Genomic DNA, 50,437 nt, shown 5'->3' with positions numbered 1-50,437 from the left:
AAGTTCTCCTTCGGCCTCTGGACCGTCGGCTGGCAGGGCGTCGACCCCTTCGGCGGCGCCACCCGTCCGCCGATGGACACCGTGCACGCGCTGGAGAAGCTCGCCGAGCTCGGCGCCTACGGCGTGAACTTCCACGACGACGACGTCATCCCGTTCGGCAGCGACGACGCGACCCGCCAGCAGATCATCGATCGGTTCAAGAAGGGCCTCGCCGACACCGGCCTGGTCGTCACGACCGCGACCACCAACCTGTTCAGCCACCCGGTCTTCAAGGCCGGGGGCTTCACCAACAACGACCGCGACATCCGCCGCTTCGCGATCCGCAAGGTCATGCGCAACGTCGACCTCGCCGCCGAGCTCGGCGCGAAGGTCTACGTCGCCTGGGGCGGCCGCGAGGGCGCGGAGTACGGCGCGTCGCAGGACACCGCCGTCGCGCTGGACCGGATGAAGGAGGCCTTCGACGTCCTCGGCCAGTACGTCGTCGACCAGGGCTACGACCTGCGCTTCGCGATCGAGCCGAAGCCGAACGAGCCCCGCGGCGACATCCTGCTCCCGACGATCGGCCACGCGCTGGCCTTCATCAACGAGCTGGAGCGCCCCGAGCTGGTCGGCGTGAACCCGGAGATCGGGCACGAGGAGATGGCCGGCATGAACGCGGCCGCGGGCTACGCCCAGGCGCTGTGGCAGGGGAAGCTGTACCACATCGACCTCAACGGCCAGAACGGTCCGAAGTACGACCAGGACCTCCGCTTCGGCGCCGGCAACGTGCGCGGCGCGTTCTGGGTGGTCGACGCGCTGCTGGCCGGTGGCTACGACGGCCCGGTCCACTTCGACTACAAGCCCTCGCGCATCGAGGACGAGGCCGGCGTCTGGGTCTCGGCCGCGGCCAACATGCGCAACTACCTCATCCTGCGCGAGAAGGTGAAGGCGTTCCGCGCCGACCCGGAGGTGCAGGAGGCGCTCGCGGCGGCCAAGCTGCCCGACCTCGCGCAGCCCACCCTCGGCGACGGCGAGGGCTGGCAGGGCCTCCTGGAGTGGGAGCTCCCGGACCCGGAGGTCCTCGCGCAGCAGGGCGCCGCGACCGAGCACCTCGACCAGCTCGCGCTCGAGCACCTGTACGGCGTGCGCTGACGAGCACCGTCACCTCCACGTGAGCACCACCGGGCAGCTGCGCCGCGCGAACACCGCGGCCGTGCTGCAGTCGCTGCGCCGGCTCGGACCCGCCTCGCGGGCCGGGCTGGCGCAGCGCACCGGGTTGGCCAAGGCCACGGTCGGCGCGATCGTCGCCGACCTCGAGGAGGCCGGCGCCGTCGTCGAGGCCCTGGTCGACGACGCGCCTGCTGCTCCTGCCCGCGGCCGGCCCAGCCGCCCCCTCTCGCTCCGCGCCGGGTCCCACCTGGGGCTCGGGCTGGAGCTCAACGTCGACTACGTCTCGGCCGTCGTCGTCGACCTCGCCGGCGACGTGCTCACCAGCGAGTCCCGGCCGGCCGGGGAGGACCGCCTCGGCGTGCTCCTCGGGCTGGCCGCCGAGGTCCGCGCCGCCCACCCGGGTCGCCTGCTCGGCACCACCGTCGCCGTCCCCGCGCTCGTGCGCGACGACGACCGCACCGTCGCCTGGGCGCCGAACCTCCCGCTGCGGGGCGACTCCCTCGTCGCCGAGGTCGCCGCGGCGCTCGGCTGCCCACCCGCTGACGTCCGCGTCGTCAACGACGCCAACTGCGCGGCGTACGCCGAGGCGCACCACGGCGCGGCCCGCGGCGTCGACCACGCGCTCTACCTCACCGGCACCGTCGGCATCGGCGCCGGGATCGTCGTCGGCGGGCAGCTCGTGCAGGGCGGGGCGGGCTTCGCCGGCGAGGTCGGCCACATGCCGGTCGGCGACCCGACCGCGCCGTGCGGCTGCGGCCGCCGCGGCTGCTGGGAGGCCTCGATCGGCCTGCTCGCCGTGCTCGACGCCCTCGGCATGGCCGAGCTCGACACCCCGCTGACGACCGCCGAGGCCGTCGCCGCCCGCGCCGCCGACGACCTGGCCGCCCGCGCCACCGTCGAGCGGGTCGGCGAGGACCTCGGGCTGGGGCTGGCGATCCTCGCCGGCGTCCTTGACCCGGCCGTGGTGGTGCTCGGCGGCTACTTCGTGCCGCTCGGCGAGCTCGTCCTCGGCCCGGCCCGCCGCGTGCTCGACGCCCGGCTGGCCTCCGACGTCCAGGTCCGCCCCGAGCTCCGGCTGGGCACCCTCGACCTCCGCGCCGCCGCCCTCGGCGCCGCCGAGCAGTCCCTCGCCCGGGTCCTCACCGGGACCGCCGACCTCCCGACCACCTGACCCCTGATCGGCCTGCCCGGGTGCCGCCGTCGGGGTAGTAACGGACGTTTCTGTCCGTCACCGGGTTGGCCACGGACCTTTCCGTCCGTTACTACCCCGCCAGCCGGGCGCCGACGTCGACCAGGGCGGTGCCCAGCGCGGCGACGGGGTCGGCGAAGAGGGGCTCGAGGGCGATCTCGGCCGCGCCGAGGAGCACCGAGTCCGAGCCGAGGCCGGGCAGCGAGAGGGTGACCGACTCGTGCGGGGCCGGCAGGGCGCGCTCCGCGAGGGCGTCGTCGACCTCGTGGCGGACCAGCGCGTAGAGCGAGCTGAGGTAGCCGCCGAGCACCACCAGCCGCGGGTTGAACGCGTTGACGATCGAGGCCAGGCCGTAGCCCAACGCCTTGCCGGTGGCGCCCAGCGCGCGCTGGGGTCCGGCGTACTCGTCGAGGACGTCGCCGAGGGTGACCACGTCGGACTCCGGGCAGCCGATGGCGGCGGCGATCGCGTGCGCACCGACCTCGGTCTCCCAGCAGCCGACGTTGCCGCAGTGGCACAGCCGCCCCTCGGGCGCGAACGGCAGGTGGCCGACCTCGCCGGCGTACCCGCCCGCGCCCTCGAGCCGCACGCCGCCGGTGATCACGCCGGCACCGACGCCGACGTTGCCGGAGATGTAGATGAGGTCGTCGATGCCGAGGCCGGCGCCGCGGCGGTGCTCGGCGAGCGCGCCGAGGTCGGCGTCGTTGGCGAGCTGGACGGGCACGTCGACACCGAGCGCCGCGAGGACGATCGAGCCGAAGGACACGTCCCGCCACTCCAGGTTCGGCGCGAGGCGCACCAGTCCGTCGCTGCGGCGGACCAGGCCGGGGACGCTAATGCCCACGCCGAGCAGCGGCGCGGCCGCCGGCGCGCCCTCGACCACGCGGCGGATGAGGCCGGCCACGGTCGAGCCGACCTGCCAGGCCTCGCCCCCGCCGCTCGGGATCGGCGCGGTCGCCCGCTCGACGACGTCGCCGCCGAGCGCGACCCGGGCCACGACCGCCCGGTCCACGCCGAGGTCGACGGCGACGACGTAGGGACCGACCTCGGCCAGCCGCACCCCGGCCGACGGCCGGCCGGCGCCCGAGCGGACGCCGGTCGGCACGGTCTGCTCGACGACGCCGAGCGACTCCAGCTCGAGCACCAGGTCGGCGATCGTGCTGCGGTTGAGCGCCATCAGCGCAGTCAGCTGCGCCCGGGAGATCTGGCGCGCGCCGTGGACGTGCCGCAGCACCGTGCCGAGGTTGTGTCGTCGCACCGCCTCCTGGTTGGTGCCGAGGCCGCGCCGCTGCGCCGTCACCCCGCGCCTAGACGCCGGCCGCGGAGCGACGACGGCGGGAGACGGCGTCGACGCTGGCGGCCAGGAGCAGGACGCCGCCGGTGACGAGGAAGTTGATGTAGCTCGCCTGGTTGAGCAGGCCCAGACCGTTGGGGATCGTCGCGATCACCAGGCCGCCGACCACGGCGTCGATCGCGCGACCCCGGCCGCCGAAGAGGCTGGTGCCGCCGATGACGGCCGCGCCGACGGCGTACAGCAGCACGTTGCCGCCACCCGAGCCGGGCGAGACCTTGCCGGTGTACGACGCGGCGAGCAGGCCGCTGATCGCCGCCATCGAGGAGGCGATGACGAAGGCGGTGATCTTGATCCTGGTGACGTTGATGCCGGCCCGGCGGGCGGCCTCGGCGTTGCCGCCGACGGCGTAGAGGTGGCGGCCGAAGCGGGTGCGGGTCAGCACGAAGGTCCAGAAGAGCAGCAGCGCGATGACGACCGGCGCCACCCACGGGATGCCCGCGATCGTGAAGATGTCGGGGTTCGGCGCGCGGTTGGCGCTGAGCAGGGCGGTGAGGCCGAGGACGATGGCGGCCAGCACGCCCACCTGGACGAGCACGAGGGCGAGCGGCTTGTGGACCAGGCCGCGGGTGGCGCGGGTGCGGTACTGGAACAGCTGCACCGCCGCGAAGCCGAGCACGATGACGACCGCCGCGATCCAGCCCGCCGTGACGGGGACGTTCTTGATCGACAGGCCGCGCAGGACCTCGTCGTCGAAGCGCAGCGAGCCGCCGGAGCCGATGAGTTTGAGGGGCACCGCTTGGAGGGCGAGGAAGAAGGCCAGCGTCACGACGAACGACGGGATGCCGAGCAACGTCACCAGCGAGCCGATCGCCAGGCCGATGAGCGCGCCGATCGCGATGCCGGCGAGGGCCGCGGTCCACCAGGTCCAGCCGTGGTCGATCATCACCAGCGCGGTGATCGTCGCCGAGGCGCCACCCGCGACGCCGGCGGACAGGTCGATCTCGCCGAGGAGCAGGACGAAGACCAGGCCCATCGCGAGGACGCAGATGGAGCCGGCCTGCACGACCAGGTTGGCCATGTTGTACGTCGTCAGGAACCGGTCGTGGAGCGAGCTGAACACCACGAAGAGCACGACCAGGCCCAGGATCGCCGGCAGCGAGCCCATGTCGCCGCCGCGCAGGCGGTTGAGGTAGTCGCGGGCGGCGTCGCCGATCGTCGCCGCCTGCCGGTTGTCGTTGTCGAAGCCGTGCGCCGCCGACTGCTGGTCGGTGGTCTCGGTCTGCAGGGTCATCTCTTCGTCCTCAGATCGTGGCGGTGGCGACGTTGGTGATGCCGAGGTCACCGGAGCGGCCGGCGGTGATCAGCTCGACGACCTGGCTGTGGGTGAGGTCCTTGGCCGGTACGTCGGCCGCGACCCGCCCGAGGTAGAGCGCGGTGATCCGGTCGGCGACCTCGAACACGTCGGTCATGTTGTGCGAGATCAGCACGACCCCGAGGCCGCGGTCGGCCAGGCGGCGTACCAGGTCCAGGACCTGGCGGGTCTGCGCGACGCCGAGCGCCGCGGTCGGCTCGTCGAGCAGGACGATCTTGGAGTTCCACAGCACGGCCTTGGCGATGGCGACGGTCTGCCGCTGGCCACCGGACAGGCTCGAGACGCTCTGGCGCACCGACTTGACGGTGCGGACCGAAAGCGAGGCGAGGGTCTCGCGGGCGCGGGCCTCCATGGCGACCTCGTCGAGGCCGATGCCCCGGGTCTCCTCGCGGCCGAGGAACATGTTCTCGACGATGTCGAGGTTGTCGCACAGCGCGAGGTCCTGGTAGACGACCTCGACCCCGAGCGCCGCGACGTCGCGCGGGCCGTGGACCGCGACGGTCTCGCCCTCGAAGACGTAGTCCCCGCTGTCGCGGCCGTAGATGCCGGCGATGATCTTGACCAGCGTCGACTTGCCGGCGCCGTTGTCACCGACGAGCGCGGTGACCTGGCCCGGGTAGACGGCGAAGTCCACGTCGTGGAGGACGTGCACGGCGCCGAAGCTCTTGTTGACCCCGCGCAGCTCGAGCAGCGGTTGAGTCATGGAGTCCTACTCCCTCGGGATTTGTTGTGCGGGTGAACGAAAGGCGCCCGGGCCGCGTGCGGCCCGGGCGCCGATCAGGTGAGGTCCGACGGGTCAGGACCTCGGGCGTTGCTCGGGTTGCTCGGGACGGCTCAGGAGATGCCGGCGTCGGCGCAGAGCTTCTCGAACTTGCCGGTGCAGACGTCCTCGACCTTCTGGCCGCCGTCGTCGATCACGTCGCCGACGTTGTCCTTGGTGATCGACTGCGGCTCGAGCAGGATCGACGGCACGTCGCGGCCGCCCTCGGCGTCGGTCGTCGTGCCGGTGGTCTCGGCCTCCTCGCCGTTGACCAGCGCGATCGCAGCCTCGGCGAGCGCCGCGGCCTCCTGCTTGGCGGACTTGTAGACCGTCATGCACTGGGTGCCGGCGAGGACGTTCTGCAGGCCCTCGACGGTCGCGTCCTGGCCGGTGACCGGGACCTTGCCGGCCTGGCCGTTGCCCTCGAGGATGCCGATCGCGGCACCGGCGAGGCCGTCGTTGGCGGCGAGGACGCCGTCGACCTTGCCGTCGGCGGCGGTGTAGAGCTGCTGGAAGATCGTCGCCGCCTCCTCGTTGTCCCAGTCGGGGACGGCCTGCTCGCCGACGTTCTTGTAGCTGTCGATCCCGTCGAGCACGCTGTGCGCGCCCTCGGCGAACAGCGTCGCGTTGTTGTCGGTCGGCGAGCCGTTGAGGAAGACGATGTTGGCGGGCTTGTCACCGAGGCAGTCCGCGAGGCCCTGGCCCTGGAGCTCGCCGACGACGGTGTTGTCGAAGGAGACGTAGTACTCCGCCGACCCGCCGAGGGTCAGGCGGTCGTAGTCGATGGTGGCGACGCCCTGCGAGGAGGCCTTCTCCTGGATGGCCGCGCCCGACTCGGAGTCGAGGTTGACGATCGCGAGGACGGTGACGCCGTTGCCGATCATCGTGTCGGCGATCTGGGTCATCCGCTCCGCGTCGCCCTCGGCGTTCTGGATGTCGTACTCGACGCCGGCCTCGTCGAAGGCGGCCTCGAGCGCCGGGCGGTCCGCGCTCTCCCAGCGCACCGAGGACTCGGTGTCGGGCAGGATGACGCCGATCTTGCCGTCGGCGCTGCTGCTCTGGCTGCTGCCCCCGTCGCCGGCGCTGTCGCCGCCGTCGTCCGACCCGCAGGCCGAGACCGTCAGGGCCAGCCCCATCAGGGCCGCCATGGCCAAGCTGTGCTTCCGCTTCACGCGATCCGCCTCCTTGAGCGATCGATCCGCGCCCGCTCTACCGACTCCCGGAGGCATCACGCGTTTGTTGTGCGGCACAACTTATGCACGTGACGAGCACCACGTCCAGAGGTAGCCGGAAGATGGTCCGGACGTTTCCAAACCGTTACTTGACGCGGGCTCGCGACCGGGGGCGACGGGGCGGTCGGCCACGCGACGTACTGTCGAGGAGGTGAGCGTCGCCCTCTCCGCTGTCCCCGGCCCCCACGTCCGCCTCGGCCACCGGTTCGCCGACGAGCTGCCCGAGCTCGCCGTGCCGTGGCAGGCCGCCGAGGCCCCCGCGCCGCGGCTGCTGGCCCTCGACGAGGAGCTGGCCGCCGAGCTCGGCCTCGACGCCGAGTGGCTGCGCGGCCCCGAGGGGCTCGGCCTGCTGACCGGCACCGTCGTCCCGGAGGGTGCGCGGACGGTGGCGCAGGCCTACTCCGGTCACCAGTTCGGCGGGTTCTCCCCGCGGCTGGGCGACGGCCGCGCCCTGCTGCTCGGCGAGCTCACCGGCGCCGACGGCGGGCTGCGCGACCTGCACCTCAAGGGCTCGGGACGTACGCCGTTCGCCCGCGGCGGCGACGGGCTCGCGGCGGTCGGTCCGATGCTCCGCGAGCACGTCGTCTCGACCGCGATGCACGCGCTCGGCATCCCCACGACCCGCTCGCTGGCCGTCGTGGCGACCGGCCGCAAGGTGCAGCGCGAGACCGTGCTGCCCGGGGCGGTCCTGGCGCGGGTCGCGTCGAGCCACCTGCGGGTGGGGACGGTGCAGTACACCCGCGCCACCGGCGACCTCGACCTGCTGCGCCGGCTGGCCGACCACGCGATCGACCGGCACCACCACGCGGCGCGCGACGACGAAGCGCCGTACCTCGCGCTCCTGCGGTCGGTCATCGACGTGCAGGCGCGGCTCGTGGCGCAGTGGATGGCCGTCGGGTTCGTGCACGGCGTGATGAACACCGACAACATGACGCTGTCGGGCGAGACGATCGACTACGGGCCGTGCGCGTTCATGGAGGCGTTCGACCCGACGACGGTGTTCAGCTCGATCGACGAGGGCGGCCGCTACGCCTACGGCAACCAGCCGGTCGTCGCCGAGTGGAACCTCGCCCGGCTCGCCGAGGCGCTGCTGCCGCTCATCGACGAGTCCGAGGAGCGCGCGATCGAGATCGCCACCGAGGCGCTCGGCGGGTTCCGCACGGCGTACAGCGCGGCCTTCACCGACGCGATGCGGCGCAAGACCGGCCTGCCCGAGGGGGTCGCCGACGACGTGCTCGTGCCGCTGGTCGACGAGCTGTTCCCGATCCTGCGGTCCGGCCACGTCGACTGGACGACGTTCTTCCGCGCGCTGTCGTCCGCCGCCCGGGGGGACGCCGAGCCGGTGCGCGGGATGGTGCTCGACCTGCGCCCGCTCGACGACTGGCTCGAGCGCTGGCGCGCGCTCGGCCCCGACGCCGACGCGATGGACCGGGTCAACCCCGTCTACGTCCCGCGCAACCACCTGGTCGAGGAGGCGCTCGACGCCGCCACCGCCGGCGACCTCGGCCCGGTCGAGCGGCTGGTCGAGGTGCTCCGCGCGCCGTACGACGAGCGGCCCGGCCTCGAGGCCTACGCCGCCCCCGCCCCGCCCGACTTCGGTGCCTACACGACGTACTGCGGCACCTGAGGGAGCGCGGCCTCGAGCGGAGCGGTTGTCGGTTCATCCAGGTATGCAGCCGAACCGACACTTCCCCCGGTGAGCTCGCCGTGGGAGGTGGGGGTTCATCAAGGTATGCAGGCGAACCGACACCGTCGGACTCGTCGGTTTCCCTGCATACCTTGATGAAGCGACAGCCTCAGCGGCCGAGCTTGACGTTGATCTGCTTGGTCTGGGTGAAGCCCTCGATGGCGCCCTCGATGGAGAACTCCCGGCCGATGCCGGAGGACTTGTAGCCGCCGTAGGACTGGCCGATGACCTGGCCGCCGCCCTGGTTGACCTGGACCCAGCCGGACTCGATGCGGTGGGCGAGGCCGAGGGCCTGGTCGAGGTCGCGGGACCAGACGAACGCGGCGAGGCCGTAGTGGGAGTCGTTGGCCATCGCCACGACCTCGTCCTCGTCCTTCCACGGGATCACGACGAGCACGGGGCCGAAGATCTCCTCCCGGGCGATCCGCCAGTCGTTCGCGACGCCGGCGAGGATGGTCGGGCCCTGGTAGTAGCCCTCGAGCCCCTCGGGCACGTCGCGGGACATGTCGAGCGCGACACGGACGCCGGGCTGGGACTTGCCGTCCTCGATGTAGTCGAGGACCTGCTCGTACTGCGAGCGGTTGATGATCGCGCCCATGTCGGTCTCCTCGGCCAGCGGGTCGCCGACCTTGAGCTTCGAGACCTTCTCGACCAGCACGCGGAGGAACTCGTCGTGCACGTCCTCGTGCAGGAACAGCCGCGACCCGGCGGTGCACGACTGGCCCTGGCGGCTGAAGCGCATTGCGAGCAGCACGCCCTCGGCGGTGGCCTCGATGACGTCGGGGGCGGCGGCCGAGGGGCAGACGATGTTGGGGGACTTGCCGCCCAGCTCGAGCGACTGGTGGGCGAGGCGACCGCCGGCGGTGGCCCCGACGATCCGGCCGACCTCGGAGGAGCCGGTGAAGGAGACCTTGTGGATGCCCGGGTGCTCGGAGATCGCCTGGCCGACGGTCTCGCCGACGCCGGTGACGACGTTGAGCACGCCGGCGGGCAGGTGCTCGGACATGACCTGCGCGAGCAGCAGGATCGTCAGCGGCGCGTCCTCGGCCGGCTTGACCACGAGCGTGTTGCCGGCGGCGAGCGCGGCGGGAAGCTTCATCGCGGCGATCATCAGCGGGGAGTTCCACGGCAGGATCGCGCCGACGACGCCCAGGGGCTCGAGGCGGGTGTACTGCAGCTGGTCGTCGCCGGCCGGGAGCACCGTGCCCTTGAACTCGCCGGCCACGCCGCCGAAGTACCGGAACAGCGCCACCAGCGTCGCCGACTCCGGCCGCGCCTGCGTGCGCAGCGCGTTGCCGGTGTCCTGCGCGGTCAGCTGGGCGAACTCCTCCGAGCGCGCCTCGATCGCGTCCGCGATCCGCAGCAGGATCGTGCCGCGCTCGCGGAAGTGCAGCGCCCGCCAGGCCGGCAGCGCCGCGGTCGCCGCGTCGACCGCGCGGTCGAGGTCGGCCTTGGTGCTCTCAGGCACCCGCGCGAGCACCTGCTCGGCGCGGGCCGGGGTGACCACGTCGCGCCACTCGCCGCTCTCCGAGGGGACCCACTCCCCGCCGACGAGCATCGGCCAGTCGGGGGTGCCGGCGTCGGGGGCATCGATGGTGGTCTGCAGCTTCATCGGGTGCGGGTCTCCTCGGGTACGACGTGGCGGCGCGGACGGCGCCGGACCGGTACAGGTTCGCCCATCGTGGGCCCCGGAACAACGCCGACCCCCGCACACCGGCTGTGCAAGGATGCACAGCCGGGTGATCCCCGCGAGGAGGGCCGAACGATGCGCGCCGACGACCTGGTCGTGCTGCTCGAGGTCGCACGCACCGGCAACCTCAGCGCCGCCGGGACCGCGCTCGGCCTCACCCACTCGACGGTGTCGCGCCGCCTCGACGCGCTCGAGGCCGCGGTCGGCGCGCCGGTCGTCTCCCGCACCACCCGCGGGTGCCACCTCACCGAGCTGGGCCGCTCGCTGCTGCCCGCCGCGGAGTCGGTCGAGCGCGCGGTCACCACCGCCCGCCACGCGCTGAGCGCCGACGGCGACGGGGAGGGCGAGCTGGCCGGCCTGGTGCGGGTCTCGGCCCCCGAGGCGTTCGCCGCGGTGTACGCCGCGCCCGCGCTCGCCGCACTCCGGCGCCGGCACCCCCGGGTCACGGTCGAGCTGACCGCCGCCACGCGGCCGATCGTGCACGGCAGCGGCGCCGACGTGGAGGTCGGCGTGGGCGAGCCGCTGTCGCCCCGCGTGCGGACCGTCGACCTGGCGCCGTACGAGCTCGGTCTGTTCGCGGCGCCGTCGTACCTCGACCGGGCCGGCCGGCCGCGCTCGCAGGCCGAGCTCGACGACCACGCGCTCGTCTACTACGTCGAGGGCGCGCTGCGGGTCAGCGACCTCCAGCTCGTCGACCGGCTCTTCGCCGAGCGGGCGGTGCAGCTGGGGTCGACGAGCGTCTTCGCACAGCTGGAGGCGGCGCGTGCGGGGGCGGGGATCGCGTTGCTGCCGACGTTCCTGGCTCGGCGCGCGACGGGGCTGGAGCCGGTGCTGCCGCGCAAGGTGCGCGTCGAGCTGACCTTCGTCGCCGCGCTGGCCAGCGCGAGCGTCCGCCGTGCACCGGCCGTCGCCGCCCTGGCGGCCATCCGCAGCGAGGTCCAGGCCCGCGCGGCCGAGCTGCGCTGAGGCGCCGGTCAGCCGCAGAGGACGGCGGTCGGGGTCTTCTCGCTGCGGCCGCGCAGGACCACCGGGTCGTGGGGCTCCCAGTGCCGGGCCTCGCCCTCGTCGGCCTCCTCGACCGTGTGCCAGGCGGCCAGGACGCAGCCGGGCACCTGCTTGGCGAGGTCGGTGAGGCGGGCGGCGCTGTTCACGGCGTCGCCGACGACGGTGTACTCCAACCGGCTCGCCGCGCCGACGTTCCCCGCCACCGCCTCGCCGGTGGCGACGCCGATGCCGGCGCTGATCTCCGGCACCTCCGCGGCGAGCCGGCGCGCCATGGCGCGGGCCGCGGCGAGCGCGGCGGTGGCGTGGCCGGGGTGGTCGACCGGCGCGCCGAAGACCGCGAGCACCGCGTCGCCCATGAACTTGTTGACCAGCCCGCGCTGCCGGTCGACCTCCTCGACGACCACGCCGAAGAACCGGTTGAGGGTGCGCACGACCTCCGCAGGCTCGTGCCGGGTGGCGTACGTCGTGGAGCCGACCAGGTCGACGAAGAGCACCGTCACCTGGCGGGCCTCCCCGCCGAGCTCGACCCCGCGGGCCGCCGCGGCGAGCGCGACGTCGCGGCCGACGTGCCGGCCGAAGAGGTCGCGCAGCTGCTCGCGCTCCCGCAGGCCCTGCGCCATCGCGTTGAACCCCGCCTGCAGCGACCCGAGCTCGGTGCCGTCGAAGACGACCACCTCCCGGTCGAGGTCGCCGCGCTCGACGTCGAGCAGCGCGTCCCGCACGGTGCTGACCGGGGCGACGATCGAGCGGGCGTTGAGGACGGTGGTGAGCAGCCCGAAGACCAGCACGACGGCGCTGATCGCGAGGACCGTGAACGGCAGCCGGTCGCGCGCGTCGTCGTCGCCGGTGAGGCCCACGATGGCGGCGACCACCATGCCGACGACCGGTGCCGCGGTGCCGAGGCACCAGAAGAGGACCATCCGGCCGCCGACGCCGGCCCCGCGCGGGCGGTCGGTGACCGCGAGCCCGTCCAGCGCACGTGCCGAGATCGGCCGCATGACGAAGTCGGCCAGCAGGAACGCGATGCCGCACGCCACCATGCCGGCGATCCCGACCGCGACCCCCGACCCGAGGGCGCGCTCGGGCTGCAGCACCAGCGACAGGGTCGTGAACAGCACGGTCGCGCCGAGCCACAGCGCGCCCTGCATGACGGTGAGCCGCAACGGGACGCGCAGGGCCGCGAGCCGCTGCCTCCGATCCGGCTCGACGCCCTCGGTCGCCCACCGCAGGGCGCGCAGGCTGAGCCGCGTGCCGACCCCGACCCCGACGAGCACCGCCACGCCGACGTACGTCGGCACCGCGATGGCCAGCGAGACCACCGTCGCGCTGGTGGGGCTCGGCGCGGGCACGACGAGGGAGGCGATGAGGAAGACGACGCCGGCGGCCACGACGTTGGTGCTGACCAGCATCACGGTCAGCAGCAGCTGGACGCGCAGGCGCAGCGCGCGCACCGACTGGTCCGGTCGCCCCAGCACGCGCGCGCCGAAGGGTGCCGAGCGCCTGCCCATCCGCACCTCCGGTCCGCGGCCGCGGGCCTCCGCGGTCGTGTGGGCAGACCGTACCGGGGCCGGCACCTGCGGCGGTCGTGTGCCCGCGGACGCGCCCGGCCGCGTCGGGAGGCACACGACCCCCGACCCCGGCCGCACCCGTAGGCTCGCGGCACCGCCATGCGACCTCCTCCCGACCGCCCCCGCAAGCTGCTGCTCGCCGTCGACGCACCGTCGCTGCTGCACCGCAACCACCACGCGCGGGCGCACACCGACCTCCGCGACCGCGGCGGTCGGCCCGCCTGGGCGCTGCACGGGATGCTGCGCCAGATCCTCGAGGCCGTCGACCAGTTCGCCCCGGACGCGGTGCTCTTCGGTCTCGACGACCGGACCGCGTCCGAGCGCGAGGCCGCCTACCCGGCGTACAAGGCCGGGCGGGCGCCGAAGGACGACGCGCTCGTCGACCAGCTCGAGCGGGCCGGTGCGCTGCTCGACGCGCTCGGCCTCCTGGCGGTGACCCCGCCGGGCCTGGAGGCCGACGACGTCAACGCCTCGGCGGCGACGTGGGCCGAGCGCGAGGGCTGGAGCTGCGTGCTCGTCACCTCCGACCGCGACTCGTTCGCCCACATCTCCGAGCACACCTCGGTCCTGCGGCTCATCGACGGCGGCATCGCCGGCTCGCCGCTGCTGAGCCCGGGCCGGCTGCGCGCGATGTACGGCGTCGCCGCCGAGAGCTACCTGGAGTTCGCCGCGCTGCGCGGGGACGCCAGCGACAACCTGCCCGGCGTGCCGGGGATCGGCGAGAAGACGGCCCCGGTGCTGCTCGAGCAGGTCGGGTCGATGCAGGCGGTGTGGGCCGACATCGACCACTGCGCCGGGGAGAACCTCGTCGCCGCGGTCGACTCGTGGTGCGAGGAGACCGGCGTGCCGCGGATCGGCAAGCGGCTGCTGGCCCGGCTCACCGCTGAGGGTGCGCGCGAGCGCTACGAGTTCAACCTCGCGATCATGCGCGGCCGCGAGGTCGACCTGGGGCTGCAGCCCGACGTCCCCGGCTCCCCCGGCCTGCTGCCCCTCGACCCGGTCCGTGTCGCCCGCGTCGTCGGGCACCTCGGCGTCGAGTCGACGACCGCGCTCGCGCTGCGTGTGCTCACCGAGCCGCCGGCGTCCGCCGGTTGAGGACGGCTGAGCACACGCCTGGGGACGCCCGAGGACGCCTGGGCCGGTGGGCTGTCCCGGCCGCTGATGTGGGGGGACCGACCGGAACAGCCCGACGGGCCACGGAGGCAACCCGCCCTGCTGGTGCCTGAACGGCAGTCATGCTCCCTCCAGCAGGACCACATCGTCCCCGCCAGGTCGGCCGCAAAACGCTGACTAGACCGGGCCGAAGGCAAAGAAATGGAGGTACGCCGCGCAGGACCGGCGTGGTCGGACCGGGCTACTGGACCATCCGGAAGAGCGGGCTCGTCGGCTCGACGACCTGGACCCGGATGCCGGAGCCGATCATCCGCTCCAGCAGCGGGCCGTAGTCGGCCGGCCGCTGCAGCTCGATGCCGACGAGCGCCGGGCCGGTCTCGCGGTTGGAGCGCTTGACGTACTCGAACAGCACGATGTCGTCGTCGCGCCCGAGCACCTCGTCGAGGAACATCCGCAGCGCCCCCGGCTCCTGCGGGAACTCCACGAGGAAGTAGTGCCGCAGCCCCTCGTGGACGAGCGCGCGCTCCACCACCTCGGCGTACCGGCTGACGTCGTTGTTGCCGCCCGAGAGCACGCACACGACCGTGGCGCCCGGCTCGGCGACGGGGCCGGCTGCGGTGTCGCGGAGCGCGGCCGGGGCCAGCGCGCCTGCGGGCTCGGCGATGATCCCGTCGGACTGGTAGAGGTCGAGCATCTCGACGCAGACCAGGCCCTCGGGCACGGTCACCACGCGGGGCCGCTGCCGGTCGAGGACCGCGTGGGTCCAGTCCCCGACACGTCGCACGGCGGCGCCGTCGACGAACGAGTCGACGGTGTCGAGCTCGACGGGCCGGCCCGCGGCCAGCGCCGCCGTCATCGACGCGGCGCCCGCCGGCTCCACGCCGACGACGCGCACGTCGGGTGCGCGGTCGCCGAGCAGCGTGACCATCCCGGCGAGCAGGCCGCCGCCGCCGACCGGTGCGACGACGGCGTCCGGCGCCCGGCCGAGCTGCTCGAGCACCTCGAGCGCGACGGTCCCCTGCCCAGCGATGGTGCGCGGGTCGTCGAAGGCCGGCACGACCGCCGCTCCTGTCGCGGCCGCGAGCTCCTGGCAGAGCCGGTTGGCGTCGTCGTAGGTGTCGCCGTCCACGACGACGTCGACCAGCGGACCGCCGAGCGCGGCGATCCGGGCCCGCTTCTGCCGCGGCGTGGTGCGGGGCAGGAAGATCGTGGCGCGGACGCCGAGCCGGGCGCACGCGAAGGCCACGCCCTGCGCGTGGTTGCCCGCGCTCGCGCACGTCACCCCGCGCTGCTGCTCCTCGGCGGTGAGGCCGGCGACGAGGTTGTAGGCGCCGCGGCCCTTGTAGGACCGCACCTCCTGGAGGTCCTCGCGCTTGAGCCAGACGTCCAGGCCGGTGAGGGCGGACAGGCGTGGGGAGCGCTGGAGCGGGCTGGTGCCGACCACCCCGCTGAGCAGCCGCGCAGCGCGCTCGACGTCCGTCGCGGTCGGCAGCTCCACGACCGCGACCCTAGTGCGCGGTCCCGACGCCCCCACCGCGCAGGTCGAAGTCGTCGTCACGGTGCTCGGTCGTCGTGGGGGTCGTCCGCGGGCTGCTCGCCCGCGACTGCGCCAGCTCGACCTCGCGCGCCCGCAGCTCGACGCGACGGATCTTGCCCGAGGTCGTCTTCGGCAGGTCGTGGAACTCCAGCCGGCGCACCCGGAGGTACGGCGGCAGCTGCTCGCGCGCGTGGGCCAGGATCGACCGCGCGGTCTCGGCCGTGGGCTGGTGACCGGGGGCGAGGGCGACGTACGCCTTGGGGACCGCGAGCCGCACCGGGTCCGGTGCCGGCACCACCGCCGCCTCGGCGACGGCCGGGTGCTCGATGAGCACCGACTCCAGCTCGAACGGCGAGACCTTGTAGTCGGAGGCCTTGAAGACGTCGTCGGTGCGGCCGACGTAGGTGAGGTAGCCGTCGTCGGCACGGGCGGCGACGTCGCCTGTGTGGTACCACCCGCCGTGCATCGCCTCGGCGTTCCGCTCCGGGTCGCCCTGGTAGCCGCTCATCAGGCTCACCGGCGCCGCCGACAGGTCCAGGCAGATCTCGCCCTCGCCCGCACCCTCGACGACCTGGCCGGTCACCTGGTCCAGCAGCACCACCGGGACGCCCGGCAGCGGACGGCCCATCGAGCCGGCGCGGACCGGCTGGCCGGGGGTGTTGCCGACCGACGCCGTGCACTCGGTCTGCCCGAAGCCGTCGCGGATCGTCAGCCCCCAGTGGTCACGCACCTGCCGGATCACCTCGGCGTTGAGCGGCTCGCCCGCGCCGATGGCCTCGCGCAGGCTCCCCGGACCGCTGGTGAGGTCGGCGTTGATGAGCATCCGCCACACCGTCGGCGGCGCGCAGAACGTCGTCACGCGCTCCTCGCGCAGCACCCGCAGCATCGCCTCCGGGTCGAACCGGCGGTAGTTGCTCACCAGCACCGTCGCCTCCGCCAGCCACGGCGCGAAGAAGCTCGACCAGGCGTGCTTGGCCCACCCGGGGCTCGAGACGTTGAGGTGCACGTCGCCGGGCCGGAGCCCGAGCCAGTACATCGTCGTCAGGTGCCCCACCGGGTAGGACCGGTGCGTGTGCTCGACCAGCTTCGGCCGGCTCGTCGTGCCGCTGGTGAAGTAGAGGAGCAGCCGGTCGTCGCTGCCGTTGCGCGGGTGCGGCACCGGCCGCGGCTCGAGGTCGTACGCCGCCCGGTGGTGCACCCAGCCGTCGACCTCGCCCACCGCGAACCGCAGCAGCCCCTGCTCCAGCCCCGCGAGCTTGGCCGTGTCGGCCGGGTTGCACACCACCGCCCGCGCGTCGCCGCGCTCGACCCGGTCGGCCAGCTCGGCGGTCGTGACCGCGGTCGTCGTCGGCATCACCACGGCGCCGAGCTTGAGCAGCGCGAGCATCGTCTCCCACAGCTCCACCTGGTTGCCCAGCATCACCAGCACCGCGTCCCCGCGGCCGATGCCGTGCGACGCCATCGCCGCCGCCACCTGGTCGGAGCGGTCAACCAGCTCCGCGAACGAGTACGCCGCCCGGCTGCCGTCCTCCTCCACGATGACCAGGCCCGGTCGCTCGTTGCCGCGCCCGAACGCGTCGAACCAGTCGTGCGCGAAGTTGAAGTGCGGACCGACGTCGGGCCAGCGGAAGTCGGCCACCGCCGCGTCGTACGCCGTCCGGTGCCGCAGGAGCGTCTCCCGGGCTCGGCGCAGCTCCTCGGTGGGCGTCGTGGCGGCGATGGGGATCATGCGCCCAGCGTCGATCGCCCGAGACGACCGTCACACCCCCCGATGGGGGTCCCCCACCTGCCGCCGACGGGGGTCAGGGGACGAGGCGGCGACGGCGAGCCTCGGCCACGGCCTCGTGGCGGCTGTGGACGCCGAGGACGACGAGGACGTCGCGCATGTAGGACTTCACGGTCTGCGGCGACAGCCCGAGGCGCTCCCCGACGGTGGCGTAGCTGGCGCCGGTGGCGACGAGGGAGAGGACGTCGACCTGGCGCGAGGTGAGGGCGGGGTCGTCGGGAGTGCCGACGACGAGGAGTGCGGCGAGCCGGTCGAGCCGCTCCCGCAGGTCGGGGTCGGCCGTCTCACCGACGAGTGCCCGGACCTCGGCATGAGCACGGCCGAGAGCGACGGCCGCCTGGCCGTCGTGGGCGCGCCGGGCGGCCAGGCGCCGCTCGACCTCGTCCTCGAGCGCGATCTCGCGGGCGAGCGTCCGGGCGGCGACGACGGCGGCGTCGCGCAGGCGGTCGCCGGTGACGGGGAGACCCCGCGTGCCGGCGTACACGACGCCCCGCAGGGCCCGGTCGACGATGACCGGCGCGCCGACCACCGTGCGTAGGCCCTCGGACCGGACCGGCTCGTCGTAGTCGTGGGAGATGTCGGTCGCGAGTCCGTAGTCGGCGACGACGACGGCGTCGGACTCCTGCCAGACGCGGCCGCCGAGGCCGGCGCCGGGGCGCACGAGCAGGCCCTGCAGGGCGCCGGTCCGGGAGCCCACGAAGTGGGTCAGCCGCAGCCCGCCCGGCACCACCGCGCCGCCGAAGACCATCGGCGCACCGGTCCGCTCGCGCAACGCACCGAGCGCCGACGCCCACAGGCGCGTCTCCTCCGCCCTCGGGTCCACCGGGCCGCCTCCCTGCTCGCTCGGGCCAGCAGGGTAACCCGCGTTCCGCGCCGCGGCGCCCCGTCGACGACCAGGGACCACGGCCGTCTCGGCCTCGACCGGACTTCGGACGGCACCCCCGGGAAGGGTCGTGCCCGTTCGACGACGACGCGAGCCGGTCGGCATCTCGCCGGGTCTCGAGACGGTTCCCGGCCGAACCTCCTCGACCAGCCGGGATCTCTATTCTTGACTTGTTCCAGAAAGGGCGAGAGGGTGGGGGCATGACGACGCCGGACTTCGCAGCGGTGCTGCGCGAGGCCTCGCTCAGGGTCACCAAGCCCCGCCTGGCCGTGCTCACCGCCGTGCACGAGCACCCGCACGCCGACACCGACACGGTGATCGGGCACGTGCGGGCCGACCTCGGGGCGGTGTCGCACCAGGCGGTGTACGACGTGCTCCGCGCACTCACCGACGCGGGCATCGTCCGGCGGATCCAGCCCGCCGGCGCGACCGCGCGCTACGAGTCGCGGGTCGGCGACAACCACCACCACCTGGTGTGCCGCTCCTGCGGCGCGATCGCCGACGTCGACTGCGCCGTGGGCCACACCCCCTGTCTCACCGCCTCCGACGACCACGGCTTCGTGGTCGACGAGGCGGAGGTCGTGTACTGGGGCACCTGCCCCGACTGCGCGGCCACCAGCAGCACCCTTTCCACCACCTCCCACTAGTAACGCAGCCGGAAGGAAGTAGATGACCCAGGACGACAACGCTCCCGTCAGCCCGCAGGGGGTGGACCGCAAGGCCGAGGCCGGTTGCCCGGTCATGCACGACTCCGCCGCGGCCAACGGCAGCGAGAGCGAGAACCCCGCGATCGACTCGCCGACCCCGGCGACGGACCGCCGTCCGCACACCAACCAGGACTGGTGGCCCAACAGCCTCGACCTGAGCCCGCTGCACGCCCACTCCTCGAAGAGCAACCCCCTCGGGCCGGACTTCACCTACTCCGAGGAGTTCAAGAAGCTCGACCTCGGCGAGCTGCGCCGTGACGTCGTCGAGGTGCTCAACACCTCGCAGGACTGGTGGCCGGCGGACTTCGGCCACTACGGCGGCCTCTTCATCCGGATGAGCTGGCACGCGGCGGGCACCTACCGCATCTACGACGGCCGCGGCGGCGCCGGCGAGGGCTCGCAGCGCTTCGCCCCGCTGAACAGCTGGCCGGACAACGCCAACCTCGACAAGGCCCGCCGCCTGCTGTGGCCGGTCAAGCAGAAGCACGGCCAGAAGATCTCGTGGGCGGACCTGCTGGTGTACGCCGGCACCGTCGCGATGGAGGACATGGGCTTCCAGACCTTCGGCTTCGGCTTCGGCCGCGAGGACATCTGGGAGCCCGAGGAGATCATCTGGGGTCCCGAGGACACCTGGTTGGGCGACGAGCGCTACTCCGGTGAGCGCGAGCTCGAGGAGACCCTCGGCGCGGTCCAGATGGGCCTGATCTACGTCAACCCCGAGGGCCCCAACGGCAACCCGGACCCGCTGGCCTCGGCCCGCGACATCCGCGACACCTTCGCCCGGATGGCGATGAACGACGAGGAGACCGTCGCGCTCATCGCCGGCGGCCACACCTTCGGCAAGACCCACGGCGCCGGGGACGCCGACCTCGTGGGCCCCGAGCCGGAGGCCGCCCCGCTCGAGGAGCAGGGCCTGGGCTGGAAGTCGTCGTACGAGTCCGGCAAGGGCAAGGACGCGATCACCTCCGGCCTCGAGGTCACCTGGACCTCCACCCCGACCCGCTGGAGCAACGACTTCTTCAAGTTCCTCTTCAAGTACGAGTGGGAGCTGGAGAAGAGCCCGGCCGGTGCCTGGCAGTGGGTCGCCAAGGACGCCGACGCGATCATCCCCGGGCCCACCCCGGACTCGCCGCCGCGCAAGCCCACGATGCTCACCTCGGACCTCGCCCTGCGCATGGACCCCGACTACGAGAAGATCTCGCGCCGCTTCCTGGAGAACCCCAACGAGTTCTCCCAGGCCTTCGCCAAGGCCTGGTACAAGCTGCTGCACCGCGACATGGGCCCGGTCGACCGCTACCTCGGTCCCTGGGTGCCGGAGCCGCAGCTGTGGCAGGACCCGGTCCCGCCGGTCCAGGGCGAGCTCGTCGGTGACGCCGACGTCGCCGCGCTGAAGACCGCCGTGCTGGAGTCCGGCCTCACCACCGCCGAGCTCGTCTCGACCGCGTGGGCCTCGGCTGCGTCGTTCCGCTCCACCGACAAGCGCGGTGGCGCCAACGGCGCGCGCATCCGCCTCGAGCCGCAGCGCAGCTGGGCGGTCAACCAGCCCGAGCAGCTCGCCACGGTCCTCGACAAGCTCGAGGCGATCCGGGCCGAGTTCAACGGCAAGGGCGGCGCCCAGGTCTCGCTGGCCGACCTCATCGTCCTCGCGGGCTCCGCAGCGGTCGAGAAGGCCGCCCGGGACGCCGGCGTCGAGGTCGAGGTGCCGTTCCACGCGGGTCGCACCGACGCCACGCAGGAGCAGACCGACGTCGACTCCTTCCGCGTCCTCGAGCCGCGGGCCGACGGCTTCCGCAACTACCTGCGGGCCGGCGAGAAGCTCATGCCGGAGAAGCTGCTGGTCGAGCGCGCCTACATGCTCGACCTGACCGCGCCGGAGATGACCGTCCTCGTCGGTGGCATGCGGGTCCTCGGCGGCAACGTCGGCGGCAGCCAGCACGGTGTCCTCACCGACCGGCCGGGCGTGCTCAGCAACGACTTCTTCGCCAATCTGCTGGCCCCCGGCACGCAGTGGAAGGCCTCGGAGTCGGAGGAGAACGTCTACGAGATCCGCGACGCCGCGAGCGGCGAGCTGAAGTGGACCGCCACCGCGGTCGACCTGATCTTCGGCTCCAACTCGCAGCTGCGCGCGCTCTCGGAGGTCTACGCCAGCGACGACGCCCGCGAGAAGCTCGTGCGCGACTTCGTCGCCGCCTGGACGAAGGTCATGGAGCTGGACCGCTTCGACCTGAAGAAGTGACCTGCCACTAGGTCCCGAGCGACCGAGCCCGGTCACCCCGCATCAGGGGTGGCCGGGCTCGTCCCGTCCGGGGGCGGTGGCCGATCCCACATCGACCTCGGGACTCCTCCCCACCCGCGTCCCGTTGAGCACTGCATGACCTTCGAGCTCCCGCTGTCCGCCGACGCCCAGGCCCTCCTCTTCCGCGACGCCCGCACCGCCAACGCGTTCACCGACGAGCCCGTCACCGACGAGCAGGTCGCTGCGATCTACGACCTGGTGAAGTACGCGCCGACCGCGATGAACACCCAGCCGCTCCGGATCGTCCTGGTCCGCGAGGGGGAGGCCCGCGAGCGGCTGCTCAAGCACATGTCCGACGGCAACCGGGACAAGACCGCGAGCGCGCCGCTGGTCGCCGTGCTCGCCGCCGACACCGACTTCCACGAGCACCTGCCGCGGACCTTCGCCCACTTCCCCGGCGCGAAGGACGTCTTCGCCGACGACGAGGCGCGCGAGCAGGCGGCCCGGTTCAACGCGACGCTGCAGATCGGCTACTTCCTGGTCGGCGTCCGGGCGGCGGGTCTTGCCGCCGGCCCGATGGGTGGCTTCGACGCCGCTGCGCTCGACGCCGACCTGCTCGCCGGCACGACGCTGAGGTCGCTGCTGGTCGTCAACATCGGCCGCCCGGCCGAGAACGCCTGGTTCGACCGCCTGCCCCGCCTCGAGCACGACGAGGTCGTCCGCGAGGCCTGAGCCCGGTCGCCCTCAGCGGGCGGCGGGGGCCGTGGGGTCGAGGCCGAGCGAGTACGCCGTCTGGGCGAGCACGGTGCGGGCCAGCTCGGGGTCCTCGCCGAGCCGGTGGCCGTAGCTGGGGATCGCCTTCTCCAGCGCCGGACGCCACTCCTCGACCCGGTCGGGGAAGCAGCGCGCCATCACGTCGAGCATGATCGGCACGGCCGTGGACGCACCCGGCGAGGCCCCCAGCAGGCCGGCGATGCTGCCGTCGCCCGCGGCGATCACCTCGGTGCCGAACTGGAGCACCCCGCCCTGGCCGGGCACGTCCTTGATGACCTGGACGCGCTGACCGGCGGTGATCTTCTCCCAGTCCTCCGCCCGCGCGTCGGGGAAGAACGCCTGGAGCTCGCGCAGCTGGGACTTCTTCCCGGCCAGCAGCTGCTGGACCAGGTAGACGACCAGGCCGAGGTTGCGCAGGCCCGCCTGCAGCATCGGCCGCAGGTTGTGCAGCCGCACCGACCGGAGCAGGTCGAAGAGCGAGCCGTGCTTGAGGAAACGCGGGCTGAACCCGGCGTACGGCCCGAACATCAGGCTCGGGGCGCCGTCGACGACGCGGGTGTCGAGGTGCGGCACCGACATCGGCGGCGCGCCGACGGCGGCCTTGCCGTAGACCTTGGCCTGGTGCCGGGCGACGATCTCGGGGTTCGTGGTGCGCCAGAACTCGCCGCTGACCGGGAAGCCGCCGTACCCGCGGACCTCGTCGATCCCCGAGCGCTGCAGCAGCGTGAGGGCCTGGCCGCCGGCGCCGACGAAGACGAAGCGCGCGGTCGCGTCGAAGTCCTTGCCCGTGGCGTGCCAGCCGCCCTCGCTGCGACGGAGGCGGCGTACCTCGGTGCCGGTGTGCAGCCGCACGGCGCCGCTGTCGGCGAGGCCGGTGACGAGCTGGCGGGTCAGCGAGCCGAAGTCGACGTCGGTGCCACCGACCGCGCGGGTGGCGGCCACCGGCTCGCTGCGGTCGCGTCCGGCCATGAGCAGCGGCGCCCACTCGGCGATGACGTCGGGGTCGGAGGTGAACTCGATGCCCGCGAAGAGCGGGTGGGAGACGAGCTGCTCGTGGCGGCGGCGGAGGTACTCGACGTTCTCGGCGCCCCACACGAACGACAGGTGCGGCGTCGGGCGCACGAAGGTGGCCGGATCCGGGAGCGCGCCGCTCTCGACGAGGAAGGCCCACAGCTGGCGGGTGACCTGGAACTGCTCGTTGACCTCGATCGCCTTGCTGACGTCGACCGAGCCGTCAGGGCGCTCCGGGGAGTAGTTGAGCTCGCACAGCGCGGCGTGGCCGGTGCCGGCGTTGTTCCACGGGCCGGAGGACTCCTGGGCCAGCTCGTCGAGCCGCTCGACGATGCCGATCCGCCAGGTGGGCTCGACGTGGTGCAGCAGCGTGGCGAGCGTGGCGGACATGATCCCGCCGCCGACGAGCAGCGCGTCGTACGTCGTCGCCGGGCCCTCGCCGTCGGGCCGTCGGCCCGACGCGGGACCGCCGGTCGCGGCGGGGCGGGCTACATCGTTACCGTCGAGCTGCACGGGCCGTTCTCCTGATCGCTCAGCCAGGGATTGCTTGCCAACGACCCACTGTGACGGGCCCATATCCCACGGCCGTCAGTGCCCCGTCCGGGAGGGTCCGGAGCTGAGAGGTGCGACACACGAGCGGTGTCGGAGGCCCTCGCTAGGCTCCCCGGGCCGGCATCGGCACGGGTCCGGACGAGGAGGTGGGTACGTCGCGGCACGACCGTCCGGCACGGCGCACCGTCCTCGTGGCGGCCGGTTGCGCACTCGTCTCCGTCGGCGTCCTGCTGCTCGGCGGAGCCGGCGGCGAGGCCGCTGCCGGCCTGCCTGAGGCCGGCGGGACGGCCTGGTGGGTGACGGTCGCGGGACTGCTCGCCCAAGCGCTCGCCCTGTGCTGGAGCCGCGTGCACCCGCGGGCCGTGCTGCTCGCCGTCGGCCTGGTCCCGGTCGCCGCCGCGCTGGCCGGCGGCCGCGACGCGACCAGCCTGACCACCCTCGCCGTGGTCGTGGGGGTGTACGTCGCCGGCACGACACACCCGCTGCGCGGGCTCGTTCCGACGCTCGCAGCGGTCGCCGTGCTGATGACCGTGGCCGGGACGATCGCGGCGGTGGACGGTGGGCTCGAGCCCTGGCCGGCGCTCGGGGTGGCCGCCCTCCAGGCCACGAGCACGCTCGGGCTGGTGCTGCTCGTGACCAGCTGGGTGGCCGCGCTGCGCGAGAGCGGACGGGCCCGCGAGGACGAGCGGCGAGCGCTGGTGCGCGAGCACGAGGCGTTGGTGCAGGCCGCGCTGGACCGCGAGCGGACCGCGATGGCCCGCGAGCTGCACGACATCGCCGCGCACCACCTGTCCGGCATCGCGATCGCTGCCTCGGCGCTCGAGCGCCAGGTGGCCACCGACCCCGACGGCGCCCGGGAGGCGGCCCGGCAGGTGCGCCGCCAGAGCACGTCGGTGCTGCGCGACCTGCGCAGCCTGGTCGGGCTGCTCCGCGACCGGGACGGCGGTGGCGGTGCGCGGCCCGAGACGCTCGGCGGGATCGCCGACCTCGTGGCCGACGTGGTCGCCATCGGGCGGGAGGTCACGTGGACGGTCCGCGGCGACGCCTCGGCCGCGGACCGGGAGGTCGGACCGCTGGCCCAGCTGGCGGCGTACCGCGTGGTCCGGGAGGCGCTCGCCAACGCGGGCCGGCACGCGCCCGGCGCGGCCTGCACGGTCACGCTCGACGCGCGCGACCCGGCCGAGGTGACGCTGGTGGTCCGGAACGGGCCCGCGGTCGGGGAGCCGGACCCGGTGGCGGGTGGTGGGTTCGGGCTGGTCGGCATGCGCGAGCGGGCCGGGCTGACCGGCGCGCGGGTCGACGCCGGCCCGACCGGCGACGGCGGCTGGGAGGTGCGGCTGGTGCTGCCGCGCGAGAGGGAGGCCCCATGAGCGCCGCGAGCGTGCGTGTCGTGGTGGCCGACGACCAGGCGCTGGTCCGCGCCGGCCTCACGACCCTGCTCGGCGCCGAGCCCGACCTCGAGGTCGTCGGGGTGGCCGCCGACGGCCGCGAGGCGGTCGAGCTCGCGCGCCGGCTGCGGCCCGACGTGGTCTGCATGGACCTCCGGATGCCCGTCCTCGACGGGATCGCAGCGACCCGGGAGCTCGCCGGGCCCGGGGTCGAGGACCCCGTGCCGGTGCTGGTGCTGACGACGTTCGAGATCGACGACTACCTCTTCGGAGCGCTCGAGGCCGGCGCCGCGGGCTTCCAGCTCAAGGACGCCGAGCCGGAGGTGCTCGTCCGGGCGGTCCGGTCGGTGGCCGCGGGGAACGGCACCCTGCACGACAGCCTGACCAAGCGGGTCGTCGGCGAGGTGCTGGCCCGGCGCCGCGCGCAGCCGGTCACCGCCGCCCGGGGCACCGACCTGCTGACCGCGCGCGAGCTCGACATCGTGCTCCTGCTCGCCCAGGGGATGTCGAACGACGAGATCGCCCGCGAGCTCGTGCTCGAGGTCTCCACCGTCAAGTCCCACCTCGCCCGGGTCCTTCCCAAGCTCGGTGTCCGGTCGCGGCTCCAGGCCGCCGTCTGGGCCTACCAGAACCGGCTCGTGCGGCTGCCGGACTGAGTCGTCACCCGCCCACCCTCAGGCCCGAGACCTCCGCGCAATTGCGCGGTTGTGGCCGACCCCGGGACGGGCGGCGCAGGACCCGCCTCCATCGAAAGACGCAAGTGCGGGGTTGGTCCCTTCGGCGCTCGATGGCGAGGGCGTCGAATCCCTAGCGTCGACGGCATCCCATCCACCGACCTCGGGAGCCCCACGATGACCCGCACGACCACCCCCACGACGACCCGGCGACGCACGACGAGGACCACCCACACCCTGCTCGCGGCCGGCCTGCTGGCCGCCCTCCCCGCCTCGCTGCTCGCCGGTCCCACCGGCGCCGCGCCCGCCCCGGCGCCGGCACCGGCGCCAGCACCGGCACCGGCCACGACCGGCGAGGCGGGACGGGTCGCGGCCGTGCAGCGCCAGGTCGACCGCCTGGTCGAGAAGGCCGGCTTCCCGGGCGCGACGATCACCGTCCGCGGCAAGGACGGGAAGGTGCGGACCTACCGCGCCGGCGCGGGCGACCTGCGCACCGGCGCCCCGATGCCGAAGGACGGCCGGGTACGGATCGCCAGCAACACGAAGATGTTCACCGCCGTGCTCGTGCTGCAGCTGGTCGCCGAGGGCGATGTGGAGCTCGACGCGAGGGTCGAGAAGTACCTGCCCGGCTTCGTCCGTGGCCCCGGTGGCGACGGGCGCAGGATCACCGTCCGGCAGCTGCTCCAGCAGACCAGCGGCCTGCCCGACTACGACTCGATCGTCATCGACGGCGGCGACGACCTGCGCTCGATCGCGCACACCTACTTCGAGCCGCACGAGCTGGTCGACGCCGCCCTCGCCGAGCGCCGCCAGTTCGCGCCCGGGAAGGGCTGGGCCTACAGCAACACCAACTACGTCCTGCTCGGGCTGCTCGCCCAGCGCGTCACCGGCCGCCCGATCGGCGAGCTGGTGCAGCGCCGGATCATCGCCCCGCTCGGCCTGCGCGACACCTACTGGCCCAAGGCCGGCGAGCAGCGCATCCGCGGCACCCACCCGCACGGCTACCACGCCGACGAGCCGGGCGGCGAGTGGCACGACCTCACCCGGATCGACCCCTCGCTCGGCTGGGCGGCCGGCCAGCTGGTCTCGACCCCGCGCGACCTCGGCCGATTCATGGCCGCCCTGCTCGGCGGCGACCTGCTGCCGCCGGCCCAGCTCGCCGCGATGAAGCAGACCGTGGAGGCGCCCGACTTCGAGCTGGACCCGGCCTGGCGCTACGGCCTGGGCCTGGCCCGCCACACCCTGCCCTGCGGCGTACCGGGCTGGGGCCACGGCGGCGACATCCAGGGCTTCGAGACCCGCAACCTCGCGACCGGCGACGGTCGCTGGGCGGTCGTCACGGTCAACGCGCTGCCGACCGAGCTGTCGATGCTGGCGGCGGTGGGCAAGGCGGTCGAGATCGCGATCTGCCGCTCCTGACCCCACCCCGACCCCGCGGCCGGTGCCACCTGACACCGGCCGCGGGGCAGCGTGGCAGGAGTTGCCATTCAGCGGCCCGGGTGCTGGAAGTAGCGTCAGGCCCATGTCCGCGATGCTCGACGACGTCCTGGTGCTCGACCTCACCCGCGCCCTGGCCGGCCCCCACGCCGCGATGATGCTGGGCGACCTCGGCGCCCGCGTGATCAAGGTGGAGAGCCCGACCGGCGACGACACGCGTGGTTGGGGCCCGCCGTTCGTCGACCCCGAGGACGCCGACGAGACCGGGGCGTCGCGCGAGTCGACGTACTTCCTCTCGACCAACCGCAACAAGGAGTCGATCACCCTCGACCTCAAGGACCCCGCCGACCAGGACGTCCTGGCGCGGCTGGTCGCGCGGGCCGACGTGCTGATGGAGAACTTCCGCGTCGGCGTGCTCGACCGCCTCGGCTTCCCGGTCGAGCGGCTGCACGAGATCAACCCGCGGCTGATCGTCCTGCAGATCACCGGCTTCGGCCACGACGGGCCCGAGGCGAACCGCTCCGGCTTCGACCAGATCGCCCAGGGCGAGGGCGGCCTGATGTCGCTGACCGGCCTCAGCGAGCCGACGAAGGTCGGCGTGCCGATCGCGGACCTGCTTGCCGGCATGAACGGTGCATACGGCGTCGTCTCGGCGCTCTACGAGCGGGAGCGCACCGGCAAGGGCCGTGTCGTGCACACCTCGCTGCTCGCCGGCATGGTCGGCGTGCACGCCTTCCAGGGCACCAAGTGGACCGTCGCCAAGGAGGTCCCCGGCCTTGCGGGCGGGCACCACCCCTCCATCGCGCCGTACGGCATGTTCAGGTCCGCCACTGCTCCCGTGCAGATCGCGTGCGGCTCGGAGAAGCTGTGGCAGGCGTTCGCGAAGGAGTTCGGCATCGACCCCGCCGGCGAGGGCTTCGCGACCAACGCCGAGCGGGTGGCCAACCGCGACGCGCTCATCGAGACCGTCGAGGGCCTGCTCGCCGACATCGACGCCGAGACCGCGCTCGCGCGGCTCGACGCCGCGGGCGTGCCGGCCGGCAAGGTCCGCTCGCTCGACGACGTCTACTCCTGGGAGCAGACGCTCTCCCAGGGGCTCCTGCTCGACGTCGAGCACTCCACGCTCGGCGCGATCCAGCTCCCGGGCTCCCCGCTGCGGTTCGACGACAACGCCTACTCCGGCGGTCGCGAGCAGCACGTCGCCCCGCCCACCCTCGGCCAGCACAACGAGTCCGTCCGCGCCTGGCTCGACGAGGACTGAGCCCGCCCGGACTCCGTTGTCCACAGAATCGCGGCCGGTCCCGGGGTAGTCCGTGACGTTCGGCAGGGGTTTCGGCCCGATCCACCGGCCGAACGTCACGGACTGTCCGCGACGACCTCCTGCAGGACACGCGCGGCGGTGGCGTACCCAGAGGTGTCGTCGGCGGTGAAGCTCAGCCGGACGTACGCCGCCGCGGGCTCGGTCGGGAACCACTCGTCCCCCGGCGCGACCCACACCCCGCGCGCCTCGCACGCGGCGACGACCCGGCCCACGTCGGACCCGTCGGGCAGCCGGCACCACAGGTGCAGCCCACCGGTGGGCACGACCGCGACGTCGACCGCGGGGGCGTGCTCGCGCAGCGCGGCCACCAGCAGGTCGCGCCGCTCGCGCAGCCGCGGCCGGAGCCGGCGCAGGTGGGTCGTCCAGCCCGGGTCGGTGACGACCTCGAGCGCGGCCTGCTGCAGCACGCCGCTGACGTAGAGCGACTCCGCGCCCCGGTCGGCCAGCAGCCGCGCGCGGACCGGTCCGCGCGCGACCAGCGCGCCGACCCGCACGGCCGGCGACACGCTCTTGGTCAGCGATCGGACGTGCACGACGTGGCCGGCGTCGTCCTGGGCGGCCAGCGGACGCGGGTCGGCGTCGATGCCGAGGTCGTGCGCCCAGTCGTCCTCGACGAGGAACGCCCCGTGCCGCCGGACCACCTCCAGCACCGCGGCGGACCGCTCGGACGACCACTGCACGCCGGTCGGGTTCGCCCAGGTCGGCTGCACGTAGACGGCCCGCGCGCCGGTCGTCCGCAGCGCCCGGTCCAGCTCGCCGGGGTCGAGCCCGTCGGCGTCGCCGGTGACCGGCACGGGGCGCACGCCGGCCTGGGCGGCGGCGAGGACCGCACCCCAGTACGTCGGGGACTCGACCAGCAGCGGACCGCCCGCCGGCACGAGAGCCCGGAACACCGTCGTCAGTCCGCTCTGGGTGCCAGGCACGACCACCACGTCGGCGGGGGTCGGGGCGGGTCGATCGGCGGGTGTGGCTGCCGCGAGGTCGGCCGCGAACCACGCCCGCAGGTCCGCCAGCCCGGCCGCCGGCGGGCGGGTCGTGGCCGCCGAGCCGCGGGCGGCCCGGGCCAGCGCCGAGCGCACCAGCCGCTCCGGCAGCAGGCCCGGCTCCGGGTAGCCCGAGTGCAGCGCCACCGCGCCCTCCGGCGCCACCCGCATCGCACCGGCCACCCGGGGCAGCGTCGCCCGCGGGGCGCCGAGCGCACCGGTCTGCCAGCCGTGGTCCGGCGCCCGCAGCGACCGCGGCGCCCGCACGAACGTGCCGACCCCGGGCCGCGTCTCCACCAGGCCCTCGGCGGCCAACGTCCGCAGCGCCCTTTGCACCGTCACGGGGCTCGCCGCGTGCTCCACCACGAGCTCGCGGGTCGAGGGCAGTCGCGACCCGGGCACCGCCGACCGGATCCGGTCGCGCAGCACCTGGACGATCCGCGTACTGCTACCGTGATCCATGACGGACAACGGTAGCGCTACTCGGCCGACGAGCCGCCCGATACCCGCACCGCCGGCGGTCCCTGCCGCGGGCCTCGCCTGGGGCGCCCTCGGCGTCGCAGCCTTCTCGCTCACCGTGCCGCTCACCCGCGTCGCCGTCGGCGGGCTGTCCCCGCTGCTCATCGGCGCCGGGCGCGCGGTCGTCGCGGCCCTCCTCGCCGCCGCGGCCCTCGGCCTCGCCCGGGCCGCCCGGCCCGTAGGCCGGCAGTGGACGCGGCTCGCGGTCGTCGCAGGCGGGGTCGTCGTGGGGTTCCCCCTGCTGACGACGTACGCCCTGACCACCGTGCCGGCCTCGCACGGCGCCGTCGTCATCGCGCTGCTGCCCGCCGCGACGGCGGTCGTCGCCGTGCTGCGCACCGGGGAGTCGCCGACGCCGCGGTTCTGGGCGTTCTCCGCCGCGGGGGCGGTGGCGGCCGTCGGGTTCGCGACCGCCGGCGGCACCGGCGGCGGGCTGCACGTCGCGGACCTGCTGCTGCTCGGGGCGGTGCTGGCCGCGGCGGTGGGGTACGCCGAGGGCGGGCTGCTCAGCCGGGAGCTCGGCTCGTGGCAGACGGTGTCGTGGGCGCTGCTCGTGGCCGCGCCGCTCATGGTCGTGCTGACCGCCGTCGCCGTGGTGCGCCGGCCGCCGGAGGGCTCGCCGGCGGAGTGGGCGGCGTTCGGCTACCTGGCTGCGGTGAGCATGTTCCTCGGGTTCTTCGCGTGGTACCGCGGCCTCGCCTTCGGTCCGATGGCCCAGGTCAGCCAGGTGCAGCTCGTGCAGCCGGTGCTCAGCCTGCTGTGGGCCGCCCTGCTGCTCGGCGAGGCGGTCGGCTGGCGCACCGGCCTCGGCGCGGTGGCGGTCATCGCGTGCGCGGCCGGCGCGGTCCGTTCGCCGCTGCGGTCGACCTGACGACGGAGGGCCCGACCGCGGTCGCGGTCGGGCCCTCCGGGTGGAACAGGGTGGAGCGGGGTGCTCAGGTCGGTCGAGGTCAGCCGAGGTCGACGATCGCGGCGACCGGGCCGCCGCCGTCGGGGCCCTGGTGGGCGGCGGAGACCGACACGAAGACGGCCGGGTCGCCGGTGACCGCAGCGGTCACGCCACCGACGGTGGCCTTGATCTGGCGGTGCCAGTGCACGTCGGAGTCGTCGAGCATCGCGTTGCGGCGGCCGCGGACCTGGCCGTCGCCGGAGACCTCGCACTTGAGGAAGACGTTGACGAGCTTGCCGTCGAGGTCGGTGTGGTGCGGGCGCTCGGGCAGGTCGAGGCCGGCGCTCTTGATGGCCGCCCAGATGCCGTCCTGGTCCAGGGCGTCCTTCATGACCGAGTGGCCGATGCGGTAGCGGCCGCCGACGCCGGTCGCGTTGCCGACGACGACGATCTGGGCCTGGTCGAGCTCGACACCGGAGGAGCAGGAGGCGACCGCGGAGTAGAGGTCGCGGTTCTTCATGACGTCCTCGTCGGACGGCATGTCGATCTCGCCGAGCGCGACGGCGATGCCGAGGCCGGTGACGCCGTTGGAGAGGTCCATCGACTCGTGGGTGTGCTCGGTCCACACCTCCTTGCCGCGGCTGTGGGCGTCGCGGATGGTGTGGATCGTCAGCAGCGGGGTCTTGGTCTGGACGTAGTGGACGTCCTTGGGGTCGGAGATGCCGGCCCGCTCCATCGCGACCTTCACGCCGTCGGCGACCTTCTTGATCATCGCGACGTAGCCGATCTCCTCGGGGAGGATCGGCTCGCTCATCGCGAAGCCCACGGTCAGGCGCTGCTCCTGGCGGGTCGGGTCGTCCTCGGGGACATCGACGGTCGCGAAGATCGTGGCGTGGGGGCTGATGACACCATCGGTGCCACCCGACCACACGATCGGGACCTGCTTGACCTGGTCGGCCGGGGCGCCCTTCTCGACGAGCACCTCGCGGAAGGCGCGGTCGGCGATGATCCGCGTGTAGTCGTTGACACCGCCGTTGCCCTCGGTCTTGCCGATGATCGCGATGACGCGGTCGGCGGCGAAGACGCCCTCGTCGATGAGCTTGGCCAGCTCCGAGGCGTCGGCGACGGAGTGGATCGGGACCTTGCGGACCTCGATGGCAGAAGGCATGGGTCAGGCTTCCTTTCGGTCGGGGACGACGATCGTCCCGGCGGTGCGGTTGGCGGCCGCGACGATGGTGCCGAGGTCGGTGATGACGCCCGGCCGCCCGGAGTGCTCGACGAACCGGCAGACGGCGTCGACCTTCGGGCCCATGGAGCCACCGGCGAAGTGCCCGGCGGCGGCGTGCTCACGCATCTGGGTGAGCGTGACCTCGCCGACGTCCTCGGCCTCCGGGGTGCCGAAGTTGAGGACGGCGTGCGCCACGTCGGTGGCGATCACGAGCATGTCGACCTCGATGTCACGGGCGAGGAGTGCCGCGCCGAGGTCCTTGTCGATGACGGCCTCGACGCCGGTCAGCGACCCGTCGTCACGGCGCACGGTCGGGATGCCGCCGCCGCCGTTGGCGACCACGACGAAGCCGGCGTCGACCAGGGCGACGACCGCGGGGGCGTCGAGGACCTCGAGCGGCTCGGGCGAGGCGACGACACGTCGCCAGCCGCGCTCGCCGCGGTCCTCCCAGGTCTCGCCGTGCTCCGTCATCCGCTGCGCCTCGTCGGCGGGCAGGTAGCGGCCGACGGGCTTGCTGGGCTTGCTGAAGGCGGGGTCGTCGGCGTCGACACGGGTGCGGGTGACCAGGGCGGCGGCGGGGCGGCTGATGCCGCGCAGCGCGAGGGCGCGGTCGAGGGCGTTGACGAGGATGTCACCGATCGTGCCCTGCGTCTGCGCCCCGCACCAGTCGAGCGGGACCGGCGGGACGACGTGCGCGGCGACCTCGTTCTTGACCAGGAGGTTGCCGACCTGAGGGCCGTTGCCGTGGGTGACGATCACGTCGATGCCCTCGGCGACGAGGTCCGCGACGGCCTCCATGGCCTTCTCCGCGGCCGCGATCTGGTCCTCCGGGCGGGCCTTGCCGTCGGGCGACGTCATCGCGTTGCCGCCGAGCGCGAGGAGGATTCTCATGCAACGAACCTAGTGAGCGGCCTCACCTGCGTTCATCGTGCGGATCGGCCGAACCCGAGCACGAGCGATGTCAACTTGTGCCAGCGAGCTCCCGGGCCAGGGTGGCACCGACCGCGGTGGGCGTCCGCCCGGCCGTCGCGAGGAGCGCGGCGAGCGGGAGCGGGCCGGTCGGCAGGCCGTGGTCGTCGTAGTAGGCGAACATCGCCCGCAGCCACGTCCGCTCGCGGTCGTCGAGCCCGTCGCCGCGCCAGGCTCCGGGATCGGTACGCCGCGCGGTGACCGGGCGGCCGAGCACCTCGCTCGCCGCGGCGGCCACGTCGGCGACGGTCACGGTGGCCGGACCGCCGAGCTCGTAGGTCGCACCCTCGTGGCCGGGCTCGGTCAGCACCACGGCCGTGGCCGCCGCGACGTCGTCGAGGTCGACCAGGCCGAAGGGGGTGTCGACGGCGTACGGCACCTCGAGGTCGCCGCCGTCGGCGGGCAGGGCGCGGAGCGCGGCGACGAAGTTCTGCACGTAGGCGCAGGGCTGGAGGATCGTCCAGCGCAGGCCCGAGCGGCGCACCAGGTCCTCGGCGACCGCCTTGCCGAGGTGGTGCGGCATCGACGGCGCGTAGGGCGAGGCCACCGAGTGGTAGGCCAGCCGGCCGACCCCGGCCTCGTGCACGGCCGCGAGCACGGAGGCGACGTACGCCGGCTCGTCGGCGTAGAGGTTCGGCGCGATGACGTGGACGGCGTCGGCCCCCGAGAGCGCGGCCGGCAGGTCCTCGAACGCGGACCGGCCCAGGGGGCGTGCGGACACGCCACCCTGGGCCAGTGCCGCGACCACGGCGCGACCGGTCTTGCCGGTCCCGCCGAGGACGGCGACGTGCATCAGCGTTCCAGTCCTCGACTCAGAGGTGGTCGACCTCGGCGGAGGCCGCGCCCCCGGCGAGCGTCCCGTAGCCCGGGCCGCGGTCGAAGAACGCGTCCTCGACCTCGGGCGCCGGCCGGCCGGCCCGCTCCGCGGCGGTCGCCTCGGCGTCGTACGACAGCGTGTCGTCGTCGACCGAGCCGGTCAGCACCACGCCGTAGTCGGCGAGCGCCGCCTCGGTCGACACCTTGCGCCAACGCACGTCGCGGACGACGAGCTCCGGGTCGCGGTCGAGCGGGTTGCCCCAGCCGCCGCCACCGGTGGTGCGGATGCGGATGACCTCGCCGGCCTTGACCTCCTCGGCATCGGCCAGCGCGTCGACCTCGCGCTCGTTCGGGCCGCCCGCGTCGATGACGACCTGGAACGGCGTGCCGGCCTTGCCGCCCTTGACGCCCCAGCACGCCAGGATCGACCGGTCGGCGATCGACATGAAGTGGGCGTCCTTGAGCATCCGGATGTGCTTCTCGTAGCCGAGGCCGCCGCGGAACTGACCGGCGCCGCCGGAGTCCACCGCGAGGCTGAGGGACTCGACGATGAACGGGAAGCGGGACTCGGTGAACTCCGTCGGGAGGTTCCGGCTGTCCGGGACGACGTGGATGGTGTCCTCGCCGTCGGCGTAGTAGCGACCGCCGGAGCCGCCGCCGAGCACCTCGCGCATGAGGTACGGGCGGCCCTCGAGGTCCTCGCCGTAGACGCCGGTGTAGCGGATCGTCTCCTGGTCGGCCGGCATCTTGCCGTCGACCGCCTTGGCGATCACGCCGGCCAGCACGCCGAGCAGGCGGAGGATGACGAAGGTGCGGGCGTTGGTCGGCGCCGGGAAGATCGGCGTGAGCAGCGTGCCCTTCTCCGGGAAGCGCATCTCGATGAGCGGCACCACGCCCTCGTTGACGTCGAGCTCGGCCATCCGCTCGGGGGTGTCGGCGAGGTTGCGCAGGATCGGCGCGAGCCACTTCTTCAGGAAGACGCCGTCGGAGTAGTCACCGCAGTGGTTGATCGGGCCCTTGGCCTGCGGGGACGTGCCGGCGAAGTCGAGCACGAGGCGCTCGCCCTCGGGGTCGTCGGCCGCGGTGCGGGTCAGGGTGATCCGCTGCGTGTGCAGCTGCGGGTCGTCGACGCCGTCGTGCTCGGCGTAGTCCTCCCACGTCCACGTGCCGACCGGGATCTTGGAGAGGATCTCGCGGCGGTAGGTCTCGGTGGAGCGGTCGATGATCGCGTCGAAGCAGGCCTCGACGGTCTCGATGCCGTAGCGGTCGAACAGCTCGCCGAGGCGGCGGGCACCCATGAGGCAGGCCGAGCACTCGGCGTCGAGGTCCGCGGCCAGCGACTCGGGCATGCGCGAGTTGCGGGTCATGATCGCGAGCGCCGAGCGGTTCGGGACGCCGGCGTCCCACAGCTTGATCGGGGGGACCGCGAGGCCCTCCTCGTAGACGCTGGTGGCGTGCGAGGGCATCGAGCCCGGCACGGCGCCGCCGATGTCGTCGTGGTGGCCGAAGGCCTGGACGAACGCGACGACGCGACGGTCGCCCTCCGGGCCGGCGAAGACCGGCACGGTGACGCACAGGTCCGGGAGGTGGCCGATGCCGCCCTCGGACATGTAGACGTCGTTGTGGAAGAAGACGTCGCCCTCCTTCATCTCCTCCAGCGGGAAGTCGCGCGCCACGGGGTGCACGAGCGCCGAGTAGGAGCGACCGGTGAGCTTGCGCAGCTTGCGGTCGTGGATGCCCGCGCGGAAGTCGTGCGCGTCGCGGATCATCGGGCTGCGGCTGGTGCGCGCGATGGCCGTCTCGACCTCGTGCTCGACCGCGGCCAGGGAGCCCTGGACGATCTCGACGAGGACCGGGTCCGCGCTGCGGCCGGCGTCGTCGGTCAGCGCGCCGAAGGGGAACTGGGTCGGTGCCCGGCTGCTGCCGAGGTCCGGTGCCCCGGCGAAGGTGCCCGGGTGGGTGTCGGTGGTCATGCGTCGCTCCTCGTCACCACGATGTTGGCGTAGTCGTCGACCCGGGCGGTGAAGCCGGGGTGGATGGGCACGGTCGAGCCGAACTCCTCGATGATCACCGGGCCCACGAGCTCCTGCCCGGCGGGCAGGTCGGGGCGCCAGTACACCGGCGTGTCGACGTACCCGGCCTCGGCGTCGAAGCAGACCTGGCGGTTGCCGGTCGGCTGCGGCGCGGACTGGTCGCTGGAGGCCTTCGGGATCTCCGGGCGCTTGATCGGGCCGACGCCGGAGACGCGGAGGTTGACGACCTCGACCTGCTGGGTCGGGTCCTGCGCGAAGTCGTAGCCGTAGAGCGTGTGGTGCTCGGCGTGGAACCGGTCCGCGACGGTCTGCAGGGTCTCGGGGGTCAGCGGGCCGTCCGGCACCGCGACGCGGACCTCGAAGGCCTGGCCGAAGTAGCGGACGTCCGCGGTGCGCACGAAGACGTGCTGCTCGGGGGCGAAGCCCTCCTTGGCCAGCGCCGCGGCGGCGCGCTCGGCGAGCACGTCGTACTCCGCCTGGAGCGCGGTCGGGTCGAGGTCCTCGTGGAGGGCGACGTGGGTCTGCACGTAGTCGTTCTTGACGTCCACGGTCAGCAGGCCGAACGCCGACACGTTGCCCGGGTTCGGCGGGACCAGGACGGTCGGCACGCCGAGCACGTCCATGAGGCGGCACAGCAGCAGCGAGCCGGAGCCGCCGAAGGTGGTCAGCGTGAAGTCGCGGACGTCGAGGCCGCGCTTGACCGTGACCTGGCGCAGCGCGTTGGCCTGGTTCCACGCGGAGATCTCGAGGATGCCGGTGGCGCAGGCCTCCGGGGTGATCTCCAGCTTCGCCGCGAGCTCGCGGATCGCCGCGGACGCCGAGTCGACGTCCAGCGGGATCTCGCCGCCGAGCAGGTGCGGGGGGATCCGGCCCAGGAAGACGTGGGCGTCGGTGATGGTGACCTCGGTGCCGCCCTTGCGGTAGCAGATCGGGCCCGGGTCGGCGCCGGCGCTGTGCGGGCCGACCTTGAGGGTGCCCTCGGGCGAGAGCCAGGCGATCGAGCCGCCGCCCGCGCCGACGGTGACGACGTCGATCATGGGGATCTTCGAGGGGTAGACGCCGACGCTGCCCTCGGTGGTCAGCGTGGGCTCGCCGTCGATGACGACCGAGACGTCGGTCGAGGTGCCGCCGCCGTCGGAGGTGAGGACCTTGTCGAAGCCCGCGACCTTCGCGATGAGCGCGGCGCCGAGCGCGCCGGCCGCGGGGCCGGAGAGCACGGTGGTGATGGGCTGGTGCACGACCTCGTCGGCCGAGAGCACGCCGCCGTTGGACTTCATCACGTAGAACGGGATGGTCCGCCCGGACTGCGCGGCCAGGCGGTCCTTGATGTTGTTGACGTAGCGGGAGAGCTTCGGCTTCACCGCAGCGTCGACGAGGGTCGTCATCGAGCGCTCGTACTCGCGGTACTCGCGCAGCACCTCGCTCGAGATCGAGACGACCGCCTCGGGGTGCTCCTCGAGGAGGATCTCGCGCATCCGCTCCTCGTGGACGGGGTTGGCGTAGGCGTGCAGGAAGCAGACACCGAGGGTGTCGATGCCCTGCTGCTTGAACCAGCGGGCGACGGTGCGCGCGCCGTCCTCGTCGAACGGGCGGATCTCCGCGCCGGTGTGGTCGAGGCGGCCGCCGACCCCCTTGACCAGGTCACGGGGCACGATCCGGTCCGGCTTGACCCAGAAGTAGGAGTTGCCGTAGCCGTCCGGCACCGACTGGCGGGCGATCTCGAGCATCGCCTCGTAGCCCTCGGTGGTGATGAACCCCAGCGCGTCCACCTTGCCCTCGAGGAGCTGGTTGGTCGCGACCGTCGTGCCGTGGCTGACCGCGACGACGTCGTCGAAGCTCGCCCCGGCCAGGTCCAGCACCTTGTCGATGCCGGCCAGGAAGCCGTCCGCCGGGTTGCCCGGCGTGCTCGGCGTCTTGGTGGTGACCACCGCGCCGCTGTCCTCGTCGAAGGCCACGACATCGGTGAACGTGCCGCCGGTGTCGATGCCGATCCTCATCCGCCTCGCTGTCATGACGGACATTCAACTCGACCGACCCGGCCCGCACGATGTCGTGGTCTGCCGACAGAACGTCTGATCGTGGTCAGATCCTGCCAGCCCGCCTCGGCTGGTCGAGAAGCGAGCGCCGGCGAGCCCGGCCGCTGGTTGAGCAGGCGAGCGCCAGCGAGCCATGGCGAAACCCCCGCACCCACGCACGACTCTGGGCACGTCACCGGGTTTCGACACGCTCCGGCCTGGCGGCCCTCACTGCTCAACCAGCGGGGGCAGGGCTGCCCGGCGTTCCCAGTCGGTCAGGCGGGCGTCGAGCAGGGACGTCATGGCGGCGAGCTCACGCCACCGCTTCGGCTTCAGCGTGACGACGGGACGGCGGCGGAAGAGCACCAGCCACGAGCCGAGGATCTCGACGTCGAAGCTGCCCTCCGCCCAGCGGTCGAGGAGGTCCGGGGTGGCGATGGCGGCGACGTCGGACTCGTGCTCGGGGGGACACAGCACGACGAACCGCCGGTCGAAGCCGGGCAGCCGGGGCAGGCCGCGCTGCAGGTCGCGCAGGCCCCGGAAGCGGCGCACGCGGCGGCGGAGCCCCCGCCGGCGGAGGATCGCGACGTGCGGCAACGGGACCGCCGTGCGCACGGCGACGTACCCCCACGGCTCCCGCATCGCGCCGTTCTCGTCGCCGCCGCGCATCACCGTGGCCTGGCCGTGCTCGACGTGGCGGGTGCGGTGGTCGACGACGACGTCGCTGACCAGTCTGCGCTGCGGCTCGCCGAAGATCTGCACGAAGAAGGCGGTCGGCGGGAGGAGCTCGGCCTGGTCGCGATGGTGCTGGTAGGTCATCCCGTTGCGTTCGGCGAACGCCGTGAGCCGCCGTGACCGTCGGTCAGCGCTCCGGGACGCCCAGGACAGGCCCAGCCACACCAGGAGGCCCAGGACGACCGCGGCTGCGAGCGATCCCAGGACGACGGGATCACCGGCCGCCTCGCCGAGGCTGGTGTCGCTGCGCGCCGCCATCGCCGCGACCACCACGGCCGTCACCAGGACGACGCACGCGGCGACGAAGAGCGCCATCGACCGTGCGGACCGGGAGGACGAGCGACGCCGACGGTCCTGCGCTGCGGCGTCCCCCGGCCCGACCGGCTCGAGCGGCCCGCTCAGCGCCGTGGTGTCCAGGCTGCCGAGCGGGTCCCGCATGCGGTCATGCAACCACGGCGGACGTCACCGTCGCCTCGCGCCCTCACCGGGCCACCGGCGCCGCCCGGCTGAGCCTTCCCGGCGGCACTCCACGGCGGATGCCGACGCTTCGCGGCCTCCGCAACAGCCGCGAAGCGTCAGCATCCCAAGTTGACTTGGGATGCTGACGTCGCAGCGTGAGCGATTTCGAGCAGATCAACCAGCGGTGGGGCTGACGAGGGCCTCGACGGCCCGGGCGACCTCGAGCAGGCGCAGGTCGGCGCCGTGGGGGGCGACGAGCTGCACGCCGACGGGGAGGCCGTCGCGGGTGCGGCCGGCAGGGATGGAGATGGCCGGGCAGCCGGTGACGGTGATGAAGTACGCCGAGCGCATCCAGTCCAGGTAGGTCTCCATCGGCTTGCCGTTGATGGCCGAGGGGAACTCCTGGTCCGCCGGGAACGGCGGCACCTGCGAGACCGGCAGCACCAGCACGTCGTACGCCGTGAAGAACTCGCGCATCGTCTCCGACAGGGCCGTGCGCTGGGTGTAGGCACGGGCGACGTCGGCGCCGGTGAGGGACTCCCCCGCCCGGATGTTGTCGGCCAGCGAGGGCTTGAACGCCTCCGGGTGCTCCGCGAGCAGGGCGCCGAGCTTCGCCTGGAAGTGCCAGGCGCGCAGCGTGCGGAAGGTGTCCTCGGCGAGCCCGAGGTCGGGGTGCTCCCCCGCCACGCTGGCGCCTGCACCCGCGAGCGCGCGACCGGTCGCCTCGACGACGCCGGCGACCTCGTGGTCGACCTCGAAGGCGCCGCCGAGGTCGGTGCTCAGCGCGACGCGCAGCCCGCCGAGCGTGGCCGGCTGCGGGTCGGCGAAGGACGAGCCGGCGTCACCCAGGGCGTGCGGCGCCCGCGGGTCGGGGCCGGCCATGACGGACAGCAGCAGCGCCAGGTCGGCGACGTTGCGGGCCATCGGGCCGCCCACCGAGGTGGTCTCCCACTGGTTGTAGAGCGGCCACTCCGGCACCCGGCCGAGGCTCGGCCGCATGCCGACCACGCCGCAGAACGACGCGGGGTTGCGCAGCGAGCCGCCCATGTCCGAGCCGTCCGCGAGCGGCACCATGCCGGCGGCCAGCGCGCACGCCGCGCCGCCGGACGAGCCGCCCGCCGACCGCGAGGGGTCGACCGGGTTGAGCGTCGTGCCGAAGACCTTGTTGAACGTGTGCGACCCGGCCGCGAACTCCGGCACGTTGGTCTTGCCGACCGTCACCGCACCGGCGCGACGCACCCGCTCGACGATGAGCTCGTCGGCGTCGGGGACGTGGTCCGCGCGGAGCGTCGAGCCGTACGTCGTCCGCCACCCGCCCACGGCGTGGGTGTCCTTGAAGGCGAACGGCAGGCCGTGCAGCGGCCCGACCCGCTCGCCCCGGGCGAGCGCCTCGTCGGCGGCCGCGGCGCCCGCGCGGGCCCGCTCCTCGTCGAGGGAGACGACCGCGTTGAGCTGGGGGTTCCGCTCGGCGATCCGCTCGAGGTGGAGGTCGAGCAGCTCGCGCGCGGAGATCTCGCGCTCCCGGACGGCCGCGGCCATCGACCGCGCGGTGGAGTCGACCGAGACCGGGCTGGAGCTCATCGGCGACGGCCCAGCAGCCCGCCCACGACGACGCCGGCGAGCACCAGCGCACCACCGAGGGCGACCCCGGCGAGGAACGACTGGTCGCCACCGGCGGCCGCGCCGCGCGAGGCGGCGGGCGTGGCGGCGAAGACGGTCTGCTCGGCCGGCGCGGCGCCGGCCGCGGCCACCTCGCCGCCACCCGCGGCCGGGGCAGCAGCCGGAGCGGCCTCGGCGGGCAGGCCGTTGGCGATGACCTTCTCGACGTTGCCGAAGAACTCCGCAGCCATCCGGCGCGAGACGCTGGTGAGCATCCGCTGCCCGACGCCGCCGACCATCCCGCCGACGACCGCGTCCGCGTCGTAGGACAGCAGGGTCTGGTCGCCCTGCGCCTCGAAGCGCACGCCGACGGTCGCGTCGATCGTCCCCGGCGCGCCGGCGCCCTTGAGGCCCATGGTCAGCGACTCGTGCGGCTTCAGGTCCGAGAGCGTGCAGGCGCCCTGGTAGGTGCCCTTGATCGCGGCGACGCCGGCGGTGACCGTCATGGCGTACGCGTTCTCACCGGTGGTCTGGAGCTGCTCGCAGCCGGGGATGGTCGCGACCAGCACGCGCGGGTCCAGCAGTGCCTCCCACACCTTGTCGACGGGGGCGGCGATGGTGTTCTGGCCGGCGATCTTCATCAGTTCTCCTCAGGAGTCGTGGCGGCCACGGCGTGCTGCGCGCGGAGCTCGAAGAGCTCCGACGGCGAGATCGGCATGGCGGTGATGGGGAGCCCCTCGGCGTCCTCGATGGCAGCCGCGATCGCGGCCGACCCGGGGATGACGCCGGCCTCGCCGGCGCCCTTGATGCCCAGGGGGTTGAGCGGGGACGGGGTCTCGAGGTGGTCGACGTCGATCGCGTCCGGGACCTCGGTGACGTAGGGCATCAGGAAGTCCATGAAGGACGCGTTGAGCAGCTGGCCGGACTCGTCGTAGGCCATCTTCTCGTAGAGCGCCCCACCGATTCCCTGCGCGACGCCGCCGTGGATCTGGCCCTCGACGATCATCGGGTTGATGACGGTGCCGCAGTCGTGGACGACGGCGTACTTCAGGATCGTGATCTCTGCGGTGTCGGGGTCGGTCTCGACGATGACGGCGTGCATGCCGGAGGCGAAGGTCGAGCGGGTCGGGGAGTAGAAGTCCTTGCCCTCCAGGCCCGGCTCGTCACCCTCGGCGACCGGCGGCTTGGTCGCGTCGCCGACCGAGAACTGGGTGGCGGCCTTGGACGCCTCGTCGAAGGCGTAGCGCAGCGGGTTGGAGAGCACCGCGACCGTGCCGAGGTTGATGGAGGTGCCCGGGGACCCCTTGACCGACACGACCCCGTCGACGATCTGCAGGTCCTCGGGGTCCGCCTCGAGCGCGTCGGAGGCGATCCGCAGCGCCTTCTCCTTGGCCTTCTTGGCGGCCAGGTGGATCGCCGATCCGCTCATGACGGCGGCGCGGGAGGCGAAGGTGCCGACGGCGTACGCCATGCGGCGGGTGTCGCCGGTGGTGATCTCGACGTCCTCGAACGGCACGCCGAGCTCGTCGGCCACGATCTGCGCGAACGCGGTCTGGTGGCCCTGGCCCTGGCTGGTCAGACCGGTGGCGACCTTGACCTTGCCGGAGCTCTCGATGTTGACGTGCGCGCCCTCGTAGGGCCCGGCGCCGGTGCCCTCGACGTACGCCGCCAGGCCGATGCCGACCCGCCGGCCCTGCGCGGCCATCTCGGCGCGGTAGGACTCGAAGTCGTCCCAACCGACCAGCGCCTTGATCTTCTGCAGCATCGTCGGGAAGTCGCCGGAGTCGTAGATCGTCTCGCGACCGTCCTGGAAGACCAGGCCGTGGTCGTAGGGGAACTCGTCGGGCTGGATCAGGTTGACCTCGCGGACGTCGGCGCGGTCCTTGCCGAGGTACGCCGCGATCGCGTCCATCGTCCGTTCCATCACGAAGCAGCCCTGCGGCCGGCCGGCGCCGCGGTAGGGGGTGACGATGACGGTGTTGGTGTAGAGCGAGTCGAACGTCACCCGGTAGGGGCCGGTCTTGTAGGGCCCGACCAGCTGGGTCGAGGCGTTGATCGGGACGATCAGGCCGTACGGCGTGTAGGCGCCGTGGTCGTGCCAGAACCGCACGTCGAGCCCGAGCAGGCGGCCCTCGTCGTCGAAGCCGACGTCGACGTGGTGCAGCTGGGCGCGCTCGTGGGCCGAGGAGATGAAGTGCTCGCGACGGTCCTCGGTGAACTTCACCGGGCGACCGAGCCGCTGCGCTGCGAGCGAGACCAGCAGCTCCTCGGGCCAGGGGTGGTTGATCTTGACGCCGAAGCCGCCGCCCACGTCGGGGGTGATGACGTCGACCTGGAGCAGGTCGAGGCCGAGCTTGGCGGCGACCGCGGCGCGGACGCCGGTCGAGGTCTGGGTGGAGGTCCACACCTGGAGCCGGCCGTTGGCGGTGTCCCAGCGCGCGGTGACGCCGCGGCCCTCCATCGGCATGCAGGCGCTGCGCTCGATGTCGAGGTCCAACGACAGCGTGTGCGGGGCGGCCTTGATCGCGGCCTCCGCGTCGCCGTTGCTCTGCTCCGAGCGGGCGGCGATGTTGCCGGGGACGTCGTCGTGGACGAGGTTCTCCGCCGCCCGGGCGGCCTCGACGCCGACGACGGCGGGCAGCAGCTCGTACTCGACCGCGATCTGCGCGACGGCGTCCTCGGCGAGGTAGCGGTCGTCGGCGACGACCATCGCGATCGCCTCGCCGACGTAGTTGACCTCGTCGCGGGCCAGGGCGTACTGCGTGCGCCCGTGGGTCAGCGTCGGGTGCGGGATGAGCAGCGGCAGCGGCTCGGCCATCGCGCCCTCGAGGTCGTCGTAGGTCCACACCGCGTGGACGCCCTCGATGTCCAGCACCGGGTCGACGTCGATCGAGATGATGCGGGCGTGCGCGTGCGGGCTGCGCAGCACCGCGATGTGGAGCGCGTCGAGATCGATGTCGTCGACGTACTGCCCGCCGCCCCGCACCAGCCGGTCGTCCTCGACCCGCTGGACGGCCTCACCCATCAGCTTCGTGGTCATGCGCCCAGTCCCGTCGTCGATGCGTCGTCGTCGCGGGCGACCTCGGTCTCCCCGGTCGCCGCCTCGAGCCCGCCGTCGTCACCGTCCGGCGCGGGGGCGGAGGGGGTGTCGCCGCGGGCGATCTCCGCCGCGCGCTCGACGGCCTTGACGATGTTCTGGTAGCCGGTGCAGCGGCAGAGGTTGCCGGCGACCATCTCGCGGGCCTCCTCGTGCGTCGGGCACGGGTTCTCCTTGATGCCCGCCGTGACCGTGGTGAGGAAGCCCGGGGTGCAGAAGCCGCACTGCAGGCCGTGGCACTCGCGGAACGCCTGCTGGACCGGGTTGAGCGAGCCGTCGGGCTCGGCGAGGCCCTCGACGGTGGTGATCTCGCTGCCCTGAGCGGTGACCGCGAACATCAGGCAGCTGCGCACGGGCCGGCCGTCGACCAGCACGGTGCACGCGCCGCAGACGCCGTGCTCGCAGCCGACGTGCGTGCCGGTGAGGCCGCACTCGTGGCGCAGGGCGTCGGACAGCAGCCGGCGGGCGGGGACGGTGACCTCGTGGGTCACGCCGTTCACCTCGAGCCGGACGTCGTGGGTCCTCTCAGCGGTTCCTGCTGCGGTGTTCTCAGCCACGGTCACTCCTCCCGAGCGTGGTCGTGGGCCGCGGTCAGCACGCGCGCGGTCAGCACCTTGGCCAGGTGCGCGCGGTACGCCGCGGTGGCATGGATGTCGGTCTCCGGCTCGAGCTGCGCGAGGGCCGCCTCGGCGGCCCGGGCCAGCGCGGCCTCGTCGACGGAGCCGCCGAGCGCGTCGGTCAGGTCGACGACCGTCGGCACGTCGGAGACCGAGAGGTAGCCGGCGCGGGCCGAGGTGACCCGGCCGTCCTCGACGGCGACGACGGCGGCGACTCCGCACATCGCGTAGTCGCCGTGGCGGCGGGAGATCTCCTCGAAGGCCACGCCGGAGCCGGCGGGCAGCGCGGGGAAGAACGCCTCGACGGCGACCTCGTCGTGCGCCAGGCTCGACTCGAGCGGCGCGACGTAGAGCTCGTCGGCGGTGATCGTGCGGCGACCGCCCGAGCCGACGACGTCGACGCTGCCGCCGAGCAGCTGCAGGACCATCGGCATCTCGGCGGCGGCGTCGGCGTGGACGATCGAGCCGACGGTGGTGCCGCGGTTGCGGATGGTGGGGTGCGCGACGTTGGCCAGCGCGAGCGAGACGAGGGGCTGCACGCGGCGTACGTCGGCGGAGGCCAGGACGTCGGCGTGGCGGGCCAGGGCACCGATCCGGACGCCCGAGGCGTCGGCGGTGACGTGGTCGAGCCCGGGCAGGTGGTTGATGTCGACGATGAGCGCCGGAGCAGCCAGGCGCATCGACATCAGCGGCACGAGGCTCTGGCCACCGGCGAGCACCTTGGCGTCGGGGTGGCTGCCCAGGGCCTGGACCGCCTCCTCCAACGTCTCCGGACGGGCGTAGTCGAACGCCGTGGGTTTCACGAGGGGAGCCGGCCTTTCCGATTGCTGTTCCGAGAGGGGGCCCGGCGGGCCGGTCCGGGCGTGCTGCCCGGCCGGCCCGCCGGAGCCGTCAGTGCGTGTGCGTCACGTCGCTGGCGCGGACCTGCTCGCCGCGGGGGCGACCGACGTTCACCAGGTGGTAGAAGACGATGACCATGATCGTGCCGAGCGCGATGCCGCTGAGCTCGAAGTCGTCGCCGATCTTGAGGGTCACGTTGCCGATGCCGGCGATGAGGCCGGCGGCCAGCGGCACCATGTTGAGCGGGTTGCCGAAGTCGGTCCGGTTGTCCACCCAGATCTTGGCGCCGATGAGACCGATCATGCCGTAGAGCACCACGGTGATGCCGCCCAGGACCCCGCCGGGGATGGCGTTGAGGAGCACGCCGAACTTCGGGCAGAGGCCGAGGATGATCGCGACGAGGGCGGCCACGTAGTAGGCCGCGGTCGAGTAGACCCGGGTGGCCGACATGACGCCGATGTTCTCGGCGTACGTCGTGGTCGGGGACGCACCGAAGGCGCTGGCGAACGCCGTGGCGACACCGTCGGCGCCGAGCGCGCGGCCCATGTACGGGTCGAGGTCGTCGCCGGTCATCTCGGCGACGGCGCGGACGTGGCCGGTGTTCTCGGCGATGAGCGCGATCACGGCCGGGATGACCAGGAGCGCGAAGGTGAGCGAGAAGTCGGGCGCGTGGACCTTGCTGACGCCGTCGGCCAGGTCACCGGTGGGCAGGCCGAACCAGGCGGCGTCGCCGAGGCCGGTCAGGTTGATCCGGTCGCGGGTGACGACCTCACCGGTGCCGTCGGGCGAGGTGATCTGGCCGAAGATCGTGTCGGCCAGGAAGGACAGCACGTAGCCGAAGATCAGGGCCAGGAAGATCGAGATCCGCGACCAGAAGCCGGGGAACCGCACGGTGGCGACCACGACGAACGCGGCGGTCGCGAGCGCGATCCACTGGTCCTGGGGCCAGTAGGTGTTGGCCACGACCGGGGCCAGGTTGAAGCCGATCAGCATGACCACGGCGCCGGTGACGGCCGGCGGCAGGAGGCGCTTGAGGGCACCCGAGCCGAGGAAGTGCACGGCCACGCCGACGAGCGCCAGGATCACACCGGCGATGAGGATCGCGCCGGTCACGTCGGCGGAGTCGCCGCCCTGGGCGCGGATGGCGAAGACGCCGGACACGAACGAGCCGCTCGTGCCGAGGTAGCTGGGCACCTTGTTGTTGACGACCAGCAGGAACAGGATCGTGCAGACACCGGAGAACAGGATCGCGAGGTTCGCGTCCAGACCCATGATGAGCGGGAAGACGAACGTGGCGCCGAACATCGCCACCACGTGCTGGGCGCCGAGGCCGACGGTCTTCCCCCAGCTGAGCCGCTCCTGCGGCCCGACAGCCTCACCGGGCGCAGGATCGACCTGCGTCCACTTGAACATCGACATGCGGAAGTTCCCTTCGCCAGCGGTGGAACCGAGAGAGAGCGAGCCTATTGAGGCCCACACCACACCCTCACTGGCCAGTTCCGCCGAAAGGGTGCCGGGAACGTCGACAGATCATGCCTACGGCCTGGGGGCGGTCGTCTGCTCGGCTGGGTCTCAGCCGCCGACGACCTCCAGGACCTTGAGCGCGACGGCCACGTCGAGGCGCAGGTTGTGGTCGGAGGTGATCGGGCCCAGCAGCCGCTCCAGCTTGGTCACGCGGTAGCGGATGGTGTTGTAGTGGAAGAACTGCAGCCGCGCCGCCTCGGCGACGTTGAAGTTCGTCGACAGCAGCACCTGGAGCGTCTCGCGCAGGGCCGCCGCCTCCTCGCCCTGCCCGGCCAGCTCGCCGAGCACGTCGACCGCGAAGGCACGCAGCTCCACGTCGTCGGGGACCATCGCGATGAGCCGGTGCAGCCCGAGCTCGTCGAACCACGTCGTGGTCCCGCCGCCGCGCACCCGGCGTCCGACGGCCACCGCGCGGTAGGCCTGCGCGTAGCTCTCCGGCAGGCCGCGCACGTCGCTCGCGGCCCGCCCGACGCCGACCGAGAACGGTCGCCGGCCGCCGCCCTTGTCCCCCGCGACCGCCCGGACCAGGCGCATGACCACGTCCGAGCCGGGTTGGCTGCCGTCCGCCGGGAGGACCGTGACCACCTCGGAGCCGAAGTCGGCGACCGGGACCGACCGCGAGACCCCGCCCACGACCTGCCGCCAGGCGTCGGCGAACCGCTCCTGCCACTGCCGCTGCTCCTCGACCGTGCCGGACGGCTCGCCGGCCGGCTGCGGGTCCAGCTGCGCGACGACGACGATCGAGGGGCCGCCGAGGTCCCAGCCGAAGCCCGCGACGTGCTCGCGCACGAACTCCTCCGAGCCGGCCCGCCCGAGCAGCACGTCGCGCAGGAAGTCGCCGCGGTACTTGTTCTCCACCGCCGACACGGCCTGCTCCCGGCTGATCGAGAGGGCGACCGCGAGCCCGGCGCGCCGCAGCGCGACCGCCTCGACCGCGCTGAGCTCCCGCTCGACGATCAGCACGAGGTGCCCCAGCGGCTGCATCGGGGTGGCGACCGGGAGGCGGTGGACGCGCGCGCCGCCGGCGAGCAGGGTGCCCTGAGGGTCGAGCCGCTCGACGCGCACCCGGCCGGTGTGGTCGAGCAGGTCGCCGGCGGCCAGGTCGGCGCGACGGTCCTCGGAGAGCCGCGTGACCCGCTCCCGGCCGTCGGTGGTCGTGACCGCGGCGTCCGCGCGCAGGGCGGACGCGATGGCGTCGACGATCTGGCCGAGGTCGGCGTTGGCGAGCACCTGCTGGGCGAGGTCCTCGGCCAGGTCGTCGGGGTCGAGCGGCGCCGGCGCCGGATCCTGCTGCTGGTCCGGTTGCTGGTCCGACTGCTGGGTCGCGTCGTCCGTCGACACCGGTGGACCCGATGTCAACTTCTGTTCCCCGCCTCGGTCGGGGTTGGCAAGGCTCACCATTCGGCGCACCCTAGTTCATCCGTTAGCGTCCGAGAGGTGCCACTGTCGACCTCGCCCCGCACCCGCGTCGCCGGGGCCGGGACCGCCGCCCTCCGGCGCCGGTTGCACGAGGAGCCGGGCACCGGAGAGGTCGTCCACGCCGGGGCGTCCGCGATCTACGTCCGCCTCCGCGACCGGGTCGTCGGGGTGGCCGCACGCGGGGCCGTGCACGTGCCGGCGACCATCGCCACCGCGCTCAGCCGCCTGCCCGACGTCGCCGTCGGGGCTCCGGCCGAGGTCGCCGACGGTGCCCTCCACGTCGCCGGCCTGAGCGTGTCCGTCGACCGCCTTGTCCCCACCGACCTGCCTGCGCTCCCGCCGGAGGCCGCCGCCCGCCTCGAGGCGGTCGCGCCGGACCTCGGCCCCGCCCGCGACCAGCTGCCCGCCGCGGCGCTCGAGGCGCTCGCTGCCGGCGACCCCGACGCGGTCGCGTCCCTGCTCGGCCGCGGGGACGGCCTCACGCCGGTCGGCGACGACGTCGTGGCCGGGTGGCTCGTGGCCGCCCGCGGCGCCGGCCGCCCGCGCGACGCGGTCGCCGACGCCGTACGCCGTTCGGCCCGCCGCACCACCGCCCTGTCCGCGACCCTGCTGCTCGAGGCCGTCGAGGGCGGGTGCATCCCGGAGTTCCGGTCGCTGCTGCTGGCCCTCGCCACCGGTCGCGACGTCCCCGCCGCGGCCCACCGGCTGCTCGCCGTGGGCCACACCTCCGGCGCCGGGATGCTCCTCGGGACCACCCTCGCGCTCCGCAGCTGACCCGCTCCCTTCTTCCCACGACCACGTCCCCCGCCACATCCACCTCACACGGAGGAACCACTCGATGACAGTCGAGCACGTCGAGATCCGCGCCGGCGCGTACGCCGACAGCGTCGCCCTGCTGCAGGTCAGCCGCGACGTCGCCGCCACGCCGGGCGTCGTCGCCGCCCAGGTGGCGATGGCGACCGAGCTGAACCTGGAGGTGCTGGCCGGCATGGGCTTCACGCTCCCGCCGGCCTCCCCCAACGACATGGTGGTCGCGCTCCGCGTCGACGACGAGGGCGTCGTGCCCGCCGCGCTGGCCGCGGTCGACGCGGCCCTGGCCGCGGCCCGCAAGGGTGCCGCGGGCGGTGGCGGCACCACCCTCGCGGCGCCGCGCACGACCGGGTCTGCCCTGCGTCGCGCCGGCGGCGGGCTCGCGCTCGTCTCCGTCCCCGGCGCCTCGGCGCTGGTCGAGGCGATGGACGCCATCGACGCCGGCTCCGACGTCATGGTCTTCAGCGACAACGTGCCGGTCGAGCAGGAGCTGGCGATGAAGCGCATCGCCCGCGACCGCGGCCTGCTCGTGATGGGCCCGGACTGCGGCACCGCCGTCGTCGGCGGTGTGGGCCTCGGCTTCGCCAACACGACCGAGCCCGGCCGCGTCGGCATCGTCGCCGCGTCCGGCACCGGCTGCCAGCAGGTGCTCGCGCTGCTCGACCACGCCGGCGTCGGCGTCTCCGCCGCGCTCGGCGTCGGCGGGCGCGACCTGTCGTCCGCGATCGGCGGCATCTCCACGATGACCGCCCTGGACCGCCTCGACGCCGACCCGACGATCGAGCAGGTCATCGTGGTCTCCAAGCCGCCGGCCGCCGAGGTCGCCGCCGCGGTGGAGGAGTACGCCGCCGGGCTGGGCACGCCGGTCCGGTTCGCGCTGCTGGGCGCCGGCCAGCCCGACATCACCACCCAGGTCGAGCGCCTCCTGGCCGACCTCGGGGTAGCCGTGCCGGAGTGGCCCACGTGGGGCTCGCCCGCGACGTCGGTCGGCGGCTCCGCGCTGCGCGGCCTGTTCGTCGGCGGCACGCTCTGCGACGAGGCGATGCTCATCGCCGCGGAGTCCCTCGGCGGGATCCGCAGCAACATCCCGCTCTCCCCCGAGCTCGCCCTCGGCTCGGACCTGACCGCGCCGGGCCACCTGATGATCGACTTCGGCGACGACGGCCTCACCCGAGGCCGGGCGCACCCGATGATCGACCCGACGCTCCGCCTCGACCAGCTCACCAAGGTGGCGCAGGACCCCGAGACCGCCGTCGTGCTGCTCGACGTCGTCCTCGGCCACGGCGCCCAGGACGACCCGGCTGCCGACCTGGCGCCGGCCATCGCCGCGGCGCGAGCGGCACGCGACGTACCCGTCGTGGTCGCCTGCGTCGGCACCTCGGCCGACCCGCAGGGCCTCCAGCGCCAGGCGCAGGCGCTCGCCGACGCCGGCGCCGAGGTCCACCTGTCCAACGCCGCCGCCACCCGGCGCGCGCTCGCTCTCGTCCCCGGAGGCTCCCTGTGACCCAGTCCGCGACCCA

Annotated in this window: 39 protein-coding genes; 15 read left to right on the top strand and 24 right to left on the bottom strand. The window is 73.6% G+C overall.

Annotation, left to right across the window (positions count from 1 at the left end; all coding sequences use genetic code 11):
* Together xylA and G6553_RS14780 are read left to right on the top strand one after the other, a co-directional pair.
* A partial coding sequence (gene xylA / locus G6553_RS14785) for a xylose isomerase (protein ID WP_166194478.1) occupies positions 1-1,131 on the top strand: 1,131 nt, incomplete at its 5' end.
* Positions 1,132-1,150: 19 nt separating this feature from the next.
* On the top strand, positions 1,151-2,320 hold the full coding sequence (locus tag G6553_RS14780) for an ROK family protein (RefSeq protein WP_166194475.1): 1,170 nt from the start codon (positions 1,151-1,153) through the stop codon (positions 2,318-2,320).
* A gap of 91 nt (positions 2,321-2,411) precedes the next feature.
* On the opposite strand, the gene G6553_RS14775 is transcribed toward G6553_RS14780, so the two are convergent.
* The 4 genes from G6553_RS14775 to G6553_RS14760 form a co-directional block, all read right to left on the bottom strand.
* Positions 2,412-3,638 carry an ROK family protein gene (locus tag G6553_RS14775; RefSeq protein WP_166194473.1) on the bottom strand — a complete coding sequence of 409 codons (1,227 nt, stop codon included), beginning with the start codon at positions 3,636-3,638 and terminating at the stop codon, positions 2,412-2,414.
* Between the two features lie 7 nt (positions 3,639-3,645).
* A complete protein-coding gene (locus G6553_RS14770) occupies positions 3,646-4,923 on the bottom strand; it encodes an ABC transporter permease (RefSeq protein ID WP_166194470.1) in 1,278 nt (425 codons plus the stop codon).
* A gap of 10 nt (positions 4,924-4,933) precedes the next feature.
* Positions 4,934-5,707 carry an ATP-binding cassette domain-containing protein gene (locus G6553_RS14765; protein WP_166194467.1) on the bottom strand — a complete coding sequence of 258 codons (774 nt, stop codon included), beginning with the start codon at positions 5,705-5,707 and terminating at the stop codon, positions 4,934-4,936.
* Positions 5,708-5,838: 131 nt separating this feature from the next.
* Complete coding sequence (locus tag G6553_RS14760; protein ID WP_166194464.1) at positions 5,839-6,936, bottom strand: substrate-binding domain-containing protein; 1,098 nt, start codon at positions 6,934-6,936, stop codon at positions 5,839-5,841.
* 211 nt (positions 6,937-7,147) lie between these two features.
* On the opposite strand from G6553_RS14760, the gene G6553_RS14755 reads away from it, so the two are divergent.
* Positions 7,148-8,623 carry a protein adenylyltransferase SelO gene (locus G6553_RS14755; protein WP_166194461.1) on the top strand — a complete coding sequence of 492 codons (1,476 nt, stop codon included), beginning with the start codon at positions 7,148-7,150 and terminating at the stop codon, positions 8,621-8,623.
* 169 nt (positions 8,624-8,792) lie between these two features.
* On the opposite strand, the gene G6553_RS14750 is transcribed toward G6553_RS14755, so the two are convergent.
* Complete coding sequence (locus G6553_RS14750) at positions 8,793-10,295, bottom strand: aldehyde dehydrogenase family protein (protein WP_166194458.1); 1,503 nt, start codon at positions 10,293-10,295, stop codon at positions 8,793-8,795.
* A gap of 153 nt (positions 10,296-10,448) precedes the next feature.
* Here G6553_RS14750 and G6553_RS14745 point away from each other — a divergent pair, with 153 nt between their 5' ends.
* Entirely contained in the window at positions 10,449-11,339 is an 891-nt protein-coding gene (locus G6553_RS14745) for a LysR family transcriptional regulator (protein WP_166194455.1), read from the top strand.
* An 8-nt stretch (positions 11,340-11,347) separates the two neighbouring features.
* On the opposite strand, the gene G6553_RS14740 is transcribed toward G6553_RS14745, so the two are convergent.
* Entirely contained in the window at positions 11,348-12,853 is a 1,506-nt protein-coding gene (locus G6553_RS14740) for an adenylate/guanylate cyclase domain-containing protein (RefSeq protein ID WP_347565725.1), read from the bottom strand.
* A 192-nt stretch (positions 12,854-13,045) separates the two neighbouring features.
* On the opposite strand from G6553_RS14740, the gene G6553_RS14735 reads away from it, so the two are divergent.
* Positions 13,046-14,041 carry a 5'-3' exonuclease H3TH domain-containing protein gene (locus tag G6553_RS14735; protein ID WP_166194449.1) on the top strand — a complete coding sequence of 332 codons (996 nt, stop codon included), beginning with the start codon at positions 13,046-13,048 and terminating at the stop codon, positions 14,039-14,041.
* A 259-nt stretch (positions 14,042-14,300) separates the two neighbouring features.
* On the opposite strand, the gene ilvA is transcribed toward G6553_RS14735, so the two are convergent.
* The 3 genes from ilvA to G6553_RS14720 form a co-directional block, all read right to left on the bottom strand.
* Positions 14,301-15,557: a threonine ammonia-lyase IlvA gene (ilvA, locus tag G6553_RS14730; RefSeq protein WP_166194446.1), complete on the bottom strand. Its 1,257-nt coding sequence runs from the start codon at positions 15,555-15,557 to the stop codon at positions 14,301-14,303.
* 10 nt (positions 15,558-15,567) lie between these two features.
* Positions 15,568-17,325 carry an AMP-binding protein gene (locus tag G6553_RS14725; RefSeq protein WP_166194443.1) on the bottom strand — a complete coding sequence of 586 codons (1,758 nt, stop codon included), beginning with the start codon at positions 17,323-17,325 and terminating at the stop codon, positions 15,568-15,570.
* A 73-nt stretch (positions 17,326-17,398) separates the two neighbouring features.
* Positions 17,399-18,205 (bottom strand): LuxR C-terminal-related transcriptional regulator, encoded by an 807-nt coding sequence (locus G6553_RS14720; protein ID WP_166194440.1) that lies wholly within the window; start codon positions 18,203-18,205, stop codon positions 17,399-17,401.
* Between the two features lie 260 nt (positions 18,206-18,465).
* Between G6553_RS14720 and G6553_RS14715 the strand changes: the two genes are divergently transcribed.
* From G6553_RS14715 to G6553_RS14705, 3 genes are all read left to right on the top strand, one after another.
* Entirely contained in the window at positions 18,466-18,912 is a 447-nt protein-coding gene (locus G6553_RS14715; protein WP_166194437.1) for a Fur family transcriptional regulator, read from the top strand.
* A gap of 22 nt (positions 18,913-18,934) precedes the next feature.
* Positions 18,935-21,208, top strand: a complete 2,274-nt coding sequence (gene katG / locus G6553_RS14710; RefSeq protein ID WP_166194434.1) for a catalase/peroxidase HPI — start codon at positions 18,935-18,937, stop codon at positions 21,206-21,208.
* Positions 21,209-21,343: 135 nt separating this feature from the next.
* Positions 21,344-21,940, top strand: a complete 597-nt coding sequence (locus tag G6553_RS14705; protein ID WP_166194431.1) for a malonic semialdehyde reductase — start codon at positions 21,344-21,346, stop codon at positions 21,938-21,940.
* A 12-nt stretch (positions 21,941-21,952) separates the two neighbouring features.
* Here G6553_RS14705 and mqo read toward each other — a convergent pair whose 3' ends face one another.
* Complete coding sequence (mqo, locus tag G6553_RS14700) at positions 21,953-23,506, bottom strand: malate dehydrogenase (quinone) (protein ID WP_347565724.1); 1,554 nt, start codon at positions 23,504-23,506, stop codon at positions 21,953-21,955.
* A 185-nt stretch (positions 23,507-23,691) separates the two neighbouring features.
* Between mqo and G6553_RS22225 the strand changes: the two genes are divergently transcribed.
* The 4 genes from G6553_RS22225 to G6553_RS14680 all read left to right on the top strand — a co-directional run bounded on the left by G6553_RS22225 (position 23,692) and on the right by G6553_RS14680 (position 28,305).
* Positions 23,692-24,915 carry a histidine kinase gene (locus G6553_RS22225; RefSeq protein WP_166194425.1) on the top strand — a complete coding sequence of 408 codons (1,224 nt, stop codon included), beginning with the start codon at positions 23,692-23,694 and terminating at the stop codon, positions 24,913-24,915.
* Entirely contained in the window at positions 24,912-25,589 is a 678-nt protein-coding gene (locus tag G6553_RS14690) for a response regulator transcription factor (RefSeq protein WP_166194422.1), read from the top strand. Before G6553_RS22225 ends, G6553_RS14690 begins: the two co-directional genes overlap by 4 nt.
* Before the next feature lie 195 nt (positions 25,590-25,784).
* Positions 25,785-27,026: a serine hydrolase domain-containing protein gene (locus G6553_RS14685; protein WP_166194419.1), complete on the top strand. Its 1,242-nt coding sequence runs from the start codon at positions 25,785-25,787 to the stop codon at positions 27,024-27,026.
* A gap of 103 nt (positions 27,027-27,129) precedes the next feature.
* On the top strand, positions 27,130-28,305 hold the full coding sequence (locus G6553_RS14680; RefSeq protein WP_166194417.1) for a CoA transferase: 1,176 nt from the start codon (positions 27,130-27,132) through the stop codon (positions 28,303-28,305).
* A gap of 95 nt (positions 28,306-28,400) precedes the next feature.
* Here G6553_RS14680 and G6553_RS14675 read toward each other — a convergent pair whose 3' ends face one another.
* Positions 28,401-29,810, bottom strand: coding sequence for a PLP-dependent aminotransferase family protein (locus G6553_RS14675; protein ID WP_166194414.1), 1,410 nt, complete (start codon positions 29,808-29,810; stop codon positions 28,401-28,403).
* Between the two features lie 40 nt (positions 29,811-29,850).
* Here G6553_RS14675 and G6553_RS14670 point away from each other — a divergent pair, with 40 nt between their 5' ends.
* Positions 29,851-30,738, top strand: coding sequence for a DMT family transporter (locus G6553_RS14670; RefSeq protein WP_347565726.1), 888 nt, complete (start codon positions 29,851-29,853; stop codon positions 30,736-30,738).
* Positions 30,739-30,817: 79 nt separating this feature from the next.
* On the opposite strand, the gene G6553_RS14665 is transcribed toward G6553_RS14670, so the two are convergent.
* The 13 genes from G6553_RS14665 to G6553_RS14605 all read right to left on the bottom strand — a co-directional run bounded on the left by G6553_RS14665 (position 30,818) and on the right by G6553_RS14605 (position 48,029).
* Positions 30,818-31,924, bottom strand: coding sequence for a ring-opening amidohydrolase (locus G6553_RS14665; RefSeq protein ID WP_166194408.1), 1,107 nt, complete (start codon positions 31,922-31,924; stop codon positions 30,818-30,820).
* Between the two features lie 3 nt (positions 31,925-31,927).
* Entirely contained in the window at positions 31,928-32,875 is a 948-nt protein-coding gene (gene arcC / locus G6553_RS14660; RefSeq protein ID WP_166194405.1) for a carbamate kinase, read from the bottom strand.
* Positions 32,876-32,945: 70 nt separating this feature from the next.
* Positions 32,946-33,746, bottom strand: a complete 801-nt coding sequence (locus G6553_RS14655) for an NmrA family NAD(P)-binding protein (protein ID WP_166194402.1) — start codon at positions 33,744-33,746, stop codon at positions 32,946-32,948.
* A 19-nt stretch (positions 33,747-33,765) separates the two neighbouring features.
* The gene (locus G6553_RS14650; RefSeq protein ID WP_166194399.1) at positions 33,766-35,742 is read right to left on the bottom strand and encodes a hydantoinase B/oxoprolinase family protein; all 1,977 of its coding nucleotides are present in this window, start codon (positions 35,740-35,742) and stop codon (positions 33,766-33,768) included.
* Positions 35,739-37,814 carry a hydantoinase/oxoprolinase family protein gene (locus tag G6553_RS14645; RefSeq protein WP_242680476.1) on the bottom strand — a complete coding sequence of 692 codons (2,076 nt, stop codon included), beginning with the start codon at positions 37,812-37,814 and terminating at the stop codon, positions 35,739-35,741. Before G6553_RS14645 ends, G6553_RS14650 begins: the two co-directional genes overlap by 4 nt.
* Before the next feature lie 231 nt (positions 37,815-38,045).
* On the bottom strand, positions 38,046-38,990 hold the full coding sequence (locus G6553_RS14640) for a hypothetical protein (RefSeq protein ID WP_166194394.1): 945 nt from the start codon (positions 38,988-38,990) through the stop codon (positions 38,046-38,048).
* Between the two features lie 195 nt (positions 38,991-39,185).
* Positions 39,186-40,592 (bottom strand): amidase, encoded by a 1,407-nt coding sequence (locus tag G6553_RS14635; RefSeq protein ID WP_166194391.1) that lies wholly within the window; start codon positions 40,590-40,592, stop codon positions 39,186-39,188.
* Positions 40,589-41,251 (bottom strand): carbon monoxide dehydrogenase subunit G, encoded by a 663-nt coding sequence (locus G6553_RS14630; protein WP_166194388.1) that lies wholly within the window; start codon positions 41,249-41,251, stop codon positions 40,589-40,591. Before G6553_RS14630 ends, G6553_RS14635 begins: the two co-directional genes overlap by 4 nt.
* Positions 41,251-43,650, bottom strand: a complete 2,400-nt coding sequence (gene cutA, locus G6553_RS14625) for an aerobic carbon-monoxide dehydrogenase large subunit (RefSeq protein WP_166194385.1) — start codon at positions 43,648-43,650, stop codon at positions 41,251-41,253. Before cutA ends, G6553_RS14630 begins: the two co-directional genes overlap by 1 nt.
* The gene (locus tag G6553_RS14620) at positions 43,647-44,264 is read right to left on the bottom strand and encodes a (2Fe-2S)-binding protein (protein ID WP_347565723.1); all 618 of its coding nucleotides are present in this window, start codon (positions 44,262-44,264) and stop codon (positions 43,647-43,649) included. The genes cutA and G6553_RS14620 overlap by 4 nt, the downstream gene beginning before the upstream one ends.
* A 2-nt stretch (positions 44,265-44,266) precedes the next feature.
* Positions 44,267-45,127 (bottom strand): xanthine dehydrogenase family protein subunit M, encoded by an 861-nt coding sequence (locus G6553_RS22220; protein ID WP_166194381.1) that lies wholly within the window; start codon positions 45,125-45,127, stop codon positions 44,267-44,269.
* An 88-nt stretch (positions 45,128-45,215) separates the two neighbouring features.
* On the bottom strand, positions 45,216-46,583 hold the full coding sequence (locus tag G6553_RS14610) for a solute carrier family 23 protein (protein ID WP_166194379.1): 1,368 nt from the start codon (positions 46,581-46,583) through the stop codon (positions 45,216-45,218).
* Positions 46,584-46,736: 153 nt separating this feature from the next.
* Positions 46,737-48,029 carry a helix-turn-helix domain-containing protein gene (locus G6553_RS14605; protein WP_166194377.1) on the bottom strand — a complete coding sequence of 431 codons (1,293 nt, stop codon included), beginning with the start codon at positions 48,027-48,029 and terminating at the stop codon, positions 46,737-46,739.
* Between the two features lie 96 nt (positions 48,030-48,125).
* Here G6553_RS14605 and G6553_RS14600 point away from each other — a divergent pair, with 96 nt between their 5' ends.
* Together G6553_RS14600 and G6553_RS14595 are read left to right on the top strand one after the other, a co-directional pair.
* Positions 48,126-48,881: a DUF2877 domain-containing protein gene (locus tag G6553_RS14600; protein ID WP_166194375.1), complete on the top strand. Its 756-nt coding sequence runs from the start codon at positions 48,126-48,128 to the stop codon at positions 48,879-48,881.
* Between the two features lie 64 nt (positions 48,882-48,945).
* Entirely contained in the window at positions 48,946-50,421 is a 1,476-nt protein-coding gene (locus tag G6553_RS14595; RefSeq protein ID WP_166194373.1) for an FdrA family protein, read from the top strand.
* Positions 50,422-50,437: the final 16 nt, after the last annotated feature.

Source organism: Nocardioides sp. IC4_145, from assembly GCF_011250565.1.
Lineage (GTDB): Bacteria > Actinomycetota > Actinomycetes > Propionibacteriales > Nocardioidaceae > Nocardioides.
The sequence above is the reverse complement of the archived record's forward strand: the minus strand, read 5'-3'. Positions and strand labels throughout refer to the sequence as shown.

Coding starts and splice junctions, on each gene's coding strand:
- G6553_RS14770 (WP_166194470.1), bottom strand. CDS start 4,923: ATGACCCTGCAGACCGAGACCACCGACCAGCAGTCGGCGGCGCACGGC.
- G6553_RS14765 (WP_166194467.1), bottom strand. CDS start 5,707: ATGACTCAACCGCTGCTCGAGCTGCGCGGGGTCAACAAGAGCTTCGGC.
- G6553_RS14750 (WP_166194458.1), bottom strand. CDS start 10,295: ATGAAGCTGCAGACCACCATCGATGCCCCCGACGCCGGCACCCCCGAC.
- G6553_RS14745 (WP_166194455.1), top strand. CDS start 10,449: ATGCGCGCCGACGACCTGGTCGTGCTGCTCGAGGTCGCACGCACCGGC.
- G6553_RS14735 (WP_166194449.1), top strand. CDS start 13,046: ATGCGACCTCCTCCCGACCGCCCCCGCAAGCTGCTGCTCGCCGTCGAC.
- G6553_RS14725 (WP_166194443.1), bottom strand. CDS start 17,325: ATGATCCCCATCGCCGCCACGACGCCCACCGAGGAGCTGCGCCGAGCC.
- G6553_RS14715 (WP_166194437.1), top strand. CDS start 18,466: ATGACGACGCCGGACTTCGCAGCGGTGCTGCGCGAGGCCTCGCTCAGG.
- katG (WP_166194434.1), top strand. CDS start 18,935: ATGACCCAGGACGACAACGCTCCCGTCAGCCCGCAGGGGGTGGACCGC.
- G6553_RS14705 (WP_166194431.1), top strand. CDS start 21,344: ATGACCTTCGAGCTCCCGCTGTCCGCCGACGCCCAGGCCCTCCTCTTC.
- G6553_RS14690 (WP_166194422.1), top strand. CDS start 24,912: ATGAGCGCCGCGAGCGTGCGTGTCGTGGTGGCCGACGACCAGGCGCTG.
- G6553_RS14685 (WP_166194419.1), top strand. CDS start 25,785: ATGACCCGCACGACCACCCCCACGACGACCCGGCGACGCACGACGAGG.
- G6553_RS14680 (WP_166194417.1), top strand. CDS start 27,130: ATGTCCGCGATGCTCGACGACGTCCTGGTGCTCGACCTCACCCGCGCC.
- G6553_RS14675 (WP_166194414.1), bottom strand. CDS start 29,810: ATGGATCACGGTAGCAGTACGCGGATCGTCCAGGTGCTGCGCGACCGG.
- G6553_RS14665 (WP_166194408.1), bottom strand. CDS start 31,924: ATGCCTTCTGCCATCGAGGTCCGCAAGGTCCCGATCCACTCCGTCGCC.
- arcC (WP_166194405.1), bottom strand. CDS start 32,875: ATGAGAATCCTCCTCGCGCTCGGCGGCAACGCGATGACGTCGCCCGAC.
- G6553_RS14655 (WP_166194402.1), bottom strand. CDS start 33,746: ATGCACGTCGCCGTCCTCGGCGGGACCGGCAAGACCGGTCGCGCCGTG.
- G6553_RS14650 (WP_166194399.1), bottom strand. CDS start 35,742: ATGACCACCGACACCCACCCGGGCACCTTCGCCGGGGCACCGGACCTC.
- G6553_RS14645 (WP_242680476.1), bottom strand. CDS start 37,814: ATGACAGCGAGGCGGATGAGGATCGGCATCGACACCGGCGGCACGTTC.
- G6553_RS14640 (WP_166194394.1), bottom strand. CDS start 38,990: ATGCGGGACCCGCTCGGCAGCCTGGACACCACGGCGCTGAGCGGGCCG.
- G6553_RS14635 (WP_166194391.1), bottom strand. CDS start 40,592: ATGAGCTCCAGCCCGGTCTCGGTCGACTCCACCGCGCGGTCGATGGCC.
- G6553_RS14630 (WP_166194388.1), bottom strand. CDS start 41,251: ATGAAGATCGCCGGCCAGAACACCATCGCCGCCCCCGTCGACAAGGTG.
- cutA (WP_166194385.1), bottom strand. CDS start 43,650: ATGACCACGAAGCTGATGGGTGAGGCCGTCCAGCGGGTCGAGGACGAC.
- G6553_RS14610 (WP_166194379.1), bottom strand. CDS start 46,583: ATGTCGATGTTCAAGTGGACGCAGGTCGATCCTGCGCCCGGTGAGGCT.
- G6553_RS14595 (WP_166194373.1), top strand. CDS start 48,946: ATGACAGTCGAGCACGTCGAGATCCGCGCCGGCGCGTACGCCGACAGC.